Source organism: Paenibacillus pinistramenti (assembly GCF_005869875.1).
Classification (GTDB): domain Bacteria; phylum Bacillota; class Bacilli; order Paenibacillales; family Paenibacillaceae; genus Fontibacillus; species Fontibacillus pinistramenti.
The window spans coordinates 1-57,671 of sequence record NZ_VAWG01000017.1; the positions used below are offsets into that span (position 1 = coordinate 1).

The following is a 57,671-nucleotide window of genomic DNA, read 5'->3' on the forward strand; positions in this document are numbered from 1 at the left end:
CCATTGCTCCAACAGAGTCTGCTTACCTATGGAATGATCTCCTTCAAGATGTGAAAGCACGCGGCACCGAAGAGGTTTTGCTCTTTATCTCCGATGGTTTAAAGGGCATTGTGTCTGCCATTGAGCAGGTTTATCCTAAAGCGAAATACCAGTCTTGCTGCGTCCATGTATCATGCAGCATCGCCCACAAAGTACGTGTAACGGACCGGCTTGAGATCTGCCATGATTTTAAAGCCGTATACCGTGCGGAGAGTGAAGAACAAGGAAAGGCCGCCCTAGAAGAGTTCTGTACCAAGTGGAAATCCAGCTATCCCAAGGTTGTAAAATCTCTGCAGGAAAACCCCTATATCTTCACATTCTACAGCTTTCCTGAGTCCATATGGAGAAGCATTTACTCTACGAATCTCATCGAGTCGTTTAATAAGCAGATTAAGAAGTACACCAAGCGCAAAGAGCAATTTCCACACGAAGAAGCACTGGAGAAGTTCTTAGTTGCTCAGTTTGAAGATTACAACCAGCGATTTGCAACTCGTTGCCATACCGGCTTTGACCAGGCACGCGCTGAACTTCTAGCAATGTTCACAACCACCGACTAAACAACGGCATCTACAAGAAATGGTTTTTCTATTTACACAAATTTCTTGACGCTACCGATTTTCCAGATTGGATGGAGCCTATCATTTTAAAAGAACATTTTTTAAAATTGAAAAAACATTATGAATTAATTTCGGATGAAGAAAAGAATGAATTAATTGAATCGTTTAATATGAATACCCAGATTGAAAGAATTTGTAAAAAAGATATTAGGCCCATTTCTTATGATGAGTTATTAAATAACGCAACTACTGAATTTATAAAGTGTATAGAAAGTATAAAGTTAATTCAAGAGTATCTTTATGATAATTTGCTCAAGCTCAAGTACTTTAATGATATAGCAGTGACATTTAAAAAATATTATGAAAGTTTTTATGACAAATCTATCGAGTATGTTTGCCCATTTTGTGGACTTGATAGTTTGTTAACTTCTAAAGATTTGTATAGAGAGGCATTTGATCACTTTCTTCCAAAATCAGTATATCCATTTGTTTCATTTTTAAGAGAAAATCTCTTCCCTATTTGTTATACTTGTAATTCATTGTATAAAAACAATAAAAACCCTCATGATTATGGAAAATCATTCTACCCTTTTACTACAGAAATTAATGATTGCAAGTTATCATTTGAAATAGTTTCCGGCGTAATTGAAAAAACAGAAATAACTAGTAATTGTTTTCAAGAAGAGATAGAGACTTGGAATGGTTTATTTGAAATAAAAAATAGGATTAATAATTTTGCCGATGTTAATTTGAATGGATGGTTATCAAATATAACAGAAGTTATGGATATTTACGGTGTTGATTATGAGCACGCAATAAAAGCTGAAATAAAGTTATGTAAGCCTATAATGCAGGATCATAAATTTGTTAAAAAAGCTGCATTAGAAGCTTTACAAGCAATAGAAGAGGATAATACTAACACTGAGGAAGATAAAATTTTGCTCACATCGTAGCATCGCTGCCTGCTTGTTTGAATGTATTCGATTGATTAAATTGAAGCAATAAGTCCAGAGTTAATAAGATGAATTTTACGATAAAAGCTACACCCAAACAAAGTGAGTATTTCCTTTGTTTGGGTTTTTTTTGTTGTTGTTACAGGACTTAATGCCTATATTGTCGAATTATCAATAAAGGAATTTTCTCCATAGGAACGTATATTCGATGACAACCTATTGTCTAATCATTATGTTTAAATATGATCAACAGACATTAGCGATGGAGGGATTAGGTATGGCATTTCTGAAATGCTCGGAATGCACCAATATGCTAAAGGCAATTCAAATTTCCAATAAAATCAGCCAAGTTGGGGAGCAACGATTACTTGAATATTCGCCAACCGGGATTAAATGCTCAGACTGGACTCCCGTAATTGAAAACCTCCGAGGATTCGCAGAAGGAATTTACTGTCCGTCTTGTTTTGCTATCGTTCCTCTAGAGAAAGAAGAATTTGTACTATGTGAGGATAACCGAATTCCTGGCGTCGTAAGTCATGAATTTTCATCAGAAGATGTACTGAATAAGCTGAAGAAGTTGGCCGAGGAAGAGGCCGCTGAGATTTATGTACATACACTTCCTGCCAAAGAGGCAACTTTTGCAAATATTCCTGAATCTACACCGGAGCCCATTAAGGACGCCTTATATCGAATGGGAATTAAGCAGTTATATTCACACCAAGCAGAAACGGCCGATGCAGTCCATTCTGGTTCTAATGTTGTCTTGGTCACTTCAACGTCATCCGGAAAGACGTTGTCCTATAACCTGCCGATTCTTAGTCGTTTATATAACCATCCCGAAGAACGTGCGTTATACATATTTCCAACCAAAGCGTTAGCAAATGATCAGTTGGATCAAATTAGGCGTTTTGGCTTACAACAGGCGGAGAATCCTTCTTCCCTGGATGAGTGGTTTGAGACCCAGTTGCATTTGGGAGATCGTCTGATTCATATTGGTCGGCTGGATGGGGATACCGAGAATGGGCCGCGGCAGCGAATCATGGAAAAAGCACAGGTATGGATGACGAATCCGGATATGATTCATTACTCCATTCTCGGGCAAGTTCAGAAGGTGAAGTATGCGACCGCGCACCACATTCGAAATTATCTGCAGAATCTCAAATTTATTGTGCTTGATGAGATGCATATGTACCGCGGCACATTCGGAAGTCATGTCGCATTAGTACTCAGACGCCTGCTTAAGGTTTGCCGAGAGCTTGGTAATGCACACAAAATCCAGATTATCACGAGCTCAGCAACGATTGAGAACCCTGCTAGATTAGCAGAGGATCTTACGGGGCTAAGTGGCTTTACCCTCATTAATACAGATGGTTCCGCCCATCAGAAGAAGGGAATCGTCCTCTGGAATCCTGGCATGTCTGCCGACGAACAAGTCCGCCGCGCGCCTTCTACCGATGCGATTACGATGGCGAAACAAATTATGACTGTGGATCAGAAGGTGATTAAGAGCATTATTTTTCAGCCTTCTCGCAGCCAGACGATGGTATTTACCCGTTATATCAAAGACGTATTGCGCCAGCCTCTCCGACTACCTAAGGAGAAAGTGGACGGAGAGAAACTCGCGGCTTTTTATACTGGAATCCTACCGAATGATACCCGTAAACGAATTATTGAGCGGCTCAAGTCCCACGATATTCATGTCATTATTACGACCAATGCCCTTGAAGTCGGGATTGATATCGGTGATCTGAGTCTCGCCGTACTTGTTGGTTATCCCGGATCGAAAGCGGCATTCTCCCAACAGATTGGGCGCGTAGGCCGCAAAGGCGAGGGAGTCGCTGTCTTGATCCTGCAGGACGAACCGCTTCAGCAGTATTACATGCGAAACCCACTGGAGTTTATTCACAAGGCTCCGGAAGTAGTTCGAATTAATCCAACAAATTACAAGTTGTTGGCTTTGCATATTCCCCTACTGAGAGAAGAGCTCGGGAGAGAAGTCACGAAGGAAGACTTGCAGAACATGTTCCCCGGATTAGTTGAAGACTATATCGAGACTGTTCTCCAAGTTGCCGCATCAGCGAATCAAGAGGAAGTCGTTGATAAAAAGTTTAGCCTTCGATCCATCTCCGGGCAAAACTACAGCGTCACCATTCGGGGGCAGGATCAAACGATCGTTGACGGTCTGGATGAATGGAGTGCTCTTCGTGACTTTCATGAAGGCGCGATCTATTGGACTCCTGGAGAAAAAGGCTATCGAGTAGACTCTATCAATCGCAGAAAAGGCGAAATCATTCTATTGCCTATTCAAGAACTAACTTATTACACCCAATCTACTTATCGTGATGCCATCGATATTATGCAGACTTACCAGAAGCAAAATATCGAAGGAATCGATATGGCCTATGGTGAACTGGAGATCAAGCGGAGCGTCTTCGGTTATAAAAAAGTTTACTTCGGACAGAAGCATGAATCGGAGCAGGTTCAATTGGATCATCCGTCCGTCACCCGATTTACACCCGAAGGAATGTGGGTTACATTAACGGATTCCCAATGGGGTCATCTGAAGAATAACATCCAGGAATGGGTAGATGAAGGCAGACCCGTTGATCTGTTGGGCGAAGGCTCTCTTCACGCTGCAGGTCACGCTATGACTTCCGTTATTCCTGACCTCATTATTTGTGACGCGAATGACTTTACAGGTTTTTCCGCGAGTGCAATGACGGCTTTTGCTAATCGACCTGTTATCGGATTCTATGGGGAGAATGGGTCCGGCCTCGGAACCATCGAGGCGATTTACGAGAAACTCCCTCATGTGCTACGAAAAGCGCTTGAGCTTATTGAGAGCTGCCCTTGTTCTGAAGGATGTCCTAGTTGCGTCCAGCTCCCCGATAAAGGGAATATTGAATTGTTCAAACTTGGGGCCAAAATGCTGCTGAAGATATTGATTGAAGGGATCGATTAAGAATGCCTGTAATCTGCTCTTCTTGTGGAGGCCAACGGCCATACGGAGACTTTGTCCAAATCGGTTATAAAGCTGATCCGAAAGGATATTACCGTTATATCGATCAACGTGCAAACGGGATTCGCATTTCGGAGTGGCGCTCAATTGAACCCGATATGGAGTCCTATATAAACAAACAAGCTGGCGTTTATTGTACGCATGATGGATGTTCAATCTTGGACGGGATGTTGACACCGGAAGAAATGGAAATGATCTCAGACCGAAGACTTCCCGTGCAACAAGCATTCGATAGTGATATGCTCGTCCAGAACTTGCTTGAAGTCGGAAAACGTATCCGAAGCGACGTACATGTACATCAAATTGATGCCAATCAAGGTGCTTATGCTGACCAAATCCTAATGCCCAGTTGGTTGCAACGGAAGCTTCATTCTCTGGGGATCATTAAGCTGTATGAGCATCAAGGAGAAGCCATACAGAACATCCGGGAAGGACGCAATGTCGTTCTCTGTACGAAAACCGCATCGGGAAAATCATTGGCTTACAATGTTCCCATCATGGAAAAATTGGTATCTGATCCGGACGCGTGTGCGTTATATTTGGCTCCGTTCAAAGCATTGGTCGAAGATCAGTTTACCCATTTGAAAGAATGGGCCGATGATATAGAAGAGCAGGGAAATAAAATTTCGCTTAATGGATTTTCGCGATTCACTGTGAATGAACAACAAATATCTGTTGGACTTCTTCATGGGCAGCGGAACGTTCCGGAGCATATGAGAAAAGATCAGGCGTCTAGCTTCGTGTTCTCTGAGGGGCGCTATTGGCTGACCAACGTCCACTACCTGCACTTAATTCTTCAAGGAGCAGGCTCATCTACGGGAAGAGGTTCCCAGCTATTGCGCTTTTTGCAGAATCTTCGGTATGTGGTTATTGATGAGCTTCATCAGTACTCCGGATTGTTAGGTTCAAAGGTTTCTTTGGTCCTTCGCAGATTAAGAATGTTATGTGACAGATTGGGGAATAAAAACGTCCAGTTTATTGCCTGCTCGGCTACCATTGCTAATCCAAAGTATCTAGCTGAAGAATTAACAGGAATGCGTGGACTGAAAGGATTTCATGAAATATCGGGTGTACAAGCGCCAGTAAAGAAAAAAGCGATTTTGATGTGGAATCCTGGCTTATCAGACGATGAGCAGAAGAAAAGGGCTGTTGTTTCCGATCTCTATGAAATTCTGCGCACGATCTACAAGGATGGAAGATGGCCAAGAAGTATCATCTTTACAAGCAACCGCCAACAAGCCCAGCTTTTAAGTCGTGAATTAAACATGATCTTGCGCAGCCATCTTCATGATCATGGCGGGCTTTCGGCAGACGAACCACATGAGTTTTTTCTGCCGTACCATGCATACCTCACGCAAGAAGTTAAAGAACGAACCATACAAAAACTTGAGCAAGGCGAGATCCTTGGAGTGGTCACTACTAGCGCCCTAGAGGTCGGAATTGATGTGAAGTGTCTGGATGTATGTATATTGTTGGGGTATCCAGGTTCTCAGGCCTCCTTTTGGCAGCAGGCTGGTCGTGTGGGGCGCAGCAGAGACGGTGTGGTGATTATGATGGTTCAGGAAGAGCCATTGCAGCAATACTTTGCCCGCAACCCTGAAGAATTCTTTACGCTTTCGCCTGAATCAGCAGCAATCAATACAACGAATCCCAGGCTATTAAAGGAGCATCTCGCATACGCAGCTCACGAACTGGGAGGAACGTTGACGAATGCTATGAATTATGTTCGCTCTTCGGCGCTTCGCAAGGTGGTTGCGGAAGCAAGCGACCAGTGGCAGCAGATTGAAGGGAAACTACACTATCAAGGAGAAACACCCCGGTATCAAACTTTGTTCACTATGGGCGATACCTATACGGTTGTAACCAAGAACGGGTGGAATGAGGACATTCTATTTCAAGGTGTGGATGGACGTTCCTTGATTCGAGATTATCACGTAGATGCCGTATTTCTGGGACCTGACAATCGTACCTTTTATAAGGTCAAGTGGGTCAATAACAGGCAACGCAAAGTGGTTGTAGAGCCAGTAAGAACGGATTACCATACTCGCGGAATTGTTCGTGATAGCATTGAAATCCATGATATAACCAATCCTCTGATAAGTGACGCGGCGATCAAATCCAATCTTGGAAACATCATCGTAAAACGAAGTACATTTGGCTACAAAAAAATCTACAATCACGGCGCAACGCCTCCCGAAACCGTGCAATTAACAAACACATATCCTGTCAGTTTTCAAACCGAGGCGTTTTGGTTGATGTGGGATCACCAAGGAAGGGATGAACTTAGAGGTCTGCTCGAGGATGTGCAGAATCGCGAATCCATTGACTTGGAGACTTTGGTTGAAGGAAGCCTTCATGCCGTTGAACATGCCATAGCATCTGCGATACCGGCTGTTGTAAGGTGTAGTATGGCTGATTTTCAGCACACCTCTTTTTATTCTGGCTCGGCCTTGTTTGGAATGCCCGGGATGTTCTTCTACGACAGCCAAGCAGGAGGCGGTTCGGGTATCGTCGAGGTTGTTGCGGAAAAGTTCGGGGTTCTCTTGGATAAAGCCCAACAGATCATTAGCAGCTGTGGTTGTTCAGACGGCTGTCCATCGTGCATTCAGTTATTTCATTGTGAAAAACAGAATGAGCCGCTGCATAAGGCTGGGGCTTTGTTGGTAATCAAGCATTTACGAAAATCTTTCGGATATCTCTAAAGCAGTTGCTCAATATATATCCGTCCGAAGTGTATCTGCATTTCAAGAGAAACCTGGATCGTGGAATATTATGAGAAGGAGCGTATGATGAAGAGTGTATTTTCCCGACTATTTCGGGTGTTGAATAACAGTAATAGTCATCCTCACGAGGACTTCTTAACTGAAGTGTTCGCCGAACTTCTTTGTGATCAGGAGACGATGATTGATTTTCTTGAGAATGTATTAGAAATACCGGTGCAGGAAGTGAAGCATTCATCCATTCAAACACAGGTGATGTTTCCGGCTTTGCCCCATCATCAGATGGATAGCCGACCGGATATGGCGATACGATTTTATGAAGGACAGAAACCATATGTATTGTTCATCGAAAGCAAGCTAGGATCTCCGGAAGGAACGGATCAGCTGTCGAGATATGCGGATCAACTCAGCGTACTCACTAGTCAAGGAACAAAATGCTATCTGATTTATTTAACCCAGTATTCTGATGAAAAGGATGCTTCGCTCGTATTAGCGAATCACAAAAACGTAGTTTTCAGGCAGCTGCGGTGGTTTCACATTTTCAAGTGGATCAAGCAGTTGGAATTGGAGAATAGCTACGCGTCCAAAGTTTTGGATTATATGGAGGAGATCGGATTGGAAGATAATCGGCAGTTCACACCTGTTGACGTGTATGCTATTCAAAACATGAATCGGCTGCAGCGCATGATGGACGAGTGCATGGATGGGATTGTAGACGGTGTGATGACAGAACATTTCGGTAGGGCACTTCAGCAATATAACCGTTATAACCAGCTAAAGTATCTGGAACGATACGTTAAGGCTAGTGAACAAGAAGGGCGAGCCACCGAGGTGGCTGTAGGTTTTTATTTAACAGATGGAGATTATCCCATGGTTTCCGTTGTTTATGAATTCTGTCCACGACGATGCTCAGACGTTCCTAGCGTTGTGGCAGCCATGCAGAACTTTATTGCTAAACATTCGGGCTGGGAAACTTTCGATTTAAACACTGACGCAGAATGGCAAGGGATTTCCTGTGACCGTAGTTTAGTCGAATTTCTTCATCATGAGGATCACATCAACGAAATCCAAAAATTTTTCCTCGAGAAATTAAATGAGCTTCATGAGATCAAGATTAACCATCCGGACTTGTACTGGAAATAAATGTCGCAATACTAAAGCGGAGACGACCTGGAGGCAACCATGAATATTACCCAAATTGAAGAAGCCTTAAATATTCCCGAAACATCACTGCGATGTCAACGTGTGCTGGATGAAGTACAGCCTGTACTTCGTCAGCTTATGGACGAGTTTAAAAACAAATATGCGAATGCCGCCCCGGAATTGCTCGATTACCATGTCCATACATATGAAGCTACTCTCCGTACTACGATGCACGATGCTCGGAATCCGAAATATTCGAATAAGAAGCAAGATTCGGATATTGGTAAGAAGGCGTTTGTTGAAATCATTGATAAAAAGTATTTTCAAACCGAATATGGGGTATTGTCTCTGGAAATAAACGGGTTAGAAAAGAGGATGAAAATTGTTCTTTCCAGTAACTTTTATCCATTCTGGGAGGCCATCAGAACGCAGGGAAATACCAAAGAATTAACGGAGGTCATAGAGTCTATATCAGACGATGTACATATTCAAGTCAGCGATAAAGACACCCCCTTTCTTTCAAAAATCGAATTGCTTCCCTACCTTCAAAAATGTGTCGACGAGAAGAGAAAACCATGGTTATACTTTGGTACATTTATAGATTTTGATCAAATTCCTGGTAGAGAAGAACTTGTTGATTTAGTTTGGAATACTTGGATCAAACTAGAGCCACTCCGTGTTTTTGTACGCAAAGAAGCATCCAGTCATGCGTTATCACTGCAAATTTTGGAGTTATTTAATAAGCATCAGAATGATTTCTCGATTACGCTTTATGGCAAAAACTATACAGTTAAGTTTGATGAGTTACAGGAGGTTAAGGCAAATGACCGTCGTCAAATGTACAGTATATTGGATAAAGGACAGTTGCTAGCCAAAATAGCATTGTATAGCTTTTTAAGAGAACCTAACGAAGTTATTGGCGTTAAAATTGATGGTCGAGGTCAAATTTATTCGAATCTTCGAGCTTTACATGGTTCTGGAAAAGTAGAGTGGTCGATTTCAAAAAGCTTTTATTCCCGCGGCAAAGAGAACTCAGCTGATATGAACAAAGCACTTCAGTCAAAAGCAATGGAGGTGTTAACTCAGCATGGGTTTCAAGTCAGTGGATCTTCGTTTTATGTAGGAACATGGGACAATGACTCCATAAATTTCGTCGAGCCAATTGCTGACGTGAAGAAGCGATTGTTTATCGCAGGGGCACTATTAGCAGATTGTAGCGGGAAAGTATTTTTTCCGAAAGATAATATCGAATCTATACCTGAGCCAGACAATGGACTTGAAAATAATAATGATGATCCGAATGAAGAGGTATTTCAGCACGATTTTAACCTGAGCGCCATCCTGTCCAATGTTCGCGAGAGTCCCTTCACCTACCCGGACGCCATTGTTCGGGACTTCCATTTGAACCTAACGAGCCTGGAGGATAAGCATTTTGTCATCCTGAACGGGATATCCGGTACGGGGAAAACAAGACTTTGCTTGCTCTATGCAAATGCTGTGTATGGCAAAACGTACGACGCGATGAATCCGTATTTGAAAGTCATTCCGGTTCGGCCGGATTGGACCGATTCTACGTCATTATTCGGTTATTACAGCGCTCTGGAAAAAAGATATGTTCGGACGCCCTTCCTGAACGCCGTGCTTCAAGCTATCCAGGAAGGAAAGCCGATGTTCATTGTGCTGGACGAGATGAATCTGGCCCGCGTCGAATACTATTTGAGTGACTACTTAAGTGCGATTGAATCGAGACAGCCGATTCGTCTGCATACGGAAAGCCATATTACAGAGGTTCCGCAGGAGCTCCAGATCCCTCACAACCTGTATGTTATAGGCACGATCAACGTGGATGAGACCACGCATAGCATCTCGGATAAGGTGTTGGACAGAGCCTTCGTCATGACCTTGTCGGATGTCGATCTGGATCAGTTCTGGAACGCAGCGGAGTCAAAGTATAAGGTCGCCTTGCAGGAAGAATGGAAAATGCTTCAGGCACTTCATGTAAAGCTAAGCCGGTATGAGCTTCATTTCGGTTACCGGACGATGAATGAGATGCTCCGCAAGCTGTACGCCAACGAGGAACTAGATTCGGATATTCGCATGGAGAAGAAGGAAGCAGTCGATCGCGTGATTGCCGAGAAAGTGCTGCCCAAGATTCGCGGGGATGAGCGAATTGATGCTTTGCTCACCGACTTGATCGATTGGACAGCCGCGTTATTCGGCGACGGATCGGAGTCGCTCTATCATTTGCTGCGCATGAAAGGAGAACTGGATCGTTATGGCGCTACCCAGTTCTGGAGATAATCCTGAATTCTACTGCTCGGACACGGGGATATGGACTCCGATTGATAAAATGCGATTTGAGGAAGCGCGAGTCTATCGCTGGAGAACGTCGTACCGCGAGCCATTCCAATTTTTTGCGCTTGGCATGCCGATCTCGATGGTGCGAACGGTAACAGGCTGGGAAGGCGAATGGACGGCGCCTTTCCAGTCTGGCTTGCTGACTTTCACAATTGAACAAGCTGAACGAATAACCCATGAGACATACTTGTTTCCAGACAAGCGGAAAATAACCGAAGCAGACTACACGCAAATGATAGCGGATATTCTTGCGGAAGCGGAGGCTTGTTTTCAACATTGCGGAGCTTTTCTGAAGTTCGATAACAAAGGTTTCGCTCGAAAAACCTCATTGGCGCAGTGGGATTATATCGATCGTTCCTTTTATCGGCTGCAGCAATGGTTTCGAGACATTCAAGCCAGACCGCTTCGCAGGCTGACCACGACTGATCAATGGATTCGCAGAGAAAACGTGAAGCATGTGACGCCGGCGCTACTTGCTTGGTCGGAACGACATCCAGGCAACGGAATGAGTCGAGAAATTCCAGTTCCCGAGCTCGTATGGTCTGGTGTGCGCGAGGACACGTACAGCGTATATGAGAACCGAGTGTTGCTTCGGCAACTGCTCGAGCTACAGCATCTTCTGCGTGAGTACCAGAGCGTATCCATGGATGCGATACGATCCAAAGCCTGTTATTATCTTGATCGTGTGAACGGGTGGCTTCGCGCTTCTTTTCTGCAGCAGCTACAGCCTCACGCTGGCCCGGTCGTCGTATCACAAGTGTTTCGCAAACATCCGATCTATCGGAATTGGTTTTCTTGGTTTCAGCAGCTCTATCAATTTGATGAGTACTCGATCGGATTTCAAAACTCGATTCCTTTGAAAGACACGTATCATCTTTATGAAATATGGGTCTTTATGCAACTGGTCAAGATACTGCGGGAAAACGGCTCATTGCTCGATTCTTCCGATCTCTTTACCCTTGAGCAGGATGGTCTAGTCTTGAATTTGTCCGAGAAAAAAGAGAGCCGAATTAAGCTGGTTGGCGGCACCACTCTTGCTTATCAACGAAGGTTCAAACCGTCAACGCTCGATTTCGTCACGTATACGCATGATATGATCCCGGATATCGTTCTTGAGGTCAAAGGGCAATTGTTTATATTTGATCCAAAGTATCGCGTCGATCGCAATCTACCGATGGCGCTAGGAGAAATGCATAAGTATCGGGATGGAATCGTGCGATCAACTGATGGCAGCAGGGCGGTAGAAGAGGTATATATTATTACGCCTGCAGACGGTAAGGAAAATTCGATTCTGTTCGGAGACGACTATATGAAGAAGCATCGCATGGGGGTATATACATTAAAGCCGGGCATGTGGAATAAGGAATTAGCGAATAAGTTAACGAATATCATGAGCGAATCCGTAGAGGTACTGATTTGAAGCGGAGAGGAGTCGGTTAGGATGGCCGATGTCGAAGATAAACATGGATTGAGTTGTAATTCACTCATTGAAAAAGCGATCGAATTTGCCGCCTATGCACATCGAAATCAGACGCGCAAAGGAACAGAAATTCCATATATCAGTCATCCGTATGCGGTAGGAATGATTTTGCTGAAAGCGGGTTGTAAGGAAGAAGTCGTAGCTGCCGGGATCCTGCATGATACGCTTGAGGATACCGAGACGACCGATGAACAATTGCTTGAACTGTTTGGCTCCGTTGTCCTTGAAATTGTCCTGGGGTGCTCTGAACCCGACAAAGGAGCCACTTGGGAGGAGAGAAAACAGCACACGCTGGAGGCTCTTAAAACGTCGAGTCTGGTCATTCGTCAGGTGTCTTGCGCAGATAAGCTGCACAATATCCGCTCAATCAGACGGGATTTGGAGCAATATGGCGAAGAGACGTGGAAGCGATTCAAACGGGGACGTGAGAGCCAGGAATGGTATTATACTGGGCTAATTGAAAGTCTTGGATACGCATCGCGATTTCCGCTCTTAGATGAGTTGCAAGATGAGATAGAGCAAGTTTTTGGAACCCCATTGGCGCAACCGGGGTGGAGTAAACTTCGATACAGCCAGAAGTTTATTGATCTGGCTTTTGAAACTGCGTATGGCAATCTGTCTGATATTGAAGAGAGGCAGCCGAAGTTTGTCAAGCTAGGAGCATGGGATCTTATACAGCATATCCACGAACGAGCTTATCCGCTATATCCGGAATATCAGGACGATTTCGATAGGCTGATAACTTATTTACAAGAAAGGGGCATTGAGTTTGAATTTAACAGTGAAGGCCCCGCTATTCTTGTAGGCTTCTGCACTGTACTCATGAGCGCATTAAACATGTATCCTTCTGAGGTATTTCATCATTTCAGGCGTGGGATGAAACGCGGGATAATATAATAGAATGTACACCATGGCGGACTTCAATCATTTTGAGGTTCGTTTTTTATAGGAACAAACATTCGGTGACAAGTAGAGGTCAAATGGTCGTGTCATAATGATGGTTAAGTACTTTCAAGGAGCGTGTTCCATTGAATAGACTACAAGATATGCTTTATCACCTTATCATCGGGCTGCAAAAATGGCCTAATAACTATACCGAAATCCCTACTGAGCTTCATAGAGGAATGCTAATGTTTATACAAGAAGCCGCAAGGTCAGGGGCTGAGATTCCTATGGATTTGCATCGGCTTCTTCATATTTTGCATAAACCATCTTCTGAATGGGGGATTCAAGGGCTTACTGAATATTATCCTGGCGAATCCTCACTAATTGAAGAGTTTATTGGGATATCTCCTGATGCAGAAGATTTCATTAATACTTATATATCCCCTGATGAAGCGCAGCAGAAGAATATGCTGGCTATTTTGCAATTTTGCAGAGATGAAAACCGGAATTTGCAAGCAGAATATACTCAAATACGCACATTTTTGTCCAGGCCTCAGAATGCAGTATTGTCTGCGCTTGAACTCGCGCAATTTGCTGAGTCCATTCGTGACCGTGAATTAAGCGCGTTAGTGCGTCAATGTTATGAAGAAGTAACTCTACAGATGGATAATTATCGTAAATGCCCGCATTGTGGTTGGACATTAACATACAAGCATGATCGATGGCGATGCAACAAAGAAAATATCTGTCACTCGCTAGCTGATTTCGAGAAATTCGATTTGTTCAACTATAAAGATGAACGAGTATTTCGGCTGCTCCCCGGTATACAGAGGTATGTGCTGTTACCTGGGATTTCAGAAATGAAAATTGCCGAATGGTTAAAACGGAAAGGGTACGGAGTAGAATTATATCCTCATATTGATGAGTATGATCTTGCAATTTCACATAATGACAGTGGAAGTAAGATATCTTTGGATGTAAAAGACTTCAAGGATCCAAGAACGCTGGCAAATTTCTTTAATCAAAAATCATTATCGTATTTGGAGAAGTATGGTCAACAGGTGTACGTTGTTATTCCCAAATACCGAAATGATTTATATCCATCTTACGGTATGAGAGCATCAACCCTTTTAAAAGAAGACACACGGAAACTTATAACAATCATTATGGAGAATGAATTGGAAAAAACGTTGAAGGAGGTGCTCTGGTGAGGAAAACCTATTGGGATTTAACTGAAGAAATAAACAAAGTGTTTTTCTCGCTAGAACTGCCCAAAGCCGACATATCAACAATAATAAGCCTGGAGCTATTTATGACGGGCTGTCATTTGATTGACTCGATGCTTCATATTGATCAAGGTTGGTCGTTATTGGTCGGTTATGATGAACCGGTTTTAAAGTACATCGAACATAAGGATATCGTAGTCCGACTTAGAATTTTATTTCCTGAGTTAAAGAGTAAGAAAATACTGGTTAGACGGATTGAAGCCTATCGAGCTATTGATATGAAATTTCGGTTGTTTGATATCGATGAAAAGGGAAAGCTTAACCAACTGGTTCCGCGATTTTTGACTAATAGAATAAACAATTACGAACAGATACTTAAAAAACCGATTCCCAGACAAATCAATACAACTCCTTTTGCGACTCAGGGGAAATTCGAATACTCCAGAATCGTAAGAGGAGGATTTATTCAAAGCTTTCATGGCAACATCCCGGAAGCTTTAGCAGTAAAAGAAAAGCGTTTGTTACCTTCTTATCGTGAGAAGAAAAAGCTTAGTCTAGAGTTGCCCTTCAATGGGCTTGAGTTGGGCAAAGAAATGGATGAATTAGCCGGGAAATCTTCATCTTGGGCGAACAGAGCAACTGCGGTTGTACTCGAGTCAATAGATTGGGATATAGAGTTTGTTTACAAAGGAAACCAGCATATAGGCGGTGCATTGGGAGCAGGGAAATCTACTTTCATGCTCATGGAGACGTATCGTCTCGTGAAGCAGGAAGGTGCCAGAGTCGGCTTTATTGAAGGCAGTGTTTCCCAAGTGATAGAGCGTATCAAAATTCTACGCGAGTTAGGTATTCATGCTGTTCCAATCATCGGCAAGTCATCCAGAAAGACGCATCAAGAGAATTATTTATTTGCAAATGCCGGCGGGATTATCGAGCTTAGTGATTGGACGAACAACGAATTTCAAGATCTAAAGCATTTGTCGGACTTATGTGTTATTAAAGCGTTGACTGAAGATTACGAACGAAATAGTAGTTATCCGTGTACTCAGCTAAAACAAGAAAATAAGTCTGTGAAATGTCCATTAGCGGATCAATGTGGAGTTTACCGTGATTTCTCCCGACTTGCAGAAGCAGATGTTTGGGTGGCTACGTCTGCAAGTGTACTCAAAACAAGAATTCCAGCGATGATTGATCCGTTAGAGAGGACGATCTATGAAGCGATGTACGACCTAATGGATGTTGTATACGTGGACGAAGCGGATGAAGTCCAAAAGCAATTCGATGAGACGTTCTTATCAGAATATAATGTTTTTGGAAGTGTAGAGGATATCTTTGAACGGTTGTCTAACGAATCTCATCAGTTAACAAATGGACGATATCATTTAGCAGGTGATCCTGTAGTTACGGAGTGGAAAGATAAGCTTCGCCAATTGGATCATATGATCTGGAGCATATATAAAAAGCTAGATCGTTCTCTAACGTTGCGTAAGAATATCAGTCGTAATCTGATTAGAGTGGCAGCGCTAGCCGATTCATTAAGCGAGAAGATTTCCTTCGACGATGAATCGCAAAAGAAAATCCGTAAACATTTATTGGATTATGCAAATGAGCCTTATCAAGATTCCATGTTATCTAGCATTGTTGATGAGTTAGTAGAAAAAGAAAATCACGATGAAAAGCAGAAGATGCTGACTCAGATTACAGAGAAACTGCTTAAAGGAACAATTCGGCCGCGTGTAAACAGAGATTTATTTTATGCGCAATTGGAGTTTTATATTTATTTATGCCGAGCGGAAGAATGTATCAAGTTCATTCTGACTTCCTTTACTATGATTCAAGCCAAGCTAGGAATGACAGCAGATTTTACTCCGTTATTCACTATGCAGAAAGATTATCAAGCATTCATGAAAGAGGCAATGACGGGCACGATGATCGGATATAAATACGATTTGAAGGATGGGGAAACAACAGGGACATTTAAATTAGTCGAATATACAGGGGTAGGCAGATTATTGTTGCATGACTGGCATTGTGTATATGAAGATTCTGATCAGAAACAAGGGCCGGCAGTTATCTTTCTTTCAGGCACAAGCCATGCACCTGAATCCGCGCATTATCATTTGAACACGGGATACAAATGGTTGCTCAAAGCAGATCGAATATCTCCGGAAGTTCAAATAACATTCAAACCCATTCTTGACGCTCGCCATGATAAATTTCTTGAAGTCTCAGGGATAGGCGATGAAGAGGTTAGAAACAGCAATTTATATGAGATGGTTCAACAACTTAAATCTGATATTCTTTATGAATTGAAATTTTGGAGTAGTAGAGGAAATCCGCGAAGGGCACTCTTAGTGGTAAATTCGTATGATGATGTTGCCACAGTCGCCAGGGCGTTTCGTAGTGATCAGAGTTGGCAAGGACGTTATAAAGTTCTTTCAAGGGAAAGGAGTCATGAAACAGATCAATTCCCTAGAACAATGATTGAGTCGTTTCGCAAAGAAAGGGCTGAAGTATTGATTGTACCGCTTCTCTCTGTAGGTAGAGGTTACAATATATTGGATCAAAATGGAGAGTCGTTATTTGGATCGGTCTTTTTCCTCGTTCGTCCTTATCCTATTCCGAATGACATGAATTACTTGGTTCAAGCGCTCCACTCCTACTTGCCACGATATTTGCAACGGATAACAGGACAAGGAATTCATTACGAGAAAGCTGTATCCAAATTACGCCAAATTAGCAGCGGTAAGTTCGAAGCGATGTATAAAAAGCCTGATTACTGGTCTATTCTAGATGATTCTGAAAGAGAAGTTATGGCGTGGTATACGTTTATCCCAATTTGGCAAATGATTGGACGATTGCTGCGCGGCGGTAAAAATGCCAGAGTATTTTTCTGCGATTCAAAGTTCAATGCAAAGCCTGCTGGTAAACCAGAAGGGATGTCCATGTTGGATAGTTGGGCAGCGATTATGCAGAAGCACAAAAGGGATCCTTTGTTCTTGAGTTTGTACGGACCATTTATCGATGGAATAAATAATATGATTCGGGAGGCTAACTGCGATGAAGAAGATGGAACTGTTTGCATTGGAGATTGATGAAACGCTGTTTTATAACGAAACTATCTATTATATGAAAATGCCGGAGAGCTGGAGAAACTTCTTTAATAGAGAGCGTACAGATCGCTTTAAGCTTGCATTTAAAGTAGAACCTCTAGGAAAGAAACTTAAAAGTATTTTTCCTGAAATCGTAAGCGTATGTTCAAACAACAAGGTGTTGCTCGATGATCAGCCTTGGCTAGTTTCCACAAAACCTATTCATGCATCGTATATAAAACATTTGACGCTTGGATGGCTAGCACATTTAAAGGATTTTTCAATTCTTGATTTACCGCAAGACGTAAGAGATTCGGAGCTTGTTTGGGTTTCTTCTACCTTTGGTGATGTTCACGAATTCGTTGATAACTACCAGTGGGTTCCCGGCATGGCAGCAGTCAAGTTCTGCCAGGAATCAAAGTTTCTTGATTTAGGTAATGAGCTACGTGAAGAGCTGAATTTCTATCATGTTATCTTTAATGATAAACACGAATGCATTTCTAATCCGATTCGAAAATCTCATCGTCATGATCCATTTTCTTATGTCATTCGATTTGCATTGAAGACTCGTGGGGGAGATGCTGATCGAGCGATATTAACGGTTTCCTTGGGGACAAGAAGGTATTTGAGCGATGAACAAATCAAAGATGGCAAGTGTTACATGAGGTCCGGGCATTCCTGTTCGGTTTTGGTATCCGTTCAAAATCCATATGTAGTGAGTCCAGATCGTTCATTTTCCCAACTGAAATTTGAAAGACGTCCCCGGAACTCTTCATTTACGGCATGGGAGAGCGCATTGGACGAATTGTATTGGGACGTGCTGAATGGGGAGTCTTTCGACGCAGATTCGTTGCTTGCGAATCCCAAATTCTATTCCGATGGGGATGGAGAAATCACGGCTTATGTCGTGAACAACAATCTATTTGCTGGAAATAGTGTGAAAGCGGGAATCGGCCTTCCTGAGAAAAGCGGTTTGTATAACTTGGCCAAAAGGTTCTTAACGGATTATGGTGCAAGAGAACTTCAACTTATTCCTGATATTTCTCTTAGAGGTATGAATGACAATCGCTTTCCAATCGTTGTTCCTAAGGAAGAGCGATTAACTATCGAAATTTATAGTTCTCCGGAGATGTTTGATGCAGTGAAGAAGGAACTATCTACTGCGCAAAAATCACTTGATAACGTAACTATCCTTGATGAGATTTCTGACTCCGTCTTCAGATTAAATTCGGATAAAGAGTTCATTGTTGAACTTGTCCATTGTAATCCAGACATCATAACATCGGAGTTAGAGATAGATAGATATAAGGATAACTCGATCGCTCAAGAAAAGCGTATTAATCAAATTGTAAAGCAGCTTTCCAAAGTTGAACAACCTAACCACTCCGTATTAGCTCTTGTAGAAATTGAAGAGAAGAGTAAATGGAGAGAGGGGGCCGACCCTAAGAAAGCTATCCGGGAAGGATTGAAGCGGTCAGGACGCCTATCGCAATTTATTTACCCGTTAACAGGTGATGAGAAAGGAGATTTATCCCGCATTCTGAATGCTGTATTAGACCTTTTCAACGATTATGGTCTATTTAGTGATAACGTCAATAAGATCAACGCGTCTGGAACGTTGTTATCTATATCGGTCATAAAAGCTGGAAAAAAATATTTGCCTGCGATTTCAAGATTAGACGGCACGGATCTCAGTGTTAAGCTGTTAGGTAATGATAGGTGGATGACTTTGTCTGAAGCGGCACTGAAAATGGATGAATCTAAATTTCTTGATAATCCTCGAAGAGAAAATAAAAGCAGCGAAGTGTTTAAAGCATTTATCACAGCTGAGATTAACAGTGAACTAGAACGAAGTTCGGGGCAAGTCATTGTGCTTATCAACGCTACCTTAAGACACGGTTGGTTGGGGGCTATCGGTAATACAAAAATACAATGCGATCGTGTTCCTTATCTTAATGAGCGTTTGGCCAATGAGCCACGATTAAGGTTTATCCGCATAAACGCGACGGATGACGTTCCTCAATATCGAATCATTATCGATGATGAAATGAATAGGTTTACTAAAGCATTAGGAGTTTTTAAGGACTCTATAGGTATTTATTACGGTGTGGGCGGAAGACCGAATGCATGGAAAGGAATCGCTAACGATGCAACCAAGTTTTCATCGCCATCCAAATTATTGCTGCAACAACGGGCTGTGGAATACATTCCGTTAGGAGGAGAGAATGAAAACGAGTCGGATGAACTTGCTCTTCTAGCGGATCATCTAAGACGATTAGGGTTGACATATGACAAGCACACCATTTTTCCGTATACGATGCGTGTATTGAGCTCATTATCGAAATACATAACCGGTAACGAGGACGATTATGATTACGATGCTGAGTTTGATGAGGAAGTGGAGATGGACTCGGAGGAAGATTTGATACTCCACTCCTAGATCATCAAAATAATCTTAATATGCACTGTACAAGGAGATGTTGTTATGCGGCTCAACAAATTAAGAATAAGCAACTTTCGTAGTTATGGACCAACGGAAACGGTAATAGATTTCGAAGATATTACAACATTTATCGGGGCTAACAGTAGTGGGAAAAGCGCTGCACTACAGGCACTAACTAAGTTGTTCGGAGAAACAAATGCAGATAGAGCGTTAGAGAAATCCGATTTTTATGTATCACATGACGAAGTACTTGAAGATTTGGAGAGGCGAGAGCTTTACATCGAGGCGAATTTCTCATTTCCGGAAATTGAGAACGATGAAGGTGAAACACATTATGCAATACCTACGTATTTTGATAACTTTGTTGTTGAAAACACTGGCGAGCCACCGTTCTTGCGAATTAGGCTACAAGCTACTTGGGAGCAAAGCAATACACCAGATGGAATCATAGAAAGTAAGGTCAACTATCTGTCTCTATCAGAGGATGCAGAAGAGGTAGCTACGAAGATTCCGCCAAGCGAGCTCTCACAAATAAAAATCATCTATGTTCCAGCAATTCGCAACCCATCCACGTTATTAAGGAATGCGACCGGAACATTGCTCTGGCGTGTTTTGAAGAGTATTAACTGGTCAATCGAAACAAAGGAGAACATTAAGGATCAACTAAACCGTGCTGAAGAATCGTTGTTTAAAGAGGCTGGATTAGAGAGGGTTAGGGATTCACTGAAAGACCACTGGAAAAAATACCATAAGGATATTCGATACTCGGAAGCAAACATCAGATTCAATAGCACAGATCTGGATCAATTGATAAAAAAGTTTGAAGTTGATTTTATGCCATCCATAACACAAAAAGCATATTCCATTGATTCATTAGGAGATGGGCTTAGGTCTTTATTCTATTTGTCACTCGTGGATTCGTTTCTGGAAATTGAACAGCAAGCTATGGAAAATAATGAAGATGAGGACGCGCCACTATTTAACATTCAAATTCCGGCCTTAACAATTCTCGCTATAGAAGAACCTGAAAATCATGTGTCTCCACATTTATTGGGCAATATTATCCTTAATTTGAACAGAATCGCTTCAAAAAATAATTCGCAAGTCATTTTAACCTCACATACGCCAGCAATTGTGAAGAGGGTTTTACCTGAATCAATTCGATATTTCAATATTTCGGTAGATGAGGTTGTTACGAAAGTTAAAAAAATTGTATTACCTCGTTTACAAGGATCTGCAGAAAATGAAGAAGCATATAAATATGTAAAAGAAGCTGTAAGGGCATATCCAGAGATTTACTTCTCGAAATTAGTTATTTTAGGGGAAGGGGATAGTGAAGAAATCGTTATCCCTAAAGCTATTGAATTGGAGACAGAAGATCATTTGGATAGCATTTCGGTATCTGTAGTTCCGCTTGGGGGAAGACACGTCAATCACTTCTGGAAGCTTCTAAATGAACTGGAAATCCCCTATGTCACACTATTGGATCTTGATAAGGAGCGAAATGGTGGGGGTTGGGGACGGATTAGATATGCTTTATCGCAATTGATTAAGATCGGTGTGGATAAAAGCGAACTATTATCATTAATGGGTGGAAGCATTCTTAGTGATGAAGATTTAAGTGACATGCATACTTGGGATGAAAGTTATGTGGATAACCAAATGTCTTGGTTACAAAGGTTAGAAAGCTACGATATTTATTTCTCAAGCCCATTGGACTTGGACTTTATGATGTTAGAGGCATTCCCGGATGCATATAAACGGATACTTAGGGTTAATGAAGGGCCACGAATAGACAAAGTAGGAAAAGTACTAGAGATAGAAAATGACGAACCAGAATTACCGGAATATCTCGAACGTGTTAGTAATGCGACTAAGCATGCGCTAAAAGAAGGAGGAAGTAGTGGCGATACTTACACGATCGAACAGAAAAAATTGATGGTGTGGTATGATTACTTCTTTTTACAACGGGGAAAACCGGTCACCCATCGGTTGGCGATACTGAATATCACTGATGAATTGTTCAAGGAGCGCTTGCCGGAACCATTAAAACGGCTGATTGCTAGTGTGAAACAAAAAATTTCTGGCGAATAAGGAAAGGCTATTAGATGAAAATCATTGATAAGAATAGATGGGAACCTGCCGACGGACTAATGCTTGAACCTGCTGCGCTACAAGTTGTAAAAAGCGAAGACAACGCTTTAGTTATTGCTGGGCCTGGAGCAGGTAAGACGGAATTGCTTGCCCAAAGAGCCTGCTATTTGCTTGAGACATCTACCTGCAAGGTTCCAAGGAAAATCCTAGCAATAAGTTTTAAGAGAGATGCCGCGAAGAACCTCGCCGAACGGGTAGAGAAACGTTGCGGTACAGAACTTTCAAAGCGATTCCAATCTATGACGTATGATGCATTTGCTAAGAGTCTTGTGGATCGCTTCTATCTGGGAATTCCTGAGGATTACAGGCCTGATTCAGTCTATGATATCGCTATTGCGGACCGAACCCAAAACGATATCAGGACAGCGTATGAGCATGCAGGGTTTATTCCTCCCGCTGGGATGCGGCCAGGTGACATTAACAACTTGTTGGAAAAGGAAATCGTTCGATATTCTTTACCATTACCTTTGGATAATAAATATCCAACGAAGGCTGCATGGACATTCTTACTTAAAGGTGGGGCGACTAGTACAGCTAGATTGTCGTTCGCTATGATTACTAGGCTGGCAGCGTATTTGTTAGTATCAAATCCTCATTTGAGGAAGGCGTTACAATTGACTTACAGTCATGTATTTCTCGATGAGTTTCAGGATACCACGAATATTCAGTATGAATTTGTGAAGGCTTGCTTTCACAACTCCAACTCGGTATTAACTGCAGTGGGCGATGGAAAACAACGTATTATGGTATGGGCTGGAGCGATGAGAGAGATTTTCTCAATATATCAGTCTGACTTTGGAGCAACCACTTATCGGTTAGTGATGAATCATCGCTCAGCACCCAGACTCATTGAAATTCAAAAAATGTTTTTTTCAAGATTTAATGAGCAACCCATATCAATCCAAACAAATCCAAAATGGCAAGCCTCTGATGGCCGTGCTTACCTTCATTTGTTTGAAAATCATATCCAGGAAGCCCAAGCAATTGGAGGCATTGTTCAGTCCTACTTAGCAGATGGTAGCCATAAACCGAATGATATCTGTATTCTTGTGAAACAAAAAATAGATGTGTACTGCAGCGAAATGATTACGGAGTTTAATAAAATTGGAATACAAGCGAGAAACGAAGGGGTATATCAGGACTTCCTTAAAGAAGATTTCATATCCCTTTGTATTCACACTATGATTATAGCAATCAGAAGAAATGCAGGCTCATGGACGTATTGTAGGAATATATTTCTCGATTTAAAAAACATGGACGAAACATCTTCGAAGATTCACGAACCTCAGAGAGAATTAAGTGATTTTATTAAGAAACTCAAATCTGATTTGAGGTCAATAAGTAACGAAAATGATCTGGGAAACATTTTAAAAGAAATTTGTTACTTTTATTCCATTGATGCGCTGAAAGCGTACTTTCCGCAATATATGAGATCAAATTATATCGAAAAGCTACGTTTACAGTTGGCTAAATATCTGTGGGAAGAATACATAAAAGCGGGCAGTTTGGACATTGCAATCGATAATTTGCTTGGGAAAAATATAGTACCTATTATGACAATTCATAAGAGTAAGGGACTAGAGTACAAGACAATAATTTTTTTGGGACTAGAGGATGCGGCTTTTTATAAATTTGCAGATCAGAGGGAAGAGCATACAGCAACTTTTTTTGTAGCTCTCTCAAGGGCTAAAAACAATCTTCATTTTACTTTCAGTAAAGTACGACCGATTGGATTATACCGTGATGATCAAGATAGAAAAATTATTATGGATTTTTATCATGCATTACGCGATTCAGGAGTCGTAGAGCCGGTAGTTCATACCATAATGTAGAGGTGAGATCATGTCCGCATTAATAAAAGATTTAAAAGACGGGGATGAGTTTGTCGGATATTACTTGATAAAAGAATTGGAGGCAAAACAGACAAATAGTTCGATTCCTAAAGATTTCTTGGATATAGTACTTGCTGATTCAAGTGGCATTATTTCTGCAAAGTATTGGGAAGCAAGTAAGACGGATATTGAAACATTCTTTCCGATGTGTCTTGTTAAGGTGCAGGGCGTGGTTCAAGTGTATCGTGAGAAATTACAGGTAAAAGTAATTAGAATACGAAAAACAATGGAGCAAGATGGTGTATCCCTAACAGATTTTATCCGTTCCGCCCCCGTAGATGCTAACGAACTTATCCCTATCATTGAACAAGCCATAGGTAGTCTATCTCATAAAGATATTAAATCAATTGTTACTTTTTGTTTTGAGAAAGTGAAAGACAAAATACAATCCGCCCCCGCGGCCAAATCTCATCATCATGCTTATTTCGGTGGCTTAGCTTACCATATTGTTCGAATGCTTGAAATAGGTGAATTTATTTGCCGGCAACGGCCGTTTCTAAATTCGGATTTGATTAAGGCGGGAATAATCTTACACGACATTGCCAAACCAGTGGAAATGATATCAGAGTATGGTATGGTGCTTGATTACAGTAACCAGGGCAAACTGATAGGACATATCTGTATGGCCGCCAATTGGATTACAGAAGCTGCAATCAGACTTGAAATTGATTTAGAGTCAAATGTCATCATGGCACTACAGCATTTAGTTCTGTCTCATCATAATCTGGGTGAATGGGGAAGCCCTGTTCAACCGCAATTACCAGAAGCTGTGGCACTTCACTATATAGATGCGATGGATGCTAAATTGCAGATGGTAGAGGACATGCTTCAAACAACCGCGGAAAGTGAAGAATGGACACCGGTAATTCGTGGTTTGGAGAACAAAGCGATTTATAGATTGAAAATATGATCTGCTCTGGGGGGAGAACATTGATTTGGGTAAACGTCCATATCCCTGACAAGCTATGCATAGCACATAAATCCACATGTGGTCATGTTCTTCTAGGAGAAACAGGTCTTAAAGGAATCAGAGAAATCAAAGGTGATGGCGGGTGGTATGATTTCTCGCTCGTGGAGGAGGCATCGTTTTGGTCGGGAAATAACTATCCGAATTATGAGTTTAAGAAATGCGGTAAGTGCAAGCCGTAAATACGACGAGCAGCAATAATCAGGAGGTTACATCCGCGGTGAAGCTACCGTTAGGGTCTCTTCTAGCGCTACTTTAGTAATCTAAGATAATGATTCGGTATAAACAGGTAGCGTGAAACACTTTCCATACTATCTAGTCTCAATAACTCTTTCATTTCCAATGGAGAAAAATTGTTCGTTTTTAGCGTGTATGCAAAGGTATATCGTAAGTTACGAGGCGTTATTATTTTCTTGATACCTGCTTTGAAAGCAAGCTCTTTAATAAAGATAGTTAGGGAATTTCCATCAAAAGGTTTATCCTTGATGAAGAACACTTGTTCTTTTCCGCTGGAAATCCAACGTAGGTAGGCAGGGTGGCTGAGGTATTGTATTAGCTCATCAGCTAATTCACAGTCTATTGGAATAATTGATCCATTGATCTTATTATCCTTTTTGATATGTATAACGTTTTGCTCTAAATCGATTTGTGAGTATGTAAGTTGTACAACTTCCGAATTTCGTAATCCGGTCCTTAACATAGTTTTGCATAGTACATAGCCCATTTTTAAGAAGTGGTCTGACTTTTTAGCAACCTCCAAGAGTAACTGGCATTCTTCAACTGAAAGAACGTGTTTAGTACTCATTAGTTTTCATCAACCCTTTGCAGTATACTTTGATACTATTGGTATTTTTGTGTAAGACAATTACTTATTCTCTAAATGCTTGCTTACATTAATAGGTTAGTTTATTACAATGATCGTCATAATAAGGAACCATTATACAATATATAGATTTTTTTGATCGAGTGACTCGAGAGAACGAAGACAGTGGCGGTATAGCTGACCGAATTCCAGGTAGTACGATATTTCCTATAACGTCTGTGACTATGAATAGTCTCAATGGGAGGGGATAAAAGGAAAATTTTACGTCATTGAAGGGAAATATCGGGAATTGTAGAATAATGGAGTAGGAGTAGTTCTTTTGCCCCTTACACGTCAGTTGACGGGCCTATTCTTTCATCCGGAAGATGTTTGGCAACGTATACGAATCGTCGTGGCAACTTCGGCGTGAAGTATGCGTTTTTTGTTTAGGAACATGTGTTTGATGACAGCATGCGGACAGTGTGACCTGATACACTCCGATTAGTTCGGTTGATTCTTTGCTGATTGGGAGAGAACGTATGGACATGAATCAAAGGCGTCTGGACGCCTTGATGCGGCAAATCGCTGAAATGAGTAAAACGGTGGCTTATGATCCGGTGTTGGACTATCGCCTACAGAAGCTGAAAGCCAGTATGTCGGATCCGCTACATAAGGTCGTAGTCGCGGGACATTTCTCATCCGGGAAATCCACATTTCTGAATGCGCTTATGGGAGCCAAAGTTTTAATCTCCAGATCCGGAGAGACGACCTCCTGCGCCACCCGCGTGTTTCCGGTGCCGCCAGACCACGAGCTGGCATACTCGCTTCGGGTTCATTATCGGGACGGACACGTCGAGTCGGGCAAGATCGGCGCAGGCAATTTCGTCCTGCTGGACGCCACGACGCTTCATGGGACACAGGGACGTGTGGCCGACATTAAGCTGGTCGATATTTTTCACCCGCTGCCGGTCGAGGCCGAACGGATCTGCTTTGTGGATACGCCGGGCGGCAACGGGATGACGCCCCACTTGTTCGATGCGACAAGAGAGGAAATACAGTCGGCTTCGGCCATCGTTTTCATGATGTCCGACCGGGGGATTACCGCTTATGATGGCGAGCTCATCCAATACATACGGAAGTACCAGGAACGTGTTTTCTTCGTTGTGAATCAAGTGGACCGGGTCGAACCGGATGAACGCAAAGAGCTGCTGGATGCGGTAGCTGGCAATCTGCAATCGATCTTCGGCCTTGAGCAAGCGCCCCAGGTGTGGGGGTTGTCCTCGTCCCAGGCACTGGAGGCCAAACTATCGGGCGATGCCAAGCTGCTGTCCGACTCAGGGTTCGCTTCGTTCGAGCGGCAGTTGACCGACTATTTCTCGACATCCGCGTTAGTCGGGGATTACATCGGTAGCCTCGAGAAGACCGCAGCCGAAATTGGCGAGGAGCTTGCCGAGTTGCAGGCCGAGGCGGTGGCAAAGCTTCAACAGCAGCAGGAGTTGGATGATTTAAATCTCAAACGGAAGCTGCTTTTACTCCGCGGCAAGTTCCGTAAGCTTGAGCATGAGGCACGGAATTACATCGAAGCCGACACGACGCAGCTGCTGGACAGCCTGGATGCGAAGATGACGGAATGGGTGGCCGCAACGTATCAGCCCTTTTCGTCCCAACTGTTGGCCCGTACCGAGAAGCTGAGCGTCGAGCTTAGGTCCATGTATAAGGAATACGGATCCGATATCTCCATCCTGTTCGAACAGATCGAAACTCGGATCAACCGGTACGACACCGAAACGCACGAGCACTTCGGACAGGCCTTCGTTTCCTTTGCCCGGATGGTCGATCGGGATCTCGCCGAAATGGCGCAGGCGATACCGAAACGAAACCAGGAGCTGATCGAGCTGTTGCTGCGTTTTCAACTGGATGCGTCCGGGAACGGCCAGCCGTTCGGGAGACTGATCAAATCGCTGCAGGCGCATTCGTTCTCGTTCAAGCCAATCGCCTTGCGAGAATTCCACAAGGAATTCACGCAGCTGCGGCAATTGCAAGGCAGCATCGTCAAGCTGGAAACGGAGTCGACGGACCTGTTCTCGGCGGTCCCCGTGATCGAACGGCAGCTGGAGAGCAAGAACAACCGCATGAACGCCATACCCGCGGAGCAGAAACGCGACATCGAGCGTGAAGGGAGCATGCCGGATGTTGAACGCTGGACGGAGGAAGTAGAGGTCGCGCGAAAATCTTACAGCGGGTTTGGCCTGAGGGACGCTCTCTTCGGCAAGAAGACCGAAACGAGGAACCGAAGCGACGACAGCGCGCGACGCCGGTGGCAAGCGAAATTGGAGGATATTGAGAAACGCTATAAAGAGGAGCTTGTCCATCTACACGATGAGGCCATGGAGCTCAGAGGCCGGATCGATTCGACGAAGCGCTTGGCGGTTCAATTCAAGCGGCAGGCCGATGAGGTTCGCCGGCAGGTGGACGAGAAGTTTCTTCAGGATATCGTTCCGGGGCTGCAACGGTCTTACCGGCAGCATGCCAATCTCATCAATGCCCAGGCCGGGAAGTATCTGGAGCAGACTGCCTTGTACGCCGTCTCGGAATGCGGGAACGAATTGCAGCAGGACAGGGCCGTCGTTACAACGATGGTCAGCACGGAAATCAGATGGAAGCAGGAAGAGGAGGAGCGGCGACTAATGGGAGCCGGCTCAACCCGAATGGTGAAGGAGGAGAGTCGTCCATGATCGAATCGCGGCAGCGATTTCGCGACAAAATCGACAACGTAAAGCAGGTGCTGACCGAGCATCTTGACTACGCCCGGCAGGTAACGGACCGCCTTGCCGTTCATTTGGATATGAAGAACGAGATGCAGGACCTGGAGCAGCTGCACGCCAATCTGGTGAAGGGCCGGTTTGAAATCATAGTGGTGGGCGAATTCAGCACGGGCAAATCAACGTTCATCAATGCGCTCATCGGCCGAAAGGTGCTTCCGAGCAAAGCCCAGCCCACGACGGCGACGGTCAACTACATCCGTCATTACTCCGAGAACCCCAACCGGTCGGAGGAAGCGGTAGTCTTTTTCGAGGACGGCCGAAGCGAGCGGGTTCCCTTCGACCAACTGGAACAGTACGTCACCGAGATGAGCACGAAATTCTCCGTGGTCGAGGAGATCAAGCATGTGGATCTGTATGTCGATTCGGCTTATCTTGAGGATGGGGTCGTAATCGTCGACACGCCGGGCATGCAGAGCCTCCATAAGAAGCACGATGAGATTACGCGCAAGCAGATCGCTGTCTCGAATGCCAGCATCTTTCTGTTCAACATCAACCACGCCGCCACCCGGACGGAGTTTATTTTCATCTCGGATATACAGAAATCGCTGGATCGCATCTTCTTCGTAGCGAACCGCTGCGATGAGGTCGATACGAGCGAGCAATCGGTGGAATCGGTCGTCTTATCGATCGAGGATAAGCTCAAGCGAAACGATTATTTTCAAGTGGATCCGAAGTTTTCGAGCGTGTATGCGGTAAGCGCGGCCAAAGCGCTGCAGAAGCGGATCGGGGGCGTGTTTGCGACGGGCAAGGACGAGCATGACGCTTCCCGGTTCTGGGCGTTTGAAGAAAAATTGTGGGTGTATCTGACGCAGGGCGAGAAGGCGCGGGAAATGCTCGTTCAACCGCTGCATCGCATGGAGGGCTTCTACCAGAATCTGCTTGCCAGCATGCAGGAGAACATTCAACTGCTGAACGGGGAACTGAATCTGGACGAGATCCGCGAGAAGGTCGAGCAGCTGCGGCAGCAGATCGACACCCGGCGAATGGCCCTGAACGATGAGAAGGAGAGGCTCTACCTGCAGCTGAAAGACTTGAAAGACTGCTTCCGCAAGGAATACGAGGCTGAGGTGGACGGAGTCGGGCGCGTTCTAAAGCGGGAGTCGGAGATTCATCATCTTGAGGATTACGAGGAGCACCGGGAGCAAATTTTGGGCCATATCCGAAGCGCGTACAATGACTGTATCCGGAAGATGACGGACCGCTTCAAGGACCGGCTGGCGGGTCTTGTCGTGAAGTACGCCGACCGGTTCGACGAGGAGCTATCGGACAAGCTCGGCACCTGGAACGGACAGGCCGGCCTGGATGTGACGCTTCGGGCCTTTAAAGCCAGAGGCAACGCTGAGCTCGAGAAGCTGAACCAGGAAAAGGAAGAGATCCGCCAGGAAATCGGACATGCCCAGAGCCAGCAGGATAGACAAGTCAAGGCGATCACCGACGATCACTATAACCGGCAGCTCGAGAATCTTAGGCAGCGGGAGGAGCAGATCTATCAGCACCGTCTTCAAATGATCAAGCATCAATTCGACGCCGAGCCTCTTACAATGGAGAAATCGGAACGTCGTGAACGCGAAGGTCTTTTCGGCAAAATGAAGGATATGCTGAGTGGCCGGGAAGAGATCAAAGTGACGGTTAAAAATCCGGATCGCGCCGCGCTTGCCGAGGCGATGAAACAATTGGAGGACCGATTCGAAGCCGCCATGAAAGAGCTGGACGGCCGAAAGCGTGTTCCGGGAGTGTCTCCGGAGGAAGCCAAACGCAGATTGGACGCCGCCGAGGCTAAAGAGCAGCAGCTGAAGGAGCAGTACAACAACGTCCGAGGCGAAATCATGAAGAAAACGCTGGAGGTCAACGAAAGACTGCTGGGGCAGGTAAAAGACGAAATTTTGCATGTCGTTGCCTCCGCCGGCCATCAGGCCAAGCGGGCGTACGACGGCGTAATTGCGGATTTGCAGGCCGAACGGATGATGAACCACGCTTTCGATTTGCATATCCGGCAGCACGATCAGGAAATTGTGGCCATGGACGCCCGAATCAAGGAGCATGAGATGCTGGTGCAGCAGAACCGGCAAAAACAAGAGGAGCTGCTTGCGCTGCTGGACGGGCTGCATCAGGAGCTGAACGTAAAAACAAAGGAAATCCGGCAGTTGTATGTTGAGCTCATTTCCTAGCGAAAGGGAGAACCATAGATGACCTTACAGAAGAAAATGGACGAGATCTTGACCGGGCTTCCGCTGAACGAAGCCCGGCAGGAGGAGATTGGCAGGCTGAAGGATACGTTTCTGAACCAATCGGTGCGGGTTGCATTTCTCGGACGGTTCAGCGCGGGAAAGTCCACGCTCATCAACGCATTGGTCGGAAGGCCCGGGCTCTTGCCAACGAAGACGACGGTAACGACGGCGCTGCTCACGGAAATTGCGTCCGGCAGCCGGGATCGAGCTGTGCTTCGGCAGCTGGGCGGCGAGCAGGAAATCCCGGTCGACGCCATCGGACGATACACGCAGGACACCGAACGGATCGGCGAGATCGAATCGATGGCGATTACGCTCCAGGACAGTCTGCTTCCCACGGGGGTCATCATTTTGGATACGCCGGGCGAGAACTCCCAGCATGACAAGCATTACGAATTGGCTCATCGGGCGATTGCGGGTTGCGATGCGGCCGTATTCGTAATCGACAAGGCCTCGCTGACACAGGCGAATCTCCTGTATTTGCAGACGATCAGGCAATTCCAGCCCAATCTGATCTTCGTCCTGAATCAGATCGACCGCATTGTCCAGGCAGGAGAAGGGGAACGGTTGATCGACATTATTTCGCGGCTGGAGGACGAGCTGTCGGTATCGTTGGGAATGGAAGCGACCGTGTACGCGTTGTCGGCGAAGGAAGGTACGGGCGTCGATTTGTTCCGTACGCACCTCTTTCAACTCCTTGTGAACGAGGTCGACCGCTACAAGACCAAAACCGCCGAGTTCAGGCTTCATCGCCTGCTGTCCGACGCGGCCGTTGACTTCTCGAACGAAGAGAAGCTGTTTCAGGCTGCGCTTTCGGAAGGACGAGAAGGCGTCGAACGGTCGAAGGCGCTTCTGGAGAAGGAACGTACTCAAGTCATGCAGTTGATCGAGAAAGAAAAGACAAAGATGCTGGGCGAGTGGAAACAAATCCGTTCCGGACTGAAGGATAGCCTGCAGCAGTTGAATCTTCAGCTGAAGGAGGATGCGATTCGTCAGTCTCAGGCCGTATGCGACAGAGATTCTTCGCAGGCGGCCGGCTTGACGATCCAACAGACGATGCTGCGGGAGAAAAGCATGTTCGTCGAAGGTGCCATGCAGAGCATCCGCGAACGCTGCGCTAAGAATTTCGAGATTCAAACGGCTGAAATCGCTCATTCCGTTCAAGATCTTCAGGTTGCCGCCCCCGACTTGTCCGACCTGGAACACAGGCAACAGTTGAGTATGGCCTCCAAACTAGGCGAACTGATGAAGCTGAAGGAACGTTATGACGCACTGGACAGTCGGGCGCAAGCCGCAGGCGGACAGGATTCGAGCCCTGCCGAGATTCATGAAATCGAAGAGCAGGTGATCCGGATCAAGCAGCAACTGGACGCGGTTTATGTACCGTCGTACGTCGCTGCAGAAATAGGGAGTCCCAACGCGTATAAAAAGCTGGGCAAGGATATCGGCAAGCTTGTGGATTGGGCCATGATCGTCGTACCGATTGCCGGCCAGACGACGGCTGCCAAAAAAATCGCGCAGGAAGGTCTGAAGGGCGTAACCAAAGAGGTGCTGAAGCAATCCGTCAAGGAAGCCGCACAGAATTCGGCCAAGCAGCTGATGAAGCCCGGCCAAATCATCAAGCAGGATCCCGCAAATCCGATGCTCGATATGTTGAATCTCGCCAGCTTTGAAGGGATCGGCGAGAAAATCGGCGCGTACCTGGATGACGTCTATCAGAGCAGCCGCGTCGAAATGGTGGAGGACCCGGAATACCGTCGAATGTTCTTTAACCAGAAGCAGCAGCTGGAGCTGGAATTTTTGCAAAAGCAGCGTGTCTTGAAACAGGTGAAAGGAACGATTCAGGACCAGAAGCTGGCCGAGAGCAGACAGGCGTCCGAGAAGGCGCAGCTTGAGAATCTTCTGAGAAATAAGGATATTGCGATTCAGCAGCTGGAAGCCAAGCTGAAAGCGGAATGGGAAAGGGAGTCATTGCAGAAGCTCCGCAACAGCACCAAAGAGGTATTGTTCGCTTTTATCGACCGCGAAACGGAGCTGCTCGACGCCTGGATCGAAGCACAGTCCGTGCTTACCCAATCCTCCTTGACGGATGGACTGCAAGCCTACTACAACGAGCAGTTCGACGCCATCGACACGCGTATCGGCGAGCTTCTTGAAGCGGATTCAGCACGCGAAGCGGATATCCTGCAGAAGCTGGCGGAGATACGGCGCAGCTTGCAATACTGCGAACGGATGAAGGGAGAGCTGGGCGTTGGAGAGAGCGTTGGCGTGGCTTGATGAGCGTCTGAGGCGAGGGCGTCTGGTAACGGACGAGGAGGAACGGTTAACCTCGGTTTGGTGTCATCTGGCAGTGGCAGCAGATCGGCTGCCGAATCACGCAAGAACTGATAGGGTAGCCGAGGCGGAGGCCGCCGCAGCATTGGAGAAGCAGGAAGATTATAATCCCGAGTCGGGCTCCTTTGACGATATTGATAGCCTTGGCCTGGATTTGGACTTCATCACCGATTCGCTAGAACGCATCGGTGTTCCCCGTGCCGATAATCGGGATCGTCTGGCTCCGCAATGCTTCAAGGCCGGTGCGGAGGACGAGTCAGCTTTGCATGTCGACCCTGCATGTATGATTCGCGTGGTCGAAGTAGGCGGCCTGGACCCGTTCGGGCCGTTGAGACAGGTATTTTTGCACAAAACGTTCGCATTCCAATGGGAAGGGGTCTTTCCGGACGACTATTGCTTCGAGGATTGGCTAAGCGCGTTTCGGGGAACGTTGGAAATCGTCTATCACAACAAATATGCCGTCGTCTTCGGTAGCGGTTACGTCGGAACGCTCGACCTGCTCACGGCAGCGAATATGCAGGGTTTTGCCAGAAAGACCGAAGGCCGTGTACGTATCGGCGTCCCTTATCCACTGCTTATGTTGTATCCTTTGCGGTTATCGCTGTTAAATGAGAAAGACGAGGGCCTGGCCCTTCCTTCAATGCCGGAAGTGCTGCTAGTGAAGGACAACCTGACGCGCGGCACAATTCGGTTGATCCAAGCGATGGAACCCCGCACACTGCTTGCGGAAGGGGCCACCGATTCTGCAGCCGTAAGGCTTTTGCAGGTCTATGCTCCTTATTCCTTCGGACTCTCCGATCTAAAACTTGACCGCTTTCTGCGGATGATTGATAACCTGCTCATTTCGTCCTCGGACACCCCAGTTGTAAGTGACGTTGCACGGGACACCTCGCCAGCGGCTGCCTTGCTGCCTTTAAAGCCTTCTCCGATCTGGAGAATCCGGTTTGCGGCGTGGCTCAAAAATCCAGAGCGCGACTGGGAGCGGTTCGAAGAGTCCTTTACCGAGTCTGTCGAATCGTTGTGCAACGAATGGTGGATCCATTCCGATCCTGACGATAGGAGAACGATAGGGTTGATGCTGTGTGTGGGTCACACGTACCAATCGGTTGTTGTGCCGCTGCTGACAGCGTGTTCCAAGGCATTTCTCAAGCGATTTCCCAACTACGAATCGGCACCGGAAGAGGAAAAGCAAAAGTTATTCGATACGGCCGAGCGTCATATAAGTCGTATCGTTATGGATTTGCGGAAAGTGTAATGGCGAAAGCCAGGAGGAATCGGATGGATGCAGAAAAATGCGCTATTCTTATTGTGTGATTTGACAATGCTTGAGAAACTTTACTCCGAACTGGTCAAACAGATTCAGAACGAGCTTACGATGACAGTAGAGTCCGAATTGTCGGTTGAGCTGCATCGATTCGTTGCTGAAGCGGAGGAGCAGGATCCGGAACTTAAATGCTTCTTCGCGGTACAGCTTTATCTGGCCCTCGCGGCACGAAATTGGCGTCGAAGAGCACTTATCGACGATTTTATCTTCAGGTTATCGGCTCCTAAAGGCAGACAATCAGATTTTGCCAAACTGTTGATTTCCAATTTGGAGAAGGACCCGGTCAGAATGGCCGGTTATGTGGAGGAGTTAAATCTTGCGTAAACTACCGATAATAGCTGCCATTGCAGCATGGCTGCCCTTCATTGCGTCAAGTCAAAAAGATGGCGTATGGGACAGCGTGTTCATCGTCGTTGGTGCGGTATTCGCCGTAATGTGTTACATGACCGCATCCGTGCTAATCGAATTGAGCGAGCGTCGCCTCGCGGACAGAAAGCAGGAGACCGTTCTGGTGCTTGAAGCCTTTACTACCATGTCGCAGCAGGCGGACAAGCAGTTGACGATCCAACAGCAAGTACTCGCTGCTCTTGAGGCATTGGGCAAGAACGTTGACACAGTGGTTGCAAGACTGGATCAACAACATGAGGTTTTTGCAAACTTGGAGCAGGTGACTGAACAATTGCGTGGTTTGAAAGAGGTTTCGACAACGTTGGAAAGCAGTCACCAAGCATGGATCAATGTATCGCAGCAGGATCGGGCTAACCTGGAAAAGCAAACGGCAGTGCTAATGGACACGCTAGTGCAGACGACGGAGAGCAAGCATGCGGTGCGTGAGCGTCTGGTCCAGCTTCAGGAAAGCATGCTGAAAAAGCTGGGCAAATAGCCCGAGGAGCGACGCGGCTACGATAAGATCGTCCTCGCAAACGAGATGATGGATGGGGACATTTTGGGCACAAACGGGGGCGGAATGGATCCGGTTCAACCCGATTTGATCGGACTAACACTGAGAAAAGGCCCGCTATATCAGCATTCTCCGGACTCGAACCGACCCCAATCGACCACTAACTCTGCTAGAGGTGAGGGGCGTTCGGTTGATGTAAAACTGATGTAAAACATCAACAGAAGCCATCGGAATTCAGCCAAATAGAAAAGAAGCCTGATGGCAAAAAGCCCGTCTGATCAAGGTTTACGCGGATTGTAACAGTTCAAATCCCATGCCAATATGTTCCCGCATACGGTGCACGTTGAATGCTGTGCGTTGATAGTTAGAAGTAAAGAATAAGCAGAGGGGGCCGAGAATCTGTAGAATATTCTCGGACTCCCATCTGCTTTAATCTCGATGCGATCAATTAGTCTGTGAAGGATTTCGGGCGTTAGCTCATCGAATAACAGGAACTCCTCCAAGGAATTCTTTAGTTGGGAAAATGCTAAAGTATCGTCTTGGATTTGAAGCGATTCATCGTACTGTCGCTTTTTGAAGTTCACCTCGTCTAACTCCTGATTGATCGAGGCAACATACTCATCATACTCGCTCTTTGGCATGTCTCCGTCAAAGTGCTTATCGTGTGCTTGCTTCTTTCGATGCTTCAATTTGTCCATTTGAGCATCCAAGGCTTTGATCGCTTTTTCATTTTGTTGCTTTTGTTTCTTTAGCTGGTTTTCAAGCTTCTTAATTACCGCTTCATTATTCAAGTTGGATACAAGCAAACGAATATCTTGAAGAATAACGGATACCAAGTCAGCTTCACGTACAAGATGATCAGTGCATTTTTTTATTCCATGTTTATTGTAGCTACCGCACAAATAGCCTTTAACATTTTTCTTATAGTGCATTCCTCGTCCACAATCGGCACAATACGCTGTATTCGTGAACAAATGTACTTCCGATTGAGGTCTTGTACGCTTTCTACTTTCAAGCAGTTGTTGAACGACTTCAAAGTCTTTTCGTGTAATTATGGGTTCATGGGTATCCTGTACAACGATGAAGTCTTTTGATTCCTTATAGTTTCTATTTTTATTCGTTACACTTTTTGTTGTAGATCGGCATTGAACAAGATCGCCAACGTAATGAGGATTCGTAAGAATTTCTCGAACTGTTGAACCTCCCAACAAATCAGAAGCATTTTTCTTTCCAGCGATTTGAGAAGGTGTAGGAATACCCTCCTCGTACAATTCACGTGCTATACGATCATGTCCTTTTCCTGCCAAATACCCTCTAAAAATTCTTCTGACAATATCGCGTGTCGCATCATTTCGTCTAAATAATTGACCATCTTTTACTTCAAAACCGAGTGGAGGAATCGACCCTTTAAACTCGCCACGTTGAGCTTTAAGCTTAAAGGTCGTTTTCACACGATCACTAATACGCTGGGATTCCTGTTCATACATCCAAGCATAAAGCCCGATCATATGAACATTTCCTTCCAGTGTATTAATAGCGTTGTCTAACGTAATAATCTCAAGGTTGTTATTCTGAACCACATCTCGAATCTCGTAAGATAATCCGCCGTTTCTTGCAAGCCTCGAAAGTTCCTTAGCCAAAATCATATCGAACTTTTTAGCTTTTGCATCGGCTATAAGGCGTTGCAATACTGGACGTTTCGAAGTTGTTCCTGTTTCGATTTCGACGTAAAAGTCGAACACCGTCCACCCTCTTTCGGATACATATTTCAGAAACAGATTTCGCTGATTTTCCAACGAAGTTTTTTGTTCTTCCTTGTCGGTTGAAACTCGAACGTATATTGCACATCTCATGCGGCATTCTTCCTTTCGTCATGAGATGTGACTGTATTCACCTGAGTACGATCGTAATAGGACCCGATCAGGTTGTCAATTTTTTCGTCAATCAATGTTTGGATGATGTCTTCGAAAGACAATTTGTATTCGTTATTGAAAATTCTTTCAACTTGCATATTTATTCCTCCTCCGATTATTAAGTTTGAGAGCATGTTGGATAGTCGGAAGGATTCAATACACATTTCTTCCAGAAACGAGTATGAACCGTATTTCTATCACTTCACCGAAGAAATCTGCAGTATTTCTTTTCGGTGATTTGAGTATATGAAAAAAACAAGTGTTTGAGTTCGAAAAACGGTTCTACCCCTGTCGAAGTCGCTTTAAAGCATTAAAGTGATTGATGTGTTGGGAAGTGGCTCCTTTGCTTAATGCATGGAGCTTTTTTTGCTATTTCCCACTATTTCAGTTATATCGCCTTGTGAGGAATCTATTATACAGAAAGTGGGATGAGGGGCTTCGCTCGTCGGGAGACTTCCAACTTCACCTCCTCCCTACGGGAGTAACGGTTCAGTAGGAATCTCCATCAATTCGTTGCATTCGCCTGGGGCGACCGTTCACCCTTCGGCACTATAAAACGAATTGCGACTCGCTCGCCCCTTGGGAAAACAGTTGCCCATTCTGGGCAAGCGTCTCATTTGAGACGCACAAAAGCCCAAACAAACCGCATTAATTATCAAAGGAGGGAACCAGTCATGCCGAGAAGAAACAAGCCTTATATCACGCAATATTTTGAGCGTGACCGTAATGCATTCACCGCACTATTTCGTACTGGACATGTTAGATACGAGCATTTACTTCAATGTGGATTAGCAGATTCCAGAATCAAAAATTTAATGCGAGATGGTCATTTCGAGAAGGTGTTTTACAAGCAAATTGGTGAGATCAAGGAATGTTACAAACTCACTAAATCTGGACGAGCTTTAGCATATCAGCTTTGGGGATTAGACAAGCAGTACCATGCACAGAACCCGTTGCATGATATTGTGATTGCAGAAAAGTATTTTAGCATCCCATTGGAATCTCGTGATCAGTGGGTTACGGAAAGTCAAATTCGTGATAAGTTTCTGGAACGATTAGATGACCTGAGGAATCAGGGAAAGGAAGAGGAAGCAAGGATTTATGAGGATATGCATAACAAAGGGTTAATATCGATGGCAGATGCCGTATATGTCGATGAAAACGGAACAGAAATTGCTTTCGAAGTGGTCACGAACACATACGGTCAAGAAGAAATACAGGCAAAAGAAACACTTGTGAAATTAATGAATTTTGGATACGAAACATCCAAAGCGTAGGAGGTGAAAAATGAGCAATATCAACGAAAAGAAACAACGAGTAAGTGAGCGTTATCATGAGTATTTGTTTATTATCTATCATTTTGGCAACAAGGTAATCCTCATGAAACAGCTATTCCGATACGCCCGAATTCTTGGCTTAGCTCAAAGTTATTCAATCTTTTACGGACAAATTAAGGAATTAGCTGAAGCCGAGATTATACGCAGAGAACCATTTACTGCTTATGGGAAAAAGACACAGCTCCATATGCTCACATTAAAGAAATTCGGAATCCGATTCATTGAGGGTAAAGGAAGCAGTCAAAGTGTAGCGGCAGTCCCGGAATCATATACAAATGAACGTATTCTCGTCTCGATATTCAAAAATTGTTACATCTTGAATAAGGTAATTCCTCGAATACAACATAAATGCCTCAATATCACCGTTGAGACAGTCATCGAATTGATTAATAAAGATCATAGTAACATTCTGGAATCAAAAAATCAGGGCGTTGTGTTCTTGCATAATATCCTTGATTGTTCAACACTTCATCCCTACTTGAACTCTGACGAGATCAATTATGAAATCAATCGGTTAACTGACATTAAGCAAAAACGTTTAATGGGTTTAGTGGGAGGTGCTTCGCCATCGGAATGTAAAGATCAAATATCTATGTCTCCGAAGCTTACAAAACTGGACTCTTATTCAATAGACAGTTTGATAAATGCACATGTGTATATCGCTCAAGTAAAGATCGTCCAAAATAAACCGTTAATTACTTTATTGCTGTTTGATGTTTATAACAAGCAGGCTATTTACCGAATGGCAACTCAGATTGCCTGTGCCTTTCATATGATCGGACGTTATTTTAACAATTTTTCACTGAGAGTAGGGATTGTCGGTATCGACGAAGTTGCGTGTAGAAGATTGGAATCGGAAGCAGATGCAGTAGTAAGTGATTTCTTTACAAAAGAAATAAAGGGTTCAAGATTGTCTCGTATCTTAGCAGATTGGAGAGTTAGTTCCATTGAACAGGAGCTAATTCAAATCCGATTTACGCATTACGATATAACCAACCAGTATTTGGAGGGCCTTAAGCATTCCAATTTAATAAGAAAATGAACCGAGGCAAGTCCATCATTAGAGGTGGATTTGTCTTTTTCATTTGTCAGTTATCAACTCGATTCGACTTGTATATGATATGAGATCTTTCAATGGAAGTGAAAAGCAATGTCATACCAACGTGCAAAATCGAATAACAAAATAGTCCGTTTAAGAGATTTCGGATGTGAAAATAAAAAGCATCGGCGTTGAAGGTATGATCGCCTAAAAAGTTAACCGAGGAACTAACCCTTCCTGGCAGTGCCGTTGACGGTGGGCGTGTTTGCCTTGCAAGTTCGGTGAGGCATAGCCTGCCATAGCCGAACTTATAAAGATTTCCTTCTTTTCTCATGAAGGATGTGACTGTCCTGGTTCCCGAAAGGGATAGGGGGGCAAGCAATAATCGTGGTGATTACGGAGCGTTTGATACCAGACCTTGGCTCCGCTGAGCTTGTCGCTATTTGCGAGGCTGATGATACGGATACCTCGGCGGATTATACGCCATATTACTATCACAGCTCACCCTTGCTACGCTTAAATTAACCATTTTGGCGTAGCAGGGGGGGCATCGAGCCGTTTGCCTAACTCAAACCGCCATATTAAAAAACAACCCTATGCTGATGCATCAACTCAGCGGTTACATAGATAAACATTAGTAGGCGAGATGGTCGGGGAGGCAGAAACTATTGCATCTTGAATATATCAGAATGAATTGCATATAACATAAAATCAATAAAACAGGAGTGCTTGTCAGTACATTTAATGCAGGATGTACGCACCCGCTGGAGAAATTGCTTAAAGTGATTTTCGACCATACAGCGGTTACATTTTATGGTAACATATTGGTGGAAGTTATTTTTTACTGAAAATAATGGAAGGGGTGACGTGTTTTGATAAGGAAGGATAATCAAAATTGTATGTTTATGAGAGGGCTTGCCTCTTAGTGGAGTTTAGTCCTCTCATAAATAATGGGAGGAATACATCGAAATGATGAAGCTAAGTAACATGGTTAAAGGTTTGGCATCAGATGCCGTTGCAAAAAGTCTTATTCAAAATTGGGAACATGACGAAGGTACATTAATGTTCTGGCGTGCCAGTTCCAACTTCGTATATGCTTTCGAGAATAAGCAGGAGAAATATTTTTTGCGATTCAGCTATGATCAAGAAAATTCTTTCGAACAAATTACAGCAGAGCTTGAATTCATGAAATATTTGAAATCGAATCATTACCCTTGTGTTTCTCCTATTCTTTCAGTAAATGAAAAGTATATTGAGACAGTACAGAACTCAGAAAGAACGTATTTTGCAGTTGTGTTTAGTTCAGCCAAAGGCATCACATTGAATGAGAACATAACCGAGGTGCAATGCGAGGACTGGGGACGGTCACTTGCTTTCTTGCATCAATTATCGAGAGTGTACGAGCCTGTTAGTACGAAACGATTCAATTGGCAGGATATACTTCGGAAGATTGATGCTATGTTACAAGCCTTCCCAGATGAAAAAGAAGCAATTGAGGAGCTTGGTAAACTTATTGAGCGGCTTCAATCGTTTCCTATCTCGAAAAGTAATTATGGATTAATCCATTATGATTTTCAACTGGATAACATATTTTATGAAGAGAAAAATCGTTCGTTCAGTGTTATTGATTTTGATGATGCTGTTTATAGTTGGTACGCTCACGACATTGTAACTGCACTTGATGATTTTCTTGGTGATGACATGAACTTGGAAAACTTTCAAGTGAAATCGTTTCTAAAAGGTTACAGTTCAGTAATTCCGCTAAGTGATGAGGACATTAATCAGTTTCCGTATTTTCAAAGGTTCATGAAGTTATATAGGTTCTCGAAATTGTTATGGTCGTTGGAAGGTTCCGAGGTCTCAGATGCACCCAAGTGGCTTGATGATGTAAAATTAAAGTTCGCTCGTGTTAGAGATGAATTGAGATTGGGATTTCAAGAGCAACGCTGAGTAAGTGACAAACAAGATTCACCAAGTGTAATGCAAGGTGGATCTTGTTTGTTTTGGCTCTGTTAAACTATGATGCTGTTTTTTATTGAAGTAACGGATAGAAATGCTTAACAAGACTAAGAAATTAAATGTTTGGAAAGTAATTGTGAAACGAGGTGGCATCTATCGAAAAATATATAGTGGTTAACCAAATTATGAAAAATTTTAACAAACCATGGGCAATTGCTGGAGGATGGTCAATAGACCTTTTTCTCGGAAAAGTAACCAGAGAGCATGACGATATTGAAATTGTCCTTTACAGAAAAGACCAGTTAGCTATTCAAGAGTATTTAGATGACTGGTCTTTTAAGAAGATGCAAAATCGAACTGTATTACCCTGGGCAAGAAATGAGCATTTAGCATTACCAATACATGAAACGTATGCTGAAAAAGCAAATGAGAAAATAGAAATTCTTTTAAATGAATTGGATGGCGAACACTGGCTGTACCGTAGAGACAGTAGAATAAAACGAGAATTAGATAAAGCATTTTTGACCACAAATAGTGGGATACCAATTCTAAGTCCTGAAATCGCTCTGCTTTACAAATCGAAAGACCCAAGACCAAAAGACGAGATGGATTTTAGAAACATCTATAATTACATGAGTATGGAACAAAAACAATGGCTTCGGGATTCGCTGAGAATGATCTATTTAGAGCATTCCTGGATTGATTTGTTAAACTAACGAATACGATTGATTAATCAACCGTCCTTTCGTTGGACGGTTTTTCTTTTAGTCAAGGTGAATGACAGCCACATCTTATTGTAAAATAGACCTATCTACCGTCAGCACTCAAGTCACGTAGAATCGGTGGCACTGTTGGTGCGAAAGGTGTAGCCGTCTTAATCACAAAAAGAGGGGCCCTCTAATCAGGGCCTCTTTGTCTATTGCGCGATATTCAACAAATTCGCAAGATCGCCGAAAGGCATGTAATTCGCTTCATTGTCGGTTGAATAAACAATTCTAGTTTCGAACGCAGGTTCTTCGGCGGCGTTATTACATTCCAGGATGAATTTTGAAAAATGCCTTTTAAATAATTTTGCCGTGTTGAAGGCATCGTCAAGTGCGTTATGCTGTTTTCCGATAAAGGGAAGCTCTTCGGCCTTCAAGGATTTCTTCAGACCCATTCTCTGGCCGATGTCAGCCCCGCTCAAACGGGTGTAGGACAACTGGATATCGTTATAATTCTTGATCCAGCTTAAGTCCATTTTCTTTGCGCTGCATTCCCGCACCAGCTGATATTTGTCGTCCGGCCCCCAGGAGCAAAGATAATAATCCTCGCCCAGCCAGGCTTTGAAGTGCTCAATCGCCTCTGTAAACAGCGGGGCATTATCTACGTCCGATTGAGTGACCCCGGTGAATTCCGTCGTCAGTTTGGAAATTTTGGGACTTCGCGAAGGCTGCACATAAGTGTGGTACAAATCAGTCATGCTCAGTCCGCCATGCTCATCCGCTTGAAGCTCAATCGCTCCGATCTCGATGGTTTCAGCCGTATGCTTTTGCGAACGGAGTACCGTGAACTCCAGGTCAAATACGATGTATTTCATCATCATCGGCTCCTTTATGTATTTGCTTACTGCAAGTGTACAGGAGGCTGGGTGACAACGGGTTGTCACGAATGGATGTTCGGGGGGGCATTCGCACGCCCAAATCTGTATAATTTTATCAGACTGGGTCCAAAGCCGAGATTATTTATTGGATTATCGTCAGGAGCAAAACCGGATGCAACCGCTGTTATGCGTGAGCTGCAGCGTTATGCGGAAGTAACGCCGTGGTTCGCTGGCGTGTTTAAAGTAAGTAAGGCAACATTGTAGAAGCAGTCAAAGTCATCTTAGAGCCTAAATAATCGTGCTGAAGCCTAAAAGTCATGTTACGAGCCGAGTGAAAAGCGGAAGTTTACTCCTGTTTTTCCTCGGCCTTTTCTTTAAAACACGGATGAAAAAGTTTGTAACACGACTAAGGTAGGTGATCCATGCAATCAGACCTTTCCTACAAGGGTAGGGAGAGGTAAATCCGCCCTCGAATAACTCATATGTCGTAGTTATCAGATTAAAGTTGTTTGCTCTGTGATGGAGTGGACAACTTTTTTTAAAATGTAATTTTTCGAAATTAATAAAAACATCATTGCACTTTCAGGAATATTCTGGTAGGATACAAGTATCGTTGAAATATTAATTTAAGAAAGGCACGAATTCACATGAGAAAATTAGAGGATGTGGTTGAGTTTGTAAGTGGTTCGCCTCAATTTAGGATTATAGGAACATCTGATCATACGGCGCCACTGTACACCTATTATGGTCAATCCGATCTTGAAGCGGGTTTGGTGGGTATGGATTCAAATGGTAGTGACGGCAAACAAGTGCGAACCTTTGATAAGGTCAATACGCTCTGTCAAGGTGATGTTGTTTTCAGTTTGATATCGGGAAAATCTACGATCATTGGCGTGAAGCATCAGGGGTATCTATACACGCAAAACTACGTCAAACTAGTGGCTGGCAACAAAATTGATTCCAAATATCTTGTTTTCTTGCTTAATGAAGATCCATCCATCAAGAAGCAGTTTCAAGTGGGATTACAGGGTTCTCAAGTTCTAAAATACACGCTGAAACAAGTGAAAGAACTTGAGCTGCCGGATTTGCCAACCATAGACAGACAGCGGATGATAGGTGAGCTTTATTTCAATCTATTACGGCTGGAAGCCTTAAGAAATAGAGCGGCAAAATCCGAAACGAATATAGTGCTGGAGAAGCTTAGGGAGGCGAGTAATAAATGACCGAGAATCAATTTGAAACGGAATTAATTCAATACCTTACGAGTGGCACTGTTACCAAACAGGAACATCTTGAAGGAATAGGCAGCTTTGTTGCCAAAGAATCAAATGTTGACTACATAGTGAAAACGAAACTTTGGAAATATGAACCTCAGATCAAAACGACAGAACAGCTCTGGGATAACTTCAAGGCCATTCTGGAACAGCATAATCAGAACACGCTGGATCACCCTTTAAGTGTGGTGGAATTTAATCAGGTGAAGAAGATTATCTCCGGTCTTCAGACGCCTTACGAAGCGGGACAGTTCTTGTATGGATTAAACGGGGTGTCGCAAATCGAGATTGATTTGGATGATGGACGTCATGTGTTTCTAACGGTCTTCGATCAGAAGCAAATCGGCGCTGGAGATACGGTGTATCAAGTGGTCAATCAAATTAATCGGCCGGCAGTAATCACGGGGAAAAAAGATTGCCGTTTCGACACAACGCTTCTAATCAACGGTCTGCCCATCATTCAAATTGAGGAAAAGACGGACACGCGTGATGTCAATGAAGCGCTCAATCAAATGAAACAATATGCGGATGAACAGCAGTATCGTGATATTTTCTCCACCTTGCAGATTTTGGTGGCGATCACGCCAAACAATGTGAAGTACATGGCCAATACGACCTCGGATAAATTTAATAAAGACTTCGCGTTCAACTGGCAGCGCAAGAGTGACAATACGATCGTGCGTGGCTGGAAGGAATTTGCGGATTCCATGCTCTCGATTCCCATGGCGCATCAAATGGCTACCAACTACATGATTCTGGACGGAACCCGGAATAAACAAACCTTGAAGGTGATGCGTCCTTACCAGGTGTATGCAACACAGAACGTGATCGAGAAGTTGAAGCGTGCAGATTTTGAATTCGGAATGAATAAGATCGGTTATATTTGGCATACCACCGGATCGGGCAAAACGATTACAAGCTTCAAGACCGCTTGGCTTGCAAGCCGCCTGCCGAAAGTGGACAAGGTTGTCTTTGTGGTGGATCGAATTGCCTTGACCAAGCAAACCAATGAAAATTACAGAGCCTACGACCCCGATGCGACAGAAGACACTTTTGGCAGCGTTCAGGACACGAATAACACCACCGATCTGAGCCGCAAGCTTAAGAGTAAAGATAACGGTATTATTGTCACTTCCGTACAAAAACTGGATACACTGGTGAAACGTAAATCTTTCCAAGCGCCGGACAAGAATATCGTGTTTATCGTGGATGAGGCACACCGTTCAACCGGCGGTGATTCTTTTAAAAATATCCAGAAAGCCTTTAAGAAATCGGCATGGGTTGGGTATACCGGAACACCGATGTTTGATGAAACGACCACGGGGCTTCGAACGGAAGATATTTTTGGTCCGCTGCTGCACGCTTATACCATTCGTGAAGCGATCGCAGACCGGAATGTGTTAGGATTTAAGGTTGATTTTGAGACAACCATTGATGAGAAACAGATGAAGGAAGTCTATCTGCCTGCGTTTTTCCGTGAACGTTATCCCAAATGGACGGATGAACAAATTCAGCAGAAGATCGACAATCTCTCTCCGGAAGATATGGACGATGCGGTGGAACCGAGTTTCTATGATGAGAATCTGGATCACATCAGACTGGTTGTGGAAGACATCTTTAAACATTGGCGCAACCGTTCGAATGAAGGCAAGTACAATGCTTTGTTTACAACTCACGTTGGCGGCGGCAAAGCCAGTACACCCATGGCGATGATGTATTTTAAGGAGTTTTTACGGGTCAATGAAGAGAACAAGAAGAACGGTGGACAGACTCTAAAAGTTGCCGTTACGTTCAGTCAAAACACATCCAACAGCGATAGCATGCTCGCCACAAATCAAGGGTTGTACGAAGCTATTCAAGCTTATAATACAGAGTTTGGCTCAGCGTTTGGAATGGATAATGTCTCTGGCTACACGCAAGAAGTGACAACACGCTTAAATAAAACGGCCACCGATGGAAAATTCCTGGATTTAGTAATTGTGGTGGACCAATTATTAACGGGATTTGACGCGCCTGAGCTGAACACGCTGTATGTCGACAGAACGTTGAAAGGTGCCGGGTTAATCCAGGCTTATTCACGCACGAACCGGATTGCGGATATGCAGGAGAAACCATGGGGACGCATAGTCAATTACCGCTGGCCTGCGCAAAACGAGAAGCTGATGAATAAAGCTCTCGCTGTTTATGCGAATAAAAACTCAGCCATTTTGTCGGCGGACGAACAACGGAATTCTAATGAGGAAGACGGGATCATTGCTAAACCATTTGAAGACGTGTTTACCGAAGTGAAACAAGTGGTTGATCAATTAAGCAGCTTAACGACGGAGTTTCAACAGCTGCCGCCTTCTGAGAAGCAAAAGGACAATATGCTTGATCTGCTCCGTGAATATAACCGAGGCATGGCCAAATTAAAGCAATACGATCCCGAAGAAGTGGATGGCGAGAAGGTCGGATTTAACTATGATGATCCGGATGAGTTACTAGGGAAGTTGGGGATGACGCCAGAACAGGAAGTCATGTTGACCACCGTCTTAACCAATGAACTCAAGTCCCATATTGCTAAAGAGAAGAAGATTCCTCTATATCAAATCGAACTGCGGATGACACACGTGAAAGATGTGAAGGTAGACTATGATTACCTGACTGAACTCGTAGAGCAACTCTTGAACCAGGTTCACGAAGGCAAGAAGGAGGAAGCCCAAGCGACGCAGGAGAAAATCAACCAATTCGCCAATGGATTGGACGATCGGAGCTACGCGACCAAGATCATGAATGCGGCTGATGCCATTATCAAAGGCCACTTCCCGCCTGCAGGCTCTGACTTCAAATATCCTGTGAAGCTAAGTGACAGTGAACAAATCATCCAGCAAGCGAATAATGTTAGCCTGGATCGCATGTTCCTTGACTTCCGCGTGAAGTGGGGAATTACGGATATTATCACCAGCAGCGGAATGCGCGAGCTGTTCAGCCGCCATCGCTACGGTCAGCAGGATCTAGATGATACCGGTCAAATCCGTGACATTATCGCTCAAGCAAGCTCCAGCTACCAGACGCTTGCTCATGATGAGCAGGTGCAGTCCTTGCCGAGAATGAAATACCGAAACGGCTTGCGCGACGCGATTTACCAACTAGCGGATGAGTTGGCAGAAAGGTAAACGGTTTGAACCTATACAACAAAGTCCGTGAACTGGAGGTTCATATGAACGAAATCCAATTTTTAATGTATGATGCGGATGAAAAGGTGGAAGTTCTTATCCAGGACGAAACGATTTGGGCAACTCAAAAGGCTATTGCAGAACTTTTTGATGTTGGAGTCCCAGCAATCAGCAAACACTTAAAGAATATTTTTGAGTCTGGAGAATTGGATGAGAGAGTGGTTGTTTCCATTTTGGAAAATACCACTCAACACGGTGCAATTGAAGGGAAAACACAAACAAGGCCAGTAAAGTATTTTAATTTGGATGCAATTATCTCCGTTGGCTATCGTGTGAATTCACAAAAGGCAACGAAGTTCCGGATATGGGCAACGGATATTTTGAAGGATTATATTCAAAAAGGTTTTAAAATTGATGTTGAACGTATGAAACAAGGGGAGAATGTGTTCGGCAAGGATTACTTCCGCGAGCTGATTGAAACCGTTCGTTCCATTCGAGCAAGTGAAATGCGACCGTTCAGAACAAGTTTCATTATGCGATTACAGGCAAAACGGCTGCTGAAATTGTTTATGACAGTGCCGATAAAGACAAAGAACACATGGGACTTACTTCTTGGAAGAACTCTCCCGATGGCCGTATTTTACAATCTGACGTATTAATTGCAAAGAATTATTTATCGGAAAAAGAAATTCGCAGTCTGGAGCGCAACGTATCAGCATATTTCGACTATGTGGAACGTCTGCTCGACGACGAGGTTTTGTTGGGAATGCAGGATTTCGCGAAAAGCATTGATGAATTTTTAGCATTCAATCGCTATGAAATCTTGGAAGGGAATGGGCGTATTTCACAAAGCACTGCTCATGAAAAGGCTATTGGCGAGTATAAAGAATTCAACAAACATCAAAAAATAGTTTCTGATTTTGATAAAGTTATTAAGAAAATACAGGGAGAGCAGAAATGAGCGACAATAAAGAAAATGTACCCAAATTAAGATTTCCTGGGTTCACTGATGCTTGGGAACAGCGTGAGTTATCACAACTTGTTGATGTAAGAAGCGGTCGAGATTATAAGCACCTTGCTGATGGTGATATTCCTGTTTATGGAACAGGTGGATATATGCTGAGCGTAAGTGAAGCCTTATCGTATAACCAAGATGCAATCGGTATTGGAAGAAAAGGAACAATAGACAAGCCGTATATCTTAAAAGCACCGTTTTGGACGGTAGATACGCTATTTTATGCCGTTCCGAAAGATAGAAATGACTTGGACTTCATTTTCAATATTTTTCAAAAAGTAAACTGGAAGCAAAAAGATGAGTCTACTGGTGTACCGAGTTTATCAAAAGTCGCTATAAATAGTGTTCAGGTAATTGCGCCGGATTATAAAGAGCAAAAAGCAATCGGGGAATTTTTTACCCAGTTAGACAACCTCATCACCCTTCATCAGCGTAAGTTAAATAACGTGAAAAATATGAAGGCTGGCTTGCTCCAAAAAATGGTTCCGAAAGATGGCGAAGATTTTCCCGAAGTTCGTTTTCCTGGATTCACTGACGCTTGGGAACAGCGTAAGTTGGGGGAAGTATCACCATTGCGTGGAGGCTTCGCTTTCAAAAGCGAGCTATTTACAAAAGTCGGAGTGCCTATTGTGAAAATATCGAACATTTTATCAAATGGTGATGTTGGTGGAGAATTTGACCATTATGACGAGTTAGAGCAAGATGAAAATTTTATTTTGCCAGATAAAGCAGCAGTTTTAGCAATGTCTGGGGCGACCACCGGAAAGGTCTCTATACTTGATAACCCCAATAGAATCAAGATCTATCAAAACCAACGTGTTGGTTATTTTACGGATATAGGTGTAGCTGATTATACATTTATTTCGACAGTTGTTCGCTCAGATTTGTTTGCAGATAAGTTAAAGTCTGTTTTAGTATCCGGAGCACAGCCCAATGTTTCCTCAAAAGAAATTGATACATTTGAATTTTTTATGCCAAGTGAAAAAGAAGAACAAACTCAAATTGGCAACTTTTTTAAGCATATTGACAACCTCATCACCCTTCATCAGCGTAAACTGGATAACCTGCAGCAACTGAAGAAATCACTACTCCAACAAATGTTTGTTTGATCGGAGGACCTAGTTATGGTTTTAAATAACAAGCTAGGAATTACCAATTCTTCGGAGCTTGCTCGCGCTGAAGAGAAACTTAGTAAGAAAAAAGCCCTTGAAATGTTTGAATCAGGTTTGTTGGATACATTGGAGGGAACATTTAACGCACTATCCGAAATTTACAAGGGTCTGTTCGAGGATATTTATGACTTCGCCGGAAAAGTGTGTGATGTAAATATTGCAAAGGGCGGTTTTCGGTTCGTACCCGTTATGTACCTTGAAGCTGCGCTGGAACATATCGCAAAAATGCCGCAATCCACCTTTGATGAAATCATAGAAAAATATGTCGAGATGAATGTGGCTCATCCCTTCAGAGAGGGCAATGGGAGGAGCATGAGAATATGGCTTGACACTATTTTGAAAAGAGAATTGAGGCAAGTTGTCGATTGGAGCAAGGTCGATAAAGATGATTATCTGCTTGCGATGGAAAGAAGTCCCGTCAAGGACGTTGAAATCAAGCTTCTGCTTAAAACTGCGCTTACCGACAAAATCAATGACCGTGAAGTCTATATGAAAGGCATCGACGCAAGCTATCATTATGAGGGTTACAACGTATACAGGACGGAAGACCTTGATAATGAGCAGTAAACTTGGCGATTGAATAACTAGGAGGAAAAGATCAAGATGAGCAATAATCTACAAACCATTACAACCAAACTGTGGGCGATGGCGAATGAGCTTCGCGGAAGCATGGACGCCGCAGAATACAAAAACTACATTTTAGCCTTTATGTTCTATCGTTATCTGTCCGAGCACCAAGAACAATATTTAGTTAAAAATAATGTTCTCGATGTGGCCGAAGGCGAGTCGATCAATCAAGCCTATTTAGAACAAGCGAAGGGTGACGATTTGAATGACTACCTGGAGGATATTTCTGCAAGCTTAGGCTATGCCATAGCACCGCTGGATACATGGGCATCTTTAGTTGATAAGATTGATAATAGCATGGTCATTCCAAGTGATTATCAAACGATGTTTGACAACTTCAATAAGAACGCTGAATTAAACAAAGAAGCCGTGAAAGATTTTCGTGGCGTGTTTAACGATATCAATCTTGGAGACTCTCGTCTTGGTTCCTCTACAAATGAACGGGCGAAATCACTTAACCGGATTGTAAAGCTGGTTGATGGGATTGATTATAAAGGTGAAGACGGCCAAGATATTCTTGGCGCGATCTATGAATATCTGATCGGTCAGTTTGCAGCAAGCGCAGGGAAAAAAGGCGGAGAGTTCTACACCCCGCATGAAGTTTCTAAAATTTTGGCTAAAATCGTAACGGAGGGTGTACAAGAATCGGACAAGACTTTCGCCGTGTACGACCCGACCTGTGGATCTGGATCCTTGCTCTTAACCGTGAAAGAGGAATTGCCAGGCGGAGATAAGCCGGGGGCTATCAAGTTCTTTGGCCAGGAAAAGAATACAACAACCTACAACTTGGCTCGTATGAACCTGATGATGCATGGCGTTTCATTTAACAACATGACGCTGTCTAATGCAGATACACTGGAAAGCGATTGGCCGGATGGACCGGATGAAAAAGGTATTGACCGCCCGCGCTCTTTTGACGCTGTTGTTGCGAACCCTCCTTATTCTGCTCATTGGGATAACAGCGAAACGAAACTGAAAGACGCGCGTTTTAGCGAATATGGTAAGCTTGCTCCGAAGACAAAGGCAGACTACGCCTTTATTCTACACAGTCTATATCATCTGAATGATACGGGAACAATGGCAATTGTACTGCCACACGGTGTCTTGTTCCGTGGAGCAGCAGAAGGAGCGATTCGCCAAACCATCATTGAGAAGAACTACCTGGATACGGTAATAGGGCTCCCCGCCAATTTGTTCTACGGTGTAAGCATCCCGACGACGATTCTCGTATTCAAGAAAAATCGTAAAACAAAAGATATTTTGTTTATCGATGCAAGCAAAGAGTTTGAAAAAGGCAAGAATCAAAACAAACTTACGGATAACAACATCAACAAGATCGTAGAAACCTATCGGAATCGTGTGGATGTTGATAAATATGCTCATGTGGCATCCCTTGAAGAAATCAAAGATAACGAGTTCAACTTGAATATCCCTCGCTACGTGAATACATCTGAAGAAGAAGAAACCATTGACCTGGATGAAGTGATTAAGCTATTAGAGCAGGACAAGCAGGAAATCGCTGATCTTGAAGCTAAGATTAATGAACAGTTGAGAATTTTAGGTGTAAATGTGTAAGAACTGATGGAAGAGGGAGTCAAGAATATTTATTCTTGGCTCTTTTTTGTAGGCTTTCGTTCTTTCGCTTGGGAACAGCGTAGGTTGGGGGATGTTGTAAAAATGGTCGGTGGAGCTACGCCTTCAAAGGCAAACAAAGCCTACTGGAATGGCGATATTGTGTGGCTATCATCACAGGAAATAAAAGACAGATATGTTTCTGCAGGGACCTATACAATAACCGAAAAGGCAGTACGTGAATCGGCTACAAAAGTTGTTCCGGCATTCACTCCGCTGATTGTTTCAAGGAGTGGTATTCTTGCGCGAATGTTCCCAATTACCCTTCCAACCGTTGATGTTGCAATAAATCAAGACATCAAGGCTCTATTATTGGATAGTGGAATACTAGACACATACTTCTTCGTCAGCCAACTTGAAATGAAAGAGAATACGATTCTCACTTCAATAGTTAAGACGGGGACAACCGTACAATCTGTTAATATGCCAGATTTTGAAAAGTTAATTATTTCGATTCCATCTATTCGGGAGCAGCAGAAAATCGGTAAGACATTTAAGAACCTCGACAACCTCATCACCCTTCATCAGCGTGAGCCTTAAGCGGATAGCGGTGATCTAGCTTAAGCTAGATAATGAACGCATTACAAGGTCAATATCTTTATTTTCAAGTTCCTGAATAATGTGGAGGTAGGTTTTCTGGGTTGTGGTCATACTTGCATGTCCTAGTCGCCGTGCAACACTAGCAATGGAGACACCTGCAAACAATAAAAGTGACGCGTGGGTATGCCGCAAGCCGTGAATGGAAATGTTAGGCACATTAGCTTTCCCACATAAACGAGTCAACACGGAATTTACAGTTGAATTATAGATTTTTCCTTTGGTGCGTACAAAAATCGGCTTATCTTCCGGCAGCCCCTTCAGCAATTGAGAGAATCGAATAACGGTTTGCCAGTCAAGTTGAATTTTTCGTACCGAGGATTGATTTTTGGTTGGCAAGAATCCACCATCACCTTTGTAATTCCAGGTCTTGTTGATAGACAATGTTTGGTGTGTAAAGTCAAAATCTTTGGGGGTTAACGCTAAAGCCTCTGAAAATCGCATACCCGTTTTTGCAAGCAGAAGAATGAACCAGTCCCAGTTGATTTCTTGCTCCAAATTCAAATTTGTCAGCATCGTATGAAGCTCAAACTGATTCAAGTATTGCGGTTTCTTGTCACGGGGTGTTTTGCCTTTGATGATTGCTTTGCGTGTTGGATCGCGTTCAATTAAGCCCTCATCAACGGCATCAAGAATTGCACCTTTAAGTTGATGGTGAAAATCCATCGTTGTCTGACGTTCGTGCTCTGCAGCATAATCATTTAGTAACTGCTGATAAGATATGCGTGTCAGCTCGCAAACTTTCAAATTAGGGGCTAGTTTGACCAACCATTGATAGGTCATCAAATATTTTGCCATTGTAACTGACCGTATCGCACCTTCTTTGTAAACTGTAATCCAACGTTTGTAGTAGGCGTGAAAGAGTTCGTTTTTAACAGTTTCTTCTGACATAATAGTGTCCTCCCAGTGATTTATTTAATTACGGCTCACGCTGGTGAGGGGGATTTTTGTAGTGAATCGTTTATATTTTACAGTAATGTAGGGTTCAGATAATTAATAGATTCATCAAAGATAGATTCCAAACGCCCAATTCTGTATAATTTTATCAGGTTTGTCTGTATGAATAGTAATGGCAGATAGATAAGTAATGGAATAATCGAGTAGCTGAATAACCGAGTAATCGAATTTCTGAGAAGGGGGAACGGGATGGAGGGACCAAAGCCGAGGTTATTTATTGGATCATCGTCAGAAGCAAAACGGTATGCCACGGCTGTAATGCGTGAGCTGCAGCTCTATGCTGAAATAACTCCGTGGTTCGCAGGCGTGTTTAAAGTAAATAATGCAACCATGGATGATTTAGAAACACAAGTGGATCATAACGATATTGCTGTGTTTGTATTCGGTCCTGACGATATTGTCGATTTTCGGGGAAAAACGGTCCTGGCTCCGCGGGACAATACCCTGTTCGAGATGGGGCTGTTTTGGGGGCGGTTAGGCAGAGAGCGCGTCTTTTACATTGTTCCTATTGAATCGAGTAGAACACATCAGTCTAAAGAAATTACAGAATTTCATATTCCTTCTGACCTGCACGGGTTAACGTATATTACATATGATGCGTCTATGAGTAATAAAGATGCCGCAGTAGTAACAGCCTGTGATTCGATCCGCGAAAAGATTGAAGAGCTGGGCCCATTTGTGAATCCGGCGCACCAGTCGTTGATCAGCTTTTTAATCCAGTTTAACAAGGATCTTCTGGCTGACCCAGGTCGCAGATATGAATATCTATATGAAGCCATCCGAACGGCGTACGACACAAGAACAATTGCAAGTGCCAAGGTCTCTGGAGCTGCGGTTTGGACCGTAGAAGGGACAGATGGAATAAGGCAGGTCGCCGGAAATGTCGGACGCGGAAAATTTTATGATTTTAAAGAATATAAATCAGAGAGTGCTTCCAAGCCCTTAGTCATTGACGTGCACCTGACCGGAACCGAGCAGGCAATTTTGTACAATAAAACGGGTGTTGCGAGCGTATATTTGCTATGTTATCCTGTGGGTAAGGAACTGGTTGTTACGATTCATCTGACGATCAGCGGAGGAATAGCGGCTTCACACATTGAAAGCTTGATGAATGAGAATGAGGAGCTAATGAGTTCAATCCACTATATTTTTGGAGGTGAAGTAACATGAACAGAAGAAACACCCGTAAGACGCATCAAAGGGGTTTTGTTCAGGGAACAGGCATCTCGGGTAAGGTAGTGATTGAAAGGGTGCTGGCACCTACATTGGGTCCTGGAGAAGATACCGCGGGTACCGTTATTTTAAAAAGAAAAGCGGATTATAAACGCCCTGCCATTTTAAGCTGATAAATGGTTTCGTGAAGGTTCAGAATTTGAATATAAAGCAGTTTGGATCAAAGCCACCCGTGCTGCGGGTGGTTTTGGTTTTTTAGATGCCGTTTGACCTGTGCTTGGTGGGCTTCTGTTATTAGCGGCCTAGTGACAGGAAATTATGACCCTTCTGGACAAAGAGCTTTTATTACGTTTATTCTGGAAGAACAATCTACTTCTAGGAGTTGTCTGTTCAATCATGTTAAAAAAAGAAGTTGCCTATATTCGCAAGCAGTTTAAGCTGGATCACGAAAAGCTCCATGTGTACGACATCCTGAACGTCTATATTATGAAGGACAGCAGTGAAATTTATCATTATGAGCGGCAGCCGTTCGAACTGGTGGACAGGGAGAAGCAGGAGCTGCATATGGGGAATTTCAAAAAGCTGCTGACCGGGGAAATGGATCAAAAGCTGTTCGAGCTGAAGCTACATGAGGAAGCGGAGCAGCCCACACGGATCCTTCTGCATCAAGGCCTGTTGACTGGTGATGTTGAAGAATGGCAGGATCTGATGCTATTGCTGGTGGAGAAAATGTTGGCGGACGCCCAATATGAACGGGATACAGTGGTCACCTTCGCCCGCGGACAATATTACAAGCCGACCCAGGCCCGGAACGAGGAAGCAGAGGAGAGTGAAAATAACGAGATGTTCGCAAATCCGTTCATTTTATGCTCGGTGAATTCTACGGAACAGCCACGGAAAACCCTTCTTTTTGATTATCTCGAACGGGAATTCAAGTACAATGTCATCGTGGATCCGATTATCAAGCTAAGCACACCAGAGCAGGGCTTTTTCTACCCCAGCGTGACCGATGGGTATTCCGATGTGAACCGGATTCTGTACTGCTCGGGACGGGCGAACGAGCCGAATCAGCATTTTATCGAGGAGGTCTTGAATGCGGAGAAGACCGTTACGGCCTTGGAAGAGAGATCTATTTTTGAGGAAATCGTAAACACGGTGGCGGAAGAGCCGCTCGATGCCTCGACGATTGCCAGTCTATACGAGGAGATTCATCAGGTCATCGAGACCAATGAAGAGGAAGAACCGCCAACGCTGGATTATAAAGATGTGGAACGGATGCTGACGGTAAGCGGCGTGGAGAACGTGACGGCGGAAAAGGTAGAGCTGGCGTTCCAAACCATCGTGGACGACAGAAACTACGAGTTCAAAGCGAGCAGTGTCGTTCCAAAATTCAATTCGAAGTCCATCAAGATTAATACGAAGGTGGCCACGATTTCGATCAGTCCAGAAGATTTACGGCATGTGAGACAGGTGAATTTTCAAGGAAAAAAATGCCTCCTGATCGAGATTGACGAAGATGTGGTCGTTGAAGGATTTACGCTTAGCTCGGAGACGTTGTAGAACGCCTTCTTCAACCGCTCAGCCTCAGCGTTCAACACGGCCTGTACAGCAGGATCATTAGCAATCGACGCCCGGGGAGACTCTGTGACAAGAATTGATGGCGTCACTTTAACTTCACCTTCGATGGAGCCCTTGGCTTTAAAGCCCATACCGATTGGCAGCCGTAAAATAGAATAAGTTCCCCCTCGAAATAAAGTAGTAGAGGCAAGGACATCGAAAGGCGATGGGAACGATCCATTGTCTTCTTTGCGTTTTTTACCCTCGGGGTATGATATAATTTGCTTTAATTTGCTTTAACCATTTCAGGATAAAGAACGATCCTTTTAGTGATAGAGAGGTTTTGGATATGAAAAATAACTTTTGGCGTGATTTGCCGCGCCCCTTTTTTATACTGGCGCCCATGGAGGATGTGACGGATGTGGTGTTCCGCCATGTGGTCAGTGAAGCGGCCAGACCGGATGTATATTTTACAGAGTTTGCGAACACAGAGAGCTACTGCCACCCGGAGGGGCACCAGAGTGTGCGCGGTCGGCTGACTTTTACAGCGGATGAACAGCCTATGGTCGCCCATATCTGGGGGGACAAGCCGGAATATTTCCGGCAAATGAGTATCGGGATGGCGGAGGAAGGATTTAAAGGAATTGACATCAATATGGGCTGTCCTGTAGCGAATGTAGCGGAGAATGGAAAAGGAAGCGGCCTGATCTGCCGTCCCGGAATCGCAGCCGATATCATCCAAGCCGCCAAAGCCGGGGGCCTGCCCGTCAGTGTAAAAACAAGGCTCGGCTTCACCGCCGTAGACGAATGGCGCGGCTGGTTAACCCACATTTTGAAACAGGATATTGTGAACCTGTCCATTCACCTGCGGACGAGAGAGGAAATGAGCAAAGTAGACGCGCACTGGGAGCTGATTCCGGAGATCAAGAAGCTGCGTGATGAGGTGGCGCCTCATACCCTTCTCACCATTAACGGCGATATTCCTGACCGTCAGACCGGCCTTAAGCTCGCTGAGCAGTATGGCGTGGACGGCATTATGATCGGGCGGGGGATTTTTCATAACCCGTTTGCATTTGAAAAAGAACCCAGAGATCACAGCAGCGATGAGCTGCTCGATCTGCTGCGGCTGCACCTGGATCTCCACGATCAATACTCGGCGGAGATGCGGCGTTCCTTCAGTGCCCTGGTCCGCTTCTTCAAAATCTATGTCCGCGGATTCCGCGGGGCAAGTGAATTGAGAAACAGCTTGATGAATGCGAAGTCGACCAATGAAGCGCGTGCGCTGCTGGATGGGTTTGGAAGCAGGGGACAGAATTCTGCTGATTAATAATGGAGACATC

39 protein-coding genes and 1 pseudogene are annotated in these 57,671 nt (G+C 44.2%); 35 read left to right on the forward strand and 5 right to left on the reverse strand.

The features are described from left to right. The 14 genes from FCN15_RS15880 to FCN15_RS15945 form a co-directional block, all read left to right on the forward strand. Positions 1-596: IS256 family transposase (locus FCN15_RS15880; protein WP_203232166.1), on the forward strand; the 596-nt coding region annotated here is incomplete at its 5' end. Positions 597-703: 107 nt separating this feature from the next. Continuing rightward, complete coding sequence (locus FCN15_RS15885; protein ID WP_162515384.1) at positions 704-1,549, forward strand: hypothetical protein; 846 nt, start codon at positions 704-706, stop codon at positions 1,547-1,549. A 277-nt stretch (positions 1,550-1,826) separates the two neighbouring features. Beyond that, positions 1,827-4,511 carry a DEAD/DEAH box helicase gene (locus FCN15_RS15890; protein WP_162515385.1) on the forward strand — a complete coding sequence of 895 codons (2,685 nt, stop codon included), beginning with the start codon at positions 1,827-1,829 and terminating at the stop codon, positions 4,509-4,511. Between the two features lie 2 nt (positions 4,512-4,513). Next, on the forward strand, positions 4,514-7,270 hold the full coding sequence (locus FCN15_RS15895; protein ID WP_138495980.1) for a DEAD/DEAH box helicase: 2,757 nt from the start codon (positions 4,514-4,516) through the stop codon (positions 7,268-7,270). Between the two features lie 87 nt (positions 7,271-7,357). Beyond that, positions 7,358-8,431, forward strand: a complete 1,074-nt coding sequence (locus FCN15_RS15900) for a PD-(D/E)XK nuclease family protein (RefSeq protein WP_162515386.1) — start codon at positions 7,358-7,360, stop codon at positions 8,429-8,431. Positions 8,432-8,470: 39 nt separating this feature from the next. Further along, entirely contained in the window at positions 8,471-10,732 is a 2,262-nt protein-coding gene (locus tag FCN15_RS15905; RefSeq protein ID WP_138495982.1) for an McrB family protein, read from the forward strand. Beyond that, complete coding sequence (locus FCN15_RS15910) at positions 10,707-12,209, forward strand: DUF2357 domain-containing protein (RefSeq protein WP_138495983.1); 1,503 nt, start codon at positions 10,707-10,709, stop codon at positions 12,207-12,209. The genes FCN15_RS15905 and FCN15_RS15910 overlap by 26 nt, the downstream gene beginning before the upstream one ends. Positions 12,210-12,230: 21 nt before the next feature. Continuing rightward, entirely contained in the window at positions 12,231-13,166 is a 936-nt protein-coding gene (locus FCN15_RS19665; RefSeq protein ID WP_138495984.1) for an HD domain-containing protein, read from the forward strand. A 131-nt stretch (positions 13,167-13,297) separates the two neighbouring features. Then, positions 13,298-14,365 (forward strand): restriction endonuclease-related protein, encoded by a 1,068-nt coding sequence (locus FCN15_RS15920; protein WP_138495985.1) that lies wholly within the window; start codon positions 13,298-13,300, stop codon positions 14,363-14,365. Beyond that, on the forward strand, positions 14,362-17,475 hold the full coding sequence (locus FCN15_RS15925) for a pPIWI_RE_Z domain-containing protein (RefSeq protein WP_138495986.1): 3,114 nt from the start codon (positions 14,362-14,364) through the stop codon (positions 17,473-17,475). Before FCN15_RS15920 ends, FCN15_RS15925 begins: the two co-directional genes overlap by 4 nt. Next, entirely contained in the window at positions 17,441-19,912 is a 2,472-nt protein-coding gene (locus FCN15_RS15930) for a pPIWI_RE module domain-containing protein (RefSeq protein ID WP_138495987.1), read from the forward strand. Before FCN15_RS15925 ends, FCN15_RS15930 begins: the two co-directional genes overlap by 35 nt. A 45-nt stretch (positions 19,913-19,957) precedes the next feature. Continuing rightward, positions 19,958-22,009 carry an ATP-dependent nuclease gene (locus tag FCN15_RS15935; protein ID WP_138495988.1) on the forward strand — a complete coding sequence of 684 codons (2,052 nt, stop codon included), beginning with the start codon at positions 19,958-19,960 and terminating at the stop codon, positions 22,007-22,009. Between the two features lie 14 nt (positions 22,010-22,023). Then, complete coding sequence (locus FCN15_RS15940) at positions 22,024-23,901, forward strand: UvrD-helicase domain-containing protein (protein WP_138495989.1); 1,878 nt, start codon at positions 22,024-22,026, stop codon at positions 23,899-23,901. A 10-nt stretch (positions 23,902-23,911) separates the two neighbouring features. Further along, a complete protein-coding gene (locus tag FCN15_RS15945) occupies positions 23,912-24,871 on the forward strand; it encodes a 3'-5' exoribonuclease YhaM family protein (protein ID WP_138495990.1) in 960 nt (319 codons plus the stop codon). Between the two features lie 307 nt (positions 24,872-25,178). Here FCN15_RS15945 and FCN15_RS15950 read toward each other — a convergent pair whose 3' ends face one another. After that, positions 25,179-25,733, reverse strand: a complete 555-nt coding sequence (locus FCN15_RS15950) for a tyrosine-type recombinase/integrase (protein WP_138495991.1) — start codon at positions 25,731-25,733, stop codon at positions 25,179-25,181. Positions 25,734-26,275: 542 nt separating this feature from the next. Between FCN15_RS15950 and FCN15_RS15955 the strand changes: the two genes are divergently transcribed. From FCN15_RS15955 to FCN15_RS15980, 6 genes are read left to right on the forward strand one after another with little or no spacing between them, the layout of a single operon-like run. Further along, entirely contained in the window at positions 26,276-28,465 is a 2,190-nt protein-coding gene (locus FCN15_RS15955; protein ID WP_162515387.1) for a dynamin family protein, read from the forward strand. Further along, a complete protein-coding gene (locus FCN15_RS15960) occupies positions 28,462-30,723 on the forward strand; it encodes a dynamin family protein (protein ID WP_162515388.1) in 2,262 nt (753 codons plus the stop codon). The genes FCN15_RS15955 and FCN15_RS15960 overlap by 4 nt, the downstream gene beginning before the upstream one ends. Before the next feature lie 18 nt (positions 30,724-30,741). Continuing rightward, positions 30,742-33,060 (forward strand): dynamin family protein, encoded by a 2,319-nt coding sequence (locus FCN15_RS15965; protein ID WP_138495994.1) that lies wholly within the window; start codon positions 30,742-30,744, stop codon positions 33,058-33,060. Continuing rightward, positions 33,035-34,372: a hypothetical protein gene (locus tag FCN15_RS15970; protein WP_138495995.1), complete on the forward strand. Its 1,338-nt coding sequence runs from the start codon at positions 33,035-33,037 to the stop codon at positions 34,370-34,372. The genes FCN15_RS15965 and FCN15_RS15970 overlap by 26 nt, the downstream gene beginning before the upstream one ends. Positions 34,373-34,399: 27 nt before the next feature. Then, positions 34,400-34,765 carry a hypothetical protein gene (locus FCN15_RS15975; RefSeq protein ID WP_138495996.1) on the forward strand — a complete coding sequence of 122 codons (366 nt, stop codon included), beginning with the start codon at positions 34,400-34,402 and terminating at the stop codon, positions 34,763-34,765. Then, positions 34,758-35,324 (forward strand): hypothetical protein, encoded by a 567-nt coding sequence (locus tag FCN15_RS15980; protein ID WP_138495997.1) that lies wholly within the window; start codon positions 34,758-34,760, stop codon positions 35,322-35,324. Before FCN15_RS15975 ends, FCN15_RS15980 begins: the two co-directional genes overlap by 8 nt. Positions 35,325-35,620: 296 nt before the next feature. On the opposite strand, the gene FCN15_RS15985 is transcribed toward FCN15_RS15980, so the two are convergent. Both FCN15_RS15985 and FCN15_RS19355 read right to left on the reverse strand, forming a co-directional pair. Then, positions 35,621-37,195, reverse strand: a complete 1,575-nt coding sequence (locus FCN15_RS15985) for a recombinase family protein (protein ID WP_138495998.1) — start codon at positions 37,193-37,195, stop codon at positions 35,621-35,623. After that, positions 37,192-37,353 (reverse strand): hypothetical protein, encoded by a 162-nt coding sequence (locus FCN15_RS19355; protein WP_203232167.1) that lies wholly within the window; start codon positions 37,351-37,353, stop codon positions 37,192-37,194. Before FCN15_RS19355 ends, FCN15_RS15985 begins: the two co-directional genes overlap by 4 nt. Positions 37,354-37,929: 576 nt before the next feature. Here FCN15_RS19355 and FCN15_RS15990 point away from each other — a divergent pair. The 4 genes from FCN15_RS15990 (at position 37,930) to FCN15_RS16005 (ending at position 42,306) form a co-directional block, all read left to right on the forward strand. Continuing rightward, complete coding sequence (locus tag FCN15_RS15990) at positions 37,930-38,532, forward strand: hypothetical protein (protein ID WP_138495999.1); 603 nt, start codon at positions 37,930-37,932, stop codon at positions 38,530-38,532. Between the two features lie 10 nt (positions 38,533-38,542). Beyond that, positions 38,543-39,634 carry a hypothetical protein gene (locus FCN15_RS15995; RefSeq protein WP_138496000.1) on the forward strand — a complete coding sequence of 364 codons (1,092 nt, stop codon included), beginning with the start codon at positions 38,543-38,545 and terminating at the stop codon, positions 39,632-39,634. A 966-nt stretch (positions 39,635-40,600) separates the two neighbouring features. Beyond that, positions 40,601-41,581, forward strand: a complete 981-nt coding sequence (locus FCN15_RS16000) for a phosphotransferase enzyme family protein (protein ID WP_138496001.1) — start codon at positions 40,601-40,603, stop codon at positions 41,579-41,581. Positions 41,582-41,736: 155 nt separating this feature from the next. Continuing rightward, a complete protein-coding gene (locus tag FCN15_RS16005; protein WP_138496002.1) occupies positions 41,737-42,306 on the forward strand; it encodes a nucleotidyltransferase domain-containing protein in 570 nt (189 codons plus the stop codon). Positions 42,307-42,506: 200 nt separating this feature from the next. Here FCN15_RS16005 and FCN15_RS16010 read toward each other — a convergent pair whose 3' ends face one another. Beyond that, the gene (locus tag FCN15_RS16010) at positions 42,507-43,169 is read right to left on the reverse strand and encodes a 3'-5' exonuclease (RefSeq protein WP_138496003.1); all 663 of its coding nucleotides are present in this window, start codon (positions 43,167-43,169) and stop codon (positions 42,507-42,509) included. A 650-nt stretch (positions 43,170-43,819) separates the two neighbouring features. Between FCN15_RS16010 and FCN15_RS16015 the strand changes: the two genes are divergently transcribed. The 7 genes and pseudogenes from FCN15_RS16015 (at position 43,820) to FCN15_RS16045 (ending at position 52,587) form a co-directional block, all read left to right on the forward strand. Beyond that, the gene (locus FCN15_RS16015; RefSeq protein ID WP_138496004.1) at positions 43,820-44,395 is read left to right on the forward strand and encodes a restriction endonuclease subunit S domain-containing protein; all 576 of its coding nucleotides are present in this window, start codon (positions 43,820-43,822) and stop codon (positions 44,393-44,395) included. Next, a complete protein-coding gene (locus FCN15_RS16020) occupies positions 44,392-47,601 on the forward strand; it encodes a type I restriction endonuclease subunit R (RefSeq protein ID WP_138496005.1) in 3,210 nt (1,069 codons plus the stop codon). Before FCN15_RS16015 ends, FCN15_RS16020 begins: the two co-directional genes overlap by 4 nt. Positions 47,602-47,666: 65 nt before the next feature. Continuing rightward, positions 47,667-48,562 (forward strand): annotated as a pseudogene (gene rhuM, locus FCN15_RS19540) (RhuM family protein). Then, positions 48,559-49,725, forward strand: coding sequence for a restriction endonuclease subunit S (locus tag FCN15_RS16030; protein WP_138496006.1), 1,167 nt, complete (start codon positions 48,559-48,561; stop codon positions 49,723-49,725). The pseudogene rhuM and the gene FCN15_RS16030 overlap by 4 nt, the downstream one beginning before the upstream one ends. Before the next feature lie 15 nt (positions 49,726-49,740). Further along, a complete protein-coding gene (fic, locus tag FCN15_RS16035) occupies positions 49,741-50,355 on the forward strand; it encodes a protein adenylyltransferase Fic (protein ID WP_138496007.1) in 615 nt (204 codons plus the stop codon). Positions 50,356-50,391: 36 nt separating this feature from the next. Then, positions 50,392-51,990: a type I restriction-modification system subunit M gene (locus FCN15_RS16040; RefSeq protein WP_138496008.1), complete on the forward strand. Its 1,599-nt coding sequence runs from the start codon at positions 50,392-50,394 to the stop codon at positions 51,988-51,990. Between the two features lie 6 nt (positions 51,991-51,996). Continuing rightward, entirely contained in the window at positions 51,997-52,587 is a 591-nt protein-coding gene (locus FCN15_RS16045; protein ID WP_138496009.1) for a restriction endonuclease subunit S, read from the forward strand. 15 nt (positions 52,588-52,602) lie between these two features. On the opposite strand, the gene FCN15_RS16050 is transcribed toward FCN15_RS16045, so the two are convergent. Further along, the gene (locus tag FCN15_RS16050) at positions 52,603-53,535 is read right to left on the reverse strand and encodes a site-specific integrase (protein WP_138496010.1); all 933 of its coding nucleotides are present in this window, start codon (positions 53,533-53,535) and stop codon (positions 52,603-52,605) included. Positions 53,536-53,790: 255 nt separating this feature from the next. Between FCN15_RS16050 and FCN15_RS16055 the strand changes: the two genes are divergently transcribed. The 4 genes from FCN15_RS16055 to FCN15_RS16070 all read left to right on the forward strand — a co-directional run bounded on the left by FCN15_RS16055 (position 53,791) and on the right by FCN15_RS16070 (position 57,658). Continuing rightward, positions 53,791-54,771: a TIR domain-containing protein gene (locus tag FCN15_RS16055; protein WP_138496011.1), complete on the forward strand. Its 981-nt coding sequence runs from the start codon at positions 53,791-53,793 to the stop codon at positions 54,769-54,771. After that, complete coding sequence (locus FCN15_RS16060; protein ID WP_138496012.1) at positions 54,768-54,947, forward strand: hypothetical protein; 180 nt, start codon at positions 54,768-54,770, stop codon at positions 54,945-54,947. Before FCN15_RS16055 ends, FCN15_RS16060 begins: the two co-directional genes overlap by 4 nt. A gap of 223 nt (positions 54,948-55,170) precedes the next feature. Beyond that, positions 55,171-56,334 carry a DUF4317 domain-containing protein gene (locus FCN15_RS16065; RefSeq protein WP_138496013.1) on the forward strand — a complete coding sequence of 388 codons (1,164 nt, stop codon included), beginning with the start codon at positions 55,171-55,173 and terminating at the stop codon, positions 56,332-56,334. 346 nt (positions 56,335-56,680) lie between these two features. Continuing rightward, on the forward strand, positions 56,681-57,658 hold the full coding sequence (locus tag FCN15_RS16070; RefSeq protein WP_138496014.1) for a tRNA dihydrouridine synthase: 978 nt from the start codon (positions 56,681-56,683) through the stop codon (positions 57,656-57,658). The last annotated feature ends 13 nt before the right edge of the window (positions 57,659-57,671 follow it).

Excerpts from the sequence above, each read along its gene's own strand:
- FCN15_RS16050 (WP_138496010.1), bottom strand. The coding sequence starts at position 53,535 with ATGTCAGAAGAAACTGTTAAAAACGAACTCTTTCACGCCTACTACAAA.
- FCN15_RS15895 (WP_138495980.1), top strand. The coding sequence starts at position 4,514 with ATGCCTGTAATCTGCTCTTCTTGTGGAGGCCAACGGCCATACGGAGAC.
- FCN15_RS15950 (WP_138495991.1), bottom strand. The coding sequence starts at position 25,733 with ATGAGTACTAAACACGTTCTTTCAGTTGAAGAATGCCAGTTACTCTTG.
- FCN15_RS16040 (WP_138496008.1), top strand. The coding sequence starts at position 50,392 with ATGAGCAATAATCTACAAACCATTACAACCAAACTGTGGGCGATGGCG.
- FCN15_RS15995 (WP_138496000.1), top strand. The coding sequence starts at position 38,543 with ATGAGCAATATCAACGAAAAGAAACAACGAGTAAGTGAGCGTTATCAT.
- FCN15_RS16065 (WP_138496013.1), top strand. The coding sequence starts at position 55,171 with ATGTTAAAAAAAGAAGTTGCCTATATTCGCAAGCAGTTTAAGCTGGAT.
- FCN15_RS19665 (WP_138495984.1), top strand. The coding sequence starts at position 12,231 with ATGGCCGATGTCGAAGATAAACATGGATTGAGTTGTAATTCACTCATT.
- FCN15_RS15935 (WP_138495988.1), top strand. The coding sequence starts at position 19,958 with ATGCGGCTCAACAAATTAAGAATAAGCAACTTTCGTAGTTATGGACCA.
- FCN15_RS15985 (WP_138495998.1), bottom strand. The coding sequence starts at position 37,195 with ATGAGATGTGCAATATACGTTCGAGTTTCAACCGACAAGGAAGAACAA.
- FCN15_RS15910 (WP_138495983.1), top strand. The coding sequence starts at position 10,707 with ATGGCGCTACCCAGTTCTGGAGATAATCCTGAATTCTACTGCTCGGAC.
- FCN15_RS16045 (WP_138496009.1), top strand. The coding sequence starts at position 51,997 with ATGGAAGAGGGAGTCAAGAATATTTATTCTTGGCTCTTTTTTGTAGGC.
- fic (WP_138496007.1), top strand. The coding sequence starts at position 49,741 with ATGGTTTTAAATAACAAGCTAGGAATTACCAATTCTTCGGAGCTTGCT.
- FCN15_RS16070 (WP_138496014.1), top strand. The coding sequence starts at position 56,681 with ATGAAAAATAACTTTTGGCGTGATTTGCCGCGCCCCTTTTTTATACTG.
- FCN15_RS15975 (WP_138495996.1), top strand. The coding sequence starts at position 34,400 with ATGCAGAAAAATGCGCTATTCTTATTGTGTGATTTGACAATGCTTGAG.
- FCN15_RS15900 (WP_162515386.1), top strand. The coding sequence starts at position 7,358 with ATGAAGAGTGTATTTTCCCGACTATTTCGGGTGTTGAATAACAGTAAT.
- FCN15_RS16015 (WP_138496004.1), top strand. The coding sequence starts at position 43,820 with ATGAGAAAATTAGAGGATGTGGTTGAGTTTGTAAGTGGTTCGCCTCAA.
- FCN15_RS15940 (WP_138495989.1), top strand. The coding sequence starts at position 22,024 with ATGAAAATCATTGATAAGAATAGATGGGAACCTGCCGACGGACTAATG.
- FCN15_RS16055 (WP_138496011.1), top strand. The coding sequence starts at position 53,791 with ATGGAGGGACCAAAGCCGAGGTTATTTATTGGATCATCGTCAGAAGCA.
- FCN15_RS16030 (WP_138496006.1), top strand. The coding sequence starts at position 48,559 with ATGAGCGACAATAAAGAAAATGTACCCAAATTAAGATTTCCTGGGTTC.
- FCN15_RS16060 (WP_138496012.1), top strand. The coding sequence starts at position 54,768 with ATGAACAGAAGAAACACCCGTAAGACGCATCAAAGGGGTTTTGTTCAG.
- FCN15_RS16010 (WP_138496003.1), bottom strand. The coding sequence starts at position 43,169 with ATGAAATACATCGTATTTGACCTGGAGTTCACGGTACTCCGTTCGCAA.
- FCN15_RS15930 (WP_138495987.1), top strand. The coding sequence starts at position 17,441 with ATGAAGAAGATGGAACTGTTTGCATTGGAGATTGATGAAACGCTGTTT.
- FCN15_RS16000 (WP_138496001.1), top strand. The coding sequence starts at position 40,601 with ATGATGAAGCTAAGTAACATGGTTAAAGGTTTGGCATCAGATGCCGTT.
- FCN15_RS15990 (WP_138495999.1), top strand. The coding sequence starts at position 37,930 with ATGCCGAGAAGAAACAAGCCTTATATCACGCAATATTTTGAGCGTGAC.
- FCN15_RS15905 (WP_138495982.1), top strand. The coding sequence starts at position 8,471 with ATGAATATTACCCAAATTGAAGAAGCCTTAAATATTCCCGAAACATCA.
- FCN15_RS15890 (WP_162515385.1), top strand. The coding sequence starts at position 1,827 with ATGGCATTTCTGAAATGCTCGGAATGCACCAATATGCTAAAGGCAATT.
- FCN15_RS15965 (WP_138495994.1), top strand. The coding sequence starts at position 30,742 with ATGACCTTACAGAAGAAAATGGACGAGATCTTGACCGGGCTTCCGCTG.
- FCN15_RS19355 (WP_203232167.1), bottom strand. The coding sequence starts at position 37,353 with ATGCAAGTTGAAAGAATTTTCAATAACGAATACAAATTGTCTTTCGAA.
- FCN15_RS16020 (WP_138496005.1), top strand. The coding sequence starts at position 44,392 with ATGACCGAGAATCAATTTGAAACGGAATTAATTCAATACCTTACGAGT.
- FCN15_RS15960 (WP_162515388.1), top strand. The coding sequence starts at position 28,462 with ATGATCGAATCGCGGCAGCGATTTCGCGACAAAATCGACAACGTAAAG.
- FCN15_RS15955 (WP_162515387.1), top strand. The coding sequence starts at position 26,276 with ATGAATCAAAGGCGTCTGGACGCCTTGATGCGGCAAATCGCTGAAATG.
- FCN15_RS15945 (WP_138495990.1), top strand. The coding sequence starts at position 23,912 with ATGTCCGCATTAATAAAAGATTTAAAAGACGGGGATGAGTTTGTCGGA.